Genomic DNA, 57,671 nt, shown 5'->3' with positions numbered 1-57,671 from the left:
GCCGATCTGAGCGGCTTTGACCCAACCGCCCGGGTACCGCCAGTTGACGACTCCGACCCACACGACCAACGCGATGAGCGGACCGATGAGTGGGATCCAGGCAGTGAGCGCCCAGCCGATCGCACCGAGCACCGCTGTGATGACTGCGTGTCCGTAGTCGTCGACGTCGACTACGACCCGAGCGCTGACGTAAATTGCCAGCCCGCCGATGAGCAAGGCAATGACAAACGCGACGATAGAACCGACGAAGGGTACGGCCATACTGTACTATCAGTAGACAATGAAATAACAGTATGGGTAACTCAAGAACACCACCCTGCAAGTGTTCCATACGACTTGCCCACGAATGTCAAGAACACCACTCTGCAAGTGTTCTGCGAGGGTGGCTCTCGACAGTGGGAACCACCATACCGTGGTATCTCACGCGGTATGGGACCAGATCTCAACGACACCACCCTGCAAGTGTTCTGCCCTGTCCGTTCCCGAGCTACAATTTCTGGAGGCGCTATAGAAAAAATAAGCCGCTTCGGCGGGGTCGTGGACTATAGTAGCGCTTGCAACTGATTGCACATCCGATCGCACGCTGAGTGATCACTGAAACAATTGAATATGCAGTGAGGTGTGGTGCAGACTCCCCGCTCCGAGTGAAACACCTCTATTCGTTCACTGGGTCTCTTACTCGTTTCAGTGCTGTATTCAGCTCTTACGCATATCACTCGTCGTGCGGTCGAGTGAGCGAAGACTTGCAAACGCAACTATAGATTTATCGTGGTTTGTAGAGCGACAGCGGACACTCAAGCGTGCGATGAAGCTCGGTATTCAATTGAGTGACTTCCCCTGCGAGCCCGCGAAAGGAATAAGTGTTAGCATTCTACACGTTAATTGTTATCATATAATAACGGAGGTGGCCCCTATCACAAACTACGGATTCGTAATCGATAACCGGAAGTGCATCGGCTGTCACGCCTGCACAGTCGCCTGCAAGGGCGAACACGACGACCCCATCGGCGTGAACAAGACGTGGGTAAAGTACATCGAGAAAGGGGAGTTCCCCAACACGAACCGGAACTTCTCTGTGATGCGGTGTAACCACTGCGACGACTCCCCCTGTACGGACGTCTGCCCGGTCACGGCCCTCTGGGAGCGCGAAGACGGCATCGTGGATTTCGACCCAGAGCGTTGCATCGGCTGCAAAGCCTGTATGCAGGGCTGTCCTTACGACGCGCTCTACATCGACCCGAACACCGAGACTGCCGCAAAGTGCAACTACTGCTCGCACCGGGTGGACTCGGGCCGAGAGCCGGCGTGCGTGACTGTCTGTCCCGAAGACGCCATCCTCGCCGGCGATCTGGAGAACGCCGACACCGAGATCAGCCGCACCATCTCTCGGGAGGAGATCCAGGCTCGCAAACCCGAGAAGGGAACGGAGCCGAAGCTGTTCTACGTCGACGGCGACGAAGGCAGCACCACGCCAGGCACGACCGCGCGCGAGGAACACTATATGTGGAGCGACGCCCCACACCAAGTGGAGACGGAGGGCGCAGAAGTTCCGGACTTCGACCTCCAGAAGGCCGCCGAGTCGTTGGCCGAGTCCGATGTCGCCCTCGGCAGCGGCGACGAGTCGGAGGCCCGCGCCGATGGCGGGAATCCCGACTGCGGCTGTGATTCCTGTGCCTGCGGCCAGGGCGAGGAGTCGGAATCGGCCGCAAGCGCGGACCCGCTGTCCGACGGCGGCTACGGGACGGCGGCCGCGGCGACGTCAAACGACGACGACGACTCGAAGGGCCGCACCGAGCGGGCCTACGAGCTCCTGAACGAAGAGGCCAAGCGCGTCTACGACGTCGGCGAGAGCCACTATCAGTCGTGGGGCTGGGAGGTGTATTCGTACACGTGGACGAAGGGAATCTCCGCTGGAACGCTCCTACTGTCGGCGCTGTTTATGCTGTTTGGTGTGGTCGACCCCGACCCGATTACCTTCGCCGCGAGCGCCTTGGTCAGCAGCCTATTCCTGGCTGCGACGGGCGTCCTGCTCATCCTGGACCTCGAACAGCCAACCCGGTTCCACTGGGTGCTGCTGCGGCCGAACTGGAACTCCTGGCTCGTGAAAGGAGCCTACATCATCACGGTGGCCGGCGCGTACCTCGGGCTTGCCGTCGTGGGGGGCTTCCTTGGCGTCGACGCCGTCGTCCATCCCGTCTCGCTGGGAGTCGGCGCTGTCCTCGGCGCAGCGACCGCCGTCTACACGGCGTTCCTGTTCAGCCAGTCGAAGGGGCGAGACCTCTGGCAGAGCCCCGCGATGCCGCTACATATGTTCGCCCAGTCGATCGTCGCCGGCGGCGGGACGCTGGCCATCCTTGGTGTCGTGGGCGTGCCCGGCTTCGGTGAGATGGTCGGGCCGTCCGCGCTGGCACTCGGCGCCGGGTTGGTCCTGCACGCTGTCCTCGTCGCCTCCGAGATATTCACGCCGCACCAGACCGAGGACGCCGAGGAAGCTGCCGCCCGGATCACCCGTGGCCGGTTCCGGACGGCGTTCTGGGCCGGCGGTGTCGTCGTCGGCATCGTCCTGCCGCTGGCGGCGCTTGCCGTCGGGTCACCTGCCCTCGCGGCGGCCGCCGGCGCACTCGCGCTGGCCGGCCTGTTCGCCTTCGAGTACTGCTGGATAACTGCCCCGCAGACCATTTCACTCGCCTGATTATGGGACACGAATTCGATCCGAGCCGTATCGAGAAGTTCGCCGAGCGGCTCGGCGTGATTTCGAACCGAACCGAAGAGACGAAGAAACAGCGACAGCGCCGGGGCGTCGACGGCGTGGACCGCATCGCGCCCGAAGGCCAACTTGGCTCGTATCCCGACCCCGAACAGTGGCACGACTGGGTCGAGTACGAGTCCGAAGGCCTCCCGAAGGAGTACTCCGTCGTCCCCACCGCCTGCTTCAACTGCGAGGCGGGATGTGGGTTGCTCACGTACATCGACAAGGAGACGGGCGAGATACGCAAGATCGAGGGCAACCCCGAGCATCCCGGGAGCCGGGGCCGGAACTGTGCGAAGGGGCCGGCCACCATCAACCAGGTCAAGGACCCACAACGAATCCTGTATCCACTCAAGCGTGACGGGCCCCGAGGCAGCGGACAGTGGACCCGTGTCTCCTGGGACGAGGCGCTCGAGGACATCGCCAGCGAGATGCGCCAGACCATCGAGGACGGCCGCGAGAACGAGATCACCTACCACGTCGGGCGTCCCGGCCACGAAGGGTTCATGGACCGCGTGATCAACGCGTGGGGGCTGGACGGCCACAACTCCCACACGAATATCTGTTCAGCGGGCGCCCGAGCGGGCTACGCCTTCTGGCAAAAGTACGACCGCCCCAGCGCGGACTTTGCGAACGCCGAGTTCATCCTCTTGCTGTCGGCCCACCTGGAGTCAGGCCACTACTTCAATCCTCACGCCCAACGCATCATCGAGGGCGTGATGGAGGGTGGCCAGCTAGCCGTCCTCGACCCACGACTCTCGAACACGGCCGCAATGTCGGACTTCTGGCTCCCCACACAGCCAGGGAGCGAGGCGGCCGTCCTGCTGGCGATGGCCAACGTCATTCTCGAGGAGGGGCTCTACGACGAACAGTTCCTCCGGAGATGGGTCAACTGGCAGCAGTTCCTCGACGAGGCACATCCCCACCGAGAGCGGACGTTCGAGACGTATCTCGACGTACTCCAAGAGACGTACGCAGACTTCACGCCCGCCTACGCCGAGGCCGAAAGCGGCGTCGATGCCGATATGATCGCGAAGGTGGGCCGGAAGATCGGGACCGCTGGCTCTCGGTTCGCCAGTCACATCTGGCGGTCCGCGGCGTCGGGTAACGAGGGCGGCTGGCAGGTCTCACGAACGCTGCACTTCCTCTCGGTGCTCACCGGCAGCGTCGGTACGAAAGGTGGCACCGCCCCCAACGCCTGGCACAAGTTCGAGCCCGAGATGCCCAACGAACCGCCCCGCCAGCAGACCTGGGACGAGATGCAACTCCCGCCGGAGTGGCCGTTCGCTCACTACGAGATGAGCCAGTTACTCCCGTACTTCCTCAAGGAGGGGCGCGGAGAGCTGTCGGTGTACTTCACCCGCGTGTTCAACCCCGTCTACACCTATCCGGACGGCTTCTCCTGGATAGAGGCACTGTCCGACGAGGATAAGGTCGGGATGCACGTCGCGCTCACGCCGACGTGGAACGAGACGGCGTATTTCGCCGACTACGTGTTGCCGATGGGCCACAGCCCCGAGCGCCACGACATCCAGAGCCAGGAGACTCACGCCGCGACGTGGGTCACGTACCGCCAGCCGGTCCAGCGGGAGTACGCAGAGCGCGAGGGCGAGGACGTAGACCGCACCTACGAGGCCAACCCCGGCGAGGTCTGGGAGGAAGACGAGTTCTGGATGGACCTCTCCTGGCGAGTCGACGAAGACGGCGATCTCGGCATTCGCGAATACTTCGAGTCGCCGTACCGCGATGATGAGGGCGAGGAATCGGCCGGCGGCGGCGCGGCTGACGAGCGTGAGGGGACGGTCAACGACGGCGCGACTGACGAGCGCGAGGGATCGGTCAACCACGACGCTTCTGACGAGCGCGAGACGGGCGTGGATACCGCCGACGCCCCACAGATGACCGTCGATGAGTACTACCGCTATATTTTCGAGCACGAGGACAATCTCGTCGAGGTGGCCGAAGAGAAGGGGATGGAGCCGCTTGAGTATATGAAACACCACGGCGCGTTCGAGGCCAGCCAGAACGAGTACGAGCTCCACGAGGAGCCGGTCGATCCGGCCCTGTTGGAGCACGAAGCCGTGTTTGTCGACGAGTACGACACCATCCACCGGGTGCTGTCCGCTGACGCCGATGTCGGCGCCGCGGATACAAAGGCACTCGACTACGACGGCGACGCCTTCGAATCCCGCGTCTACGAGCACGACCGGGTCGCGCTGGGCGATCTCGAAGACGTCGAAACGACGGTCGAGGGCGTCCTCGTCGACGGCGAACCCAAGCGCGGGTTCCCCTCACCGACAGGCAAACAGCAGTTCTACTCGAAGACCCTCGCCGACTGGGGCTGGGACGACGACGAGTACACCATCCCCCACTATCTCAAAAGCCACGTCCATCCCGAGAACATCGACTACGAGGCCGGCGAGATGGTGCTGGTGCCGACGTTCCGGCTACCGACCCAGATACACTCCCGGTCGTCGAACTCGAAGTGGCTGGAGGAGATCTCCCACAACAACCCCGTGTGGCTCCACAGCAAGGACGCAGAGCGCTTGGGTGTCGAAACGGGCGATCTCGTTCGAGTGGAGACCGACATCGGCTACTACGTGAACGAGGTGTGGGTGACCGAGTCCATCAAGCCCGGTATCGCCGCGATGAGCCACCATATGGGGCAGTGGAAGATCGACCGCGACGGCGACGGTGACGCCGACGGCGACTACGACGAGGGCGGCGATCCGTATGGGAAAGTCACCGTCGACCTACAGGACGGCGACAGCACGTGGGGGATGCGCCAGCAATCGGGCATCGGGCCGTTCGACAGTGATGACCCAGACTCCGCGCGGGTCTGGTGGACCGACGGGGGCGTCCCACAGAACCTCACGCACGCTCCACATCCCGACCCCATCTCGGGGATGCACTGCTGGCATCAGAAGGTCCGCGTCCGGCCCGCGACCGAGGACGACTACTACGGCGACGTCTACGTCGACACCGAGCGGTCTATGGAAATCTACCGCGAGTGGGTCGAAAAGACCAGCCCGGCACCGGGCCCCGATGGGATGCGCCGCCCGAAGTGGCTCAAGCGACCCATCGCGCCCCCGACCGAGCCTGGCGAGGACGACGCCTGGTCGATGGACGGCCCAGTCGGCCGTGAGAACCGCTGGGACGCCGAGAATTTCGGCCCGAAGCGCGATGAGTGAGCCGGATCCGGGCCGTATTTCGGCGCTAACTCGAAATTCGGCGGGATCGGAGGGGCGCGAACGATGACGTCCGATGACTCTCCGACCGACCGTGCAGCAGCCGTCCGCGACGCCATTGCGTCGGAGGGCGTCGGCGAATCCGAGCTCCACGCCGACCTCGTCGATATCGATGGCGTCGGTGACATCGTCGTACGAGACGGCGTAGCCTCAGTTGAGATCTCACACCCAGTACCGAGCGAACGACTCCGAGAGCACCTCGCTAGCGGCATCGCCGACGCAGCGGCCGGGGTCGAAGACGTCGACTCCGTCGAGGTCGGGTTCCGGGGGGAACCCGTTGACCCCGGCGAGCACATCGAAATGGTGCCGGACGTGAAGAACGTCGTCGCCGTCGCCTCCGGCAAGGGCGGCGTCGGCAAGAGCACTGTCGCGGCGAACGTCGCAATCGCGCTGGCTGACGCCGGCGCCTCCGTCGGCCTGATCGACGCCGACGTCTACGGCCCGAACGCGCCAGCATTGTTCGGCCTCAGTGAGCGGACGCCCGACACGACGACAGCTGACGAGATGGTCCCGCGAGAGGCCCACGGCGTCCGCGTGATGAGTATGGGATTCCTCGCCGACGAGGACGATCCGGTCATCTGGCGGGGACCGCTGGTCGACGAGTTCATCAAGCAACTGTTCGGCGACGTCCACTGGGGCGAACTGGACTACCTCATCGTCGATATGCCACCGGGAACCGGCGACGTGCAACTGTCGCTCGTCCAGCACTTGCCCGTGGCGGGTGCGATCATCGTAACGACGCCCCAGGAGGTTGCAGTCGACGACGCCGGTCGCGGCCTCGTCGGATTCGCCCGCTACGACGTCCCCGTGCTCGGAGTTATCGAGAATATGGCCGGCTTCGAATGCCCCGATTGCGACGAGGTCCACGACATCTTCGGGACCGGTGGCGGTGACTTCCTCGCCGAAGAGTACGGGGTGCCAGTCCTCGGCCGCATACCTCTTGACCCCGCTGTCGGGACCCTCGCACCCGACGGGGACGAGAGCGAGACAGTCACCGCACCTGGCATCGACCTGCCGCTGATCGGGCGGCTCCAGTTACCTCGCACGCGTGGGGAGCGCGAACAGACTGGGTCCCTGCCCCCGATGGCGCTGCGCGAGAACGGGGGCGAAGCCCGCGAGCGGCTCAGGGCTGCCGCCACGCGCGCCGCAGCGCGACTGAACCAGGCTGCCGTCCAGTTCGACCACTGACTGCTCCCGATCGCCTCGCCTCGTCATCGGGTTCGGACAGCAGTTGGTTTGGGAACGTCGACAGGGTGCTCGCATCACGAGGCCCGTCCACAGACACACCACCCTGCAAGTGTTCTAACGGCCCATCGACGAAACACAGACACACCACTCTGCAAGTGTTCCAAACGGTCTGTCGACGAGGCGCAGACACACCACCCTCCAAGTGTTCTAAACGGTCTGTCGACGAGGCGCAGACACACCACCCTCCAAGTGTTCTAAACGGTCTGTCGACGAGGTGCAGACACACCACCCTGCAAGTGTTCTAACGGCCCATCGACGAAACACAGACACACCACCCTCCAAGTGTTCCAGACGATTCGTCGACGAGGCACAGACACACCACTCTGCAAGTGTTCTAAACGGTCTGTCGACGAGGCGCAGACACATCACCCTGCAAGTGTTCGGTGTGATTGATGAGGGCCAGGGGAGGTAACGGGATCCTGGAAGAGGCAGTACGAGACTGGACGAAAATGGACAGAGAGCTTCGCGCTCCTTGTGTTGGGGGCCTCTGCGTTGAATTAGGTGAAGTGCCAGATCTGCTGTTGGGTCTCGTCGTCGGGATTAGGGGCCTCGAAAGATGTTGCCTCGTCTTCTTTGTAGTGTTCCAAGATATTCCACACGTTGTTCGGAAGCGCTTCCTGATAGTCGGATTTTACGACAGCGTTGATGATGTCGACAGGGTCGTCGGTTACCTCGTAGATGAATCGCCGACCGCCACGGCGTCCCTGATTGTGATCTTCAGACCTGACGAATCCCTGCATCGAAAGCTGATCGAGGTATTCGTAGAGTTTCCGCTCGGAGCGCGGGTCGCTACCCACAGCCTCGGCAATCGACGAGTACAGCGTGTAAATCCGCTTCGTGCGAGCCTCGTGTTCGGGTTCGATGATCGCGAGCGTCGTCGCAATGTATGCGAGTGCCTGCTGTCGAGTGAGGTCGTTGTCGAACGAGTCGAGAATCTCGTCCGTCTCGATCGTTTCGGTAGCCCGGCGAGTGTGGTCCTCAGTGACCGACGATTTTCCGTCCATCCGCGCGTATTCGCCGGCTTTTTCGAGGATCTTGAGCCCCTGGCGAACGTCACCCCGCTCTTGGGCGGTGAATGCCGCAGCGAGTGGGATCACGTCGTCGCTCAAGACGCCATCGCGGAAAGAGAGGTCGGCATAATACCCGAGAATGTCACGGAGTTCGTTGGCATCGTACGGTCCGAACTTGATCTCCCGCTCACCGAGCGTGCTTTTGACCTTGGGCTCCAGCGAGTCGACGAACTTCAGGTCGTTCGAGATACCGATGAGGCCGATACACGCCTCGTCGATCGCGGCGTTCTCACTCGCCTCTGCACGTGGGAGGTCGTAGAGGAAGTCGTTGCGGGCGTCCGGCGGTATGTTGTCGATCTCGTCGAGGATGATGAGGACGTTCCCGCCTACGTCTTCGATTTCTTCGTACAGGAACTCGAAGACAGTGTCCGTGCTATATCCACTCTTCGGGAGTTGATTGTCGGGAGTCCGGAACTCGTTTACGAGTCGGCTGACGAGCCGGTAGGACGATTTGTAGTTCCGGCAGTTGACAGGGCCGAGGATGTCAAGGTCGACGTTCTGCTCGTCTGCTTTCTCGAGTAACATATCCCGGACCCACTTGGTCACCGCTGTCTTGCCGACTCCCGTTGGCCCATACACGAAGACGTTGTTCGGTTCGTGGCCGACCACGACGTCCTGGAGGGCGTTCACATAGAGGTCGATTTCTTCATCTCGGTGGAAGATCGTCTCGGGGTCGAAGCTGTCTTTCTTGAGCGGTTGCTTGGCCGCGAAAATCTCGTCCCGCCCATCGAACGGATTCTCGTCTGTCTGTACCATCTTACTCCCAGTTTTAGCGTCTGTCGTTATAAAACCCAGCACCAGGCTGCAAGTGTTTCAAGTGTTTTGCGTCTCTCGGTTTTTCGGACCTACACACACCACCCTGCAAGTGTTCTTAGAGTTCGCGTGTGAGGGGGCAGTTCCTCGTCATTCTCAACGTGGAGTGGCCTTTCCGCTAGCTAGAGTTACTGCCTACTGCTGCTACAACTGACTAGAATATCACGTTATAATATAATATAAATCTTTTTGAAAAAGTAAATAATGGAATGATAGCTAGAGAAAGAAAACGTAGAAGCGTCTATACCAGTGCGATATGAATATAGACAACTGATAACCATTTTATTTATATGCTACTGGTCTCTGTCTATATGATCTGGTATCTCATTGCCGACGCTCAGAACACTTGCAGGGTGGTGTGTGTGTGTAGGTACTAGGGATCCCGTGTGAACGATCTCGAAATATTTGATCAATCGGCTTTTCGAGGCCTGTAACTGATTGTGATAGCCTCAGCGGAGTTCAGAGAGTTGGGATTGGTACTGCCTCTAGGAGCTGTGGAACACCTCTCTGCAAGTGTTCTTTTGGAATCGAGCGAACCAACACGGTTTGAGTCCCGAGTACCCCGATCCTCCACAACTGCAGAACACTTGCAAGGTGGTGTCTGAGGGATCATTGTGGGTTGGCTCCGACACCTCTGCCGTTTCGATGCTAAAAATACCTCTCTAGCGTTAGCAAAGGAACCGTAGAAAAGCGACGGGTGTGAGTTGTGGTGTGTCGCGAGTTGGATCCGTACTCTGCTACCCTGAACGAGTGAGACGTAGCACACGAGCGATGTAGATCTGCTTCCAGAGGGCCCACCCGCCGACAGCGATAGTTGCCAATCCAAACAGCGTCAGACCGACCGCCCCCCAATGCATCTCCGTGAGCGCACACGACAACGTTTCGGCCGCACACGCCCCAAACAATTCCTGTCTGACGGCACCGAAATAAGTAATCCACACGCCGGCGAATCCGGCGCTGGCACCGGCTACTGCCTTCAAAACGAGTTCTGCGACAGTCGGTGGGTTGGCACGTATCGCGTGCTGGACTGTTCTCCGAGGTCCGGTTCGATGGGAAGCGATCGTCGCGATAACCAAAAATATCGCCGCAGGAACGAACAGCAGTCCGGCCGACCACATTCCGAAAACCGTGAACCCGAGTAACAAGAGTGAGGCCATCCAAGCGATCGGAGTATGATTCGTCCATACTCCGAACATTCCAAGGAGACTGAAAAGGACGGCAAGCAGCACGATCCCGCTGAAGAATACATCCCTGAACGGATTTGGACTCCAGAGCCATCCCGCAGCGACACTAGCGGTGAAGACCGATAGCGCGCCGAAGAATCGGCTGACAGGCTCAAGCTTAGTGTGGTGGAGGGCGAGAACCATACCGGAACTTCACTGCGGTCGAACTTAATTCCTCACAATAAAATAACATTCTTGGAGGGATGTCATTCAGCGCAGACGACCTCACTCGTCCACGTCGTCCCGGGCGTGAATCTTGGCCTGTTCGCGAGCACTGGGGTTGACCGACTCTTTGAACGGCACCTTCACCAGCGTCGCATAGACTGGTTCGCCGGGCTCCGCTGCGTACTCGTCCGGGAGGTGTACCTCGAACTCCAGGTCGAGGTCCTCGTCGTATATCGAGTCGTCGAGCGGTACGTCGGTCGCGGCCTGTAGTTTCTCTGCTGGCACGAATCCGAGGCCGAGGTTGGCCTCGAGATCCGGATTCCACCCCGCCGACGTCAGGTAGCCACATTCGTCGCTCGTCTCTGGATCCGAGATGAGCCAGTAGTCCGAGGCCCATTCCAGAATCGGGTCGCCTGCCATTTTCAGACCAACCAGTTTGTGCGTGAACGGGAACTCGCCGTTTTCGATGGCTTCCTTTTGACGTTCCAGTTCGGCTTTGCCGACGTAGTCCGCGTCCTTATCGTCGGGAACCTGATAGCCGAGGTTGACCTGGAAAGGCGACGTCTCGTGGTCCATATCCTGCCCTAACGACAGGATTCCGGCAGCGATCCGTCGACGACCGTTTACTGGCGCCGCGGCACCACCGTGGTCTTTGACCGTTTCGAGTACCGGGTTCCACACTGCTTCGGCGTTCGTTGTTGCTTCACGGACGTATATCTCGAACCCTGCCTCTCCGGAGAAGCCCGTTTGGCTCACCAACACCGGGACGTCGTTGATAGTCGCTTCCAACAGTCCGTAGTACGGTACGTCTTCGACCGCGTCATCGATGAGAGACCCGATCACGTCGGGCGATTTCGGGCCCTGAATCTGCATCGGCGAGACGTCGATCTCGTCGACGTCGACCTCGAAGTCGTTCCCAATTGTGACCCCTTGCAACCACTGCAGTAGGTCCGAATCGGCGATGGAAAACCAGAACTCGTCGTCGTCGGGACGCAACAGGACGAAATCGTTGAGGATGCCACCGTCATCGTTGCAACAGATGGCGTACTTGCCACGCATCGGCTCGATGTCAGTCGCATCCCGCGTGATGACGTAGTTGACGAATGCCTCTGCGTCGGGCCCTTTAACACGAATCTGGCGTTCGACTGCGACGTCCCACAGCGCTACGTCGTTGACCAGCAGTTCGTACTCGGCTTCCGACCCTCCGTCTTCGGGGTCGATGAACGCCCGAGGGTGATACATATGGTTGTACACCGTCGCCTCGTGACAGCCTTCCTTGACGGAAAGATGCCAGAATGGCGACTTCCGGACTCGGTTCGAAATCACGAGATTGATGTCTGCGTCGCCTGATTGACGCAGATTTCTGGGAATGGTGCGGTCCGATTGGTCGACGCTGGGGTAGTTCGGATGGTGTTGATTTCCAGGCATTATTATCTATGTCTGTGGTCCTACGCCGTTGTTGAACAGCTGTCCCCAGAGACGCTCGAATCGACCGGCTTCGACCGGCGAGGTGGCCCTGGCGGGGAGGTAGAGTTCTAGTTCGGTCGCTCTGTCTCGGTCGTCAGCGCGGGTTCTCGCTACCATGCGACACAGTTGACGACCCGTACCCGCATTGAGTTGTATCTTAACCTTATAACATATTTAAGTGGAGGTCCGGAAGAGTCTGTGAGGCTGCGGAGTGACGAACACTGAGTCGACAGATTTCTGGCGTATTTGGATCGAAACTCGTTCACATTCCCCTGACACATTCGCGATGAAGGTCCACCACCAGTTGCATTCCAGGACTGGAAGCTGAGGGTCGTATCCGCGAGATTCACCGTATCGACACCACCGTAAATCGGCAAGTAGCTCACGCGGCGTCGACTCACAGTCACCCTTCACGATTGGTATAATACGGGCGCTGTATATGACAGTCTGGAGCATAATCCAAATCTGGTCGTTTACTGAGCGGTTGTTCAACTGAAGCGGTAGCGCGGAGTCCCCTTCCTCAAGGAGCGACCCGAGGGAGCGAGTAGGGAGGGGAGGAGCGCGTTCGTATAAATCACAACCACCTAATTATAAGTAGTCATCTTGCTACATTGAAATTGTGGCAGACGACTACGTGCGTCGGACGGCAATCACTCGTCTCGAAGTTACGGACGAGCAACGCGCCCTCCTCGAAGAAACCATCTCCGAGTGGAAGCGTGGCTGCCAACTCGCCACCGATATGGCGTGGAACGTCTGCAACGCCAAAAGCGACGTCCAGCCCCTCGCCTACGACGACGTACGCGAACACACCGGCCTCGGGAGTCAGCACACGATTCTCGCCACCCACCAAGCCGCCCAAGCCATCACCGGTTGTCTCGAACGCCGCTCGGAAGGCAAGACGGTCAGCAAGCCCACCTTCACCGCACCGACCGTGAAATACGATACGCGGACTATGACGTTGTTCGACGACGACACGGTGTCGCTCTCCACCACGGAGAGTCGCGTCCGGTGTGACCTTGCGCTGCCCGATGCCGACGACGGCTACCAACACAAGTACCTTGACTCCGACGAGTGGAGTGTCACGGAAAGCACGCTCACCGCCCGTGACGGCGAGTACTTCTTGCATATCGGCTTTCGTCGACCCAAGACCGACGCCGAGCGGAACACCGCCGAGGACGGAACGGTCCTCGGGGTTGATCTCGGGATCGAAAACCTCGCCGTCACCAGTACGGCGTACTTCTTCAGCGGGCGGAAGCTAACCCACGACCTCCGTGAGTTTGAGAAGGTACGTGCCGGACTCCAACAGACCGGGACGCGAAGCGCCCACCGGACACTCGAACGGTCGAGTGGCCGTGAACTTCGCTACGTCCGGGATGTGCTACACCAAGCGTCCAATGCGATCGTAGATGAAGCACTCCGCTATGAATGTGACATAATTGCGTTCGAGGACTTGACGGACATCCGCGACCGAACGGGTGCGTCGTGGGGGCACAAGTGGGCGTTCAGAACGCTCTACGAGCAAGTAGCGTACAAAGCCGAGGCAGAGGGTATCTCGGTGACGCAAGTGGGGTCGGCGTACACGTCTCAGCGGTGCGCCGAGTGTGGGTTCACGGCGGATGAGAACCGCCCGACTCGAAACGACTTCCGGTGCGTGAAGTGTGGGTTGGAAGCGAACGCGGATTACAACGCGGCGAAGAACATCGGACTGCGGTATGTCCGTCGAGGCCAACAGTCGTCTCGGCGGACGGGCAACAGTCAACTTGCCCTCAAGTCTGGAACAGTGACACCGAAGCGCGGATTTACCGCCTACCCGGAAGGGTTCGAGGCCGAGTTCACGGACAAGCCCCGTCCTCAACGAGCGCGTCAGCGCGAGTAGGGCGGGGTAGTTGACATGACGAGTGTCGAAGATGCCATCAACATTCCCCAACGACAAACAGTCCAACAACTGTTAGTGCTCCAAATGTTGAAGCGTTCAGCTTGATTCTACTCAAGTATAGAATCGAGTAACTCCGGCAGGTCCGCTCTACTTGTGATCTCAGTTTGGACCGACGCGTTGCCAGTCCCAAGTTCTTTGAATCCCGTCCCAGTCGGCACTAACACGACCGATTCATCGGACGTAATTTCACCGCGCTCGGAAAGACGTGTGACGCCCGCCAACGGCGTTGCTGCCGCCGGCTCGACAGAGAAGCCGCCAGCAACAGCGAACCGTCGTTGGGCTGTCTGAATCTCCTCATCGGAGACCGACACCACCGCCCCGTTCGTTTCGCGGACAGCCGCGAGCGCACGAGTGCCGCTTGGTGGATCCGGATTTCCGATCGAGTGGGCAATTGTCTCGCCAGTTTCGTCGGGTGAGAGGGCCGTTGGTTCGGTCGCACCAGTTTCGAAGGCTTGTGTCAGCGGATCGGCAGCGGCGGTCTGGACGAGATACAGCCGCGGTAGCTCGCTAAGTAAGCCGATCGACTCGAGGTTTCGAAGTCCACGCCAGATCCCTGACGCAAACCCTCCCGAACTCACCGGCAGCACGATCGCATCAGGCGTCTCCGGAGCGAGTGACTCGTATATCTCGAACACTGCTGTTTTGTACCCGCTAATGCGAGCTGGCGCATCGCTGACGAGAATCGATATCGGGAGTGATTCCGGCAGTGATAACGCATCTGAATACAGGGCTCCGTAGTCGCCGCTGACCTGCACAATCGTCGGCTCATATTGTGCAATAAGCTCTAACCGGACCGACGAGATCTCGTCGGGGACTAATACGACACACTCTCGGCCCAGACTGGCTGCGTGAGCGGCAGTGCTTATCGCCATATTTCCGTACGAAATGGTACCGATGACATCGGCCCCTTTCTCGATGGCGTGTGGAACCGCCACCGCACTCCCTCGGTCCTTGTACGCGCCAGTCTGGTTTTCGCCCTCATCTTTGACGTACACTCGACACCCCGCAGCGTCATCAAGTGCCTCGCTTCTGAGTAGCGGGGTCCCGCCCGCAGCGCGCGCGATTCCGTTGGGCTTCTCGACCGGGAGTAACGCCTCATAGCGCCACATACCCCCCATCTCTGGACTGTCTGACCAGGTAAAGTCCGTACTAGGAGTGTCGAACCAGAGCGGTTCACCGCATACACATCGCACGCGTGTCTCGTCGTCGTAGTGCTCTCCACACCGAAAGCAGATCATAGAAGAACTCATATTACATCTTCCAATTACTCGGAAATATATCTTCGCTAAAGCGTGTCGTGAAAACGATTCGGTGGAATGGCAGCGTTGACTTTTCCAGAGAAAGCACGCGTACCAACAGTACAGGGAGAATTTGACTCTCCGGTGTTGAGAACGGTGCTGTTCGACGACGAACTATCGGTCTGTGCCGACATCAACGGCGTCGAGATCGGGTTCGTCGAACTCGAGGGCCTCCGCAACAGCATCAGGAAGCTCCGGTCGGGGGGCCGATTCGTGGCGCTCGATTTTTTCGGTCTTGCGCGTGTTTTCGTAGAGCGCGCGAGCAACCGGGAGGCCACGGAGATACTTGTAGTCGTGGAGTACCTCGACACCTCGTTCCGTGAGCCCGTAGAACTGGGCGGGGAGATCACGTTTCTTTTCGCTCGGTTCGTACGTGTAGCGTGCGAGGAGTCCGGCGTCGATCAGCGTCTCTAGCTGATCTTTGATAGCCGCCTGACTCTTCCCAGTCATATACTCGAGTTCAGCGAGCGACATCAGATGAGCGGGATGGCCCAGCAGCTCCTGAATGATGAGATGGCGCGTATCTTGGGACAGCAGCTCGAACAGCCGCTGCTGTTCCGCAAACGGCCCCGCATCGGCCGCGCCGGTGTCGGTTTCGCTCATACGTAGGGGTATGCCGGACGGTGCTATAACAGTTAGGATTGTCCAAGTTGGTAAAGCCAGAAAAAGCCAAAGTGGTTCAGAAGAGATAAGCTGCAGTGGTTTGAACCGAGAGTTAATGACCGATCCAAGCCCTCCGCCGGATGCTGCGGATATTATGACTGTCGTTCACGAGGCCATCGGGGGCATCGCACTTGAGCCAGCAGAGAAACGAGAGATCTGGCGGTTCACCCAGCGTGAATTGCCGTATCTCTGGAGTCAGCGAACGTCGTATTTCATCCTGGGGAGCTATCGCGACCCCTATATCCGCCGGCTTCGCGCCGTCCAGAACGAACTCACGAAGCAGCTCGGTGCCTATCCATTCATTATGGGTGATCTCCTCGAGCTCCCGACAGACCGGCTCAATACGTTCGATGTGATGTTTTTGTTGCTCGCGACCTATACAGACTATATTGTCGGTGTCTTCGAGAAGGAAAGCGGTGGTGAAGCTCCTGAATTGGGCGAAATTGATGACCCACCGTATTTCCGCAAGTCGTACGTGTTCCCGCGTGATTATCTGTGGGTAACTGATACGAATCTTAAATCGAAACAGCACGTCATTCAGGCCGCCCTCGAGATTGCGTTCGCAGACGATTTGTCGGAAGATGAGGTCCAATCGAAGATCGAATCGCTCGTTGATCGCGCACAAGATAGCGGTCTCGACATCGACGAACAGAAGATTCGGAGTGTGATCGAGGACCGGGTGGATGATGGAGCAGAACCAGCAACGTACAGTTGGGTTCATCTCAACAAATTCCGCAAATTCGAACTCCACGATCGGTGCTTCACGTGGACGACAGAAGACGAACTTCGAACTGCGGTCGATGAACTCCCGTCGCCGACGCCACGTCCAGAGTGGGAAACAAGTGAGTAGTCAGGGGTAGTTCACATTCCTGTGTTTGGATCTCGGCGCGCTATGCGGCCCGAGAATCTGACTGCTCCATTTGCTTAAAGTGTCGCTGTACCAACTCATAGGGCTTATCGTCACTGTTCGGAGATTCTCGCCGTACTGTCCGGCGAGAAATCTATGACGACTTACGATAACCCCTATCAGTAGCTGAATGCCCGACACGCTCACTGCTCGGCAGCGACAGACGCTTGATACAGTCGAGAGATCGCCCGCGAATGCCGACAAAGAGGACGTTGAGGTACTCGCTACGCTGGCCAGGCAGACTTCTGGAGACACGCAGACCGCCGCCGCGCAGACCTTATCGATCGTTGCCACCGAGCAGCCCGAGCTCGTCACCGATACCATCGGGTCTGTCCTTTTATCGTTGCAGAACAGTGACGTGAACGTCCGAACGTTTACACTGGATACCATTGGCACTCTTGCACAGCATTCGCCTGCTCGGATTGCTGAGACGACTGCGATCACCAACGTTGTGCAGGCCCTCAACGATCGTAACGAGTGGATCCGCGCGAACGCGGCCGAGGTACTCGGTGCTATCGGCACTGAATCCCCTGAAGTCCTCGCCAACACCGGAGTTGTCCGAACGCTCGTGCACGGAATTGGTTCCGAAGAGTTTCCCGATGCCCGTGCCCAGATGGCACGAACGCTTGGACGGATCGCGCAGACAGCCCCACGACTAATTGACGAGCAGGACGCAGCTGAACTTGAACGCCACATTGGCGACGACGAGATCGAAGAGTCGCTTCAATTCGCCGTTGAGGCGATGGCGGAAGCCCGAGCATCGACAAGCGCAGTGGAACCCGGATCACAAGGGGCGACCACATCGACGTTCTGCCCAGAGTGCGGGCGAGAGATCACTACCGAGCCCCTACCGAACTTCTGTCGTAACTGCGGTCAGGAGCTGTCGTGAACTGGTGGGCTTTGCATAGAACCTGGTGTTACCTCTCGATGACAGATCGTCCCATCGCCATCCCGACTGCGCCTACGAAAGACTTTAGCGCTTTTCTCGAGGACGTAGAACAGTCCCACGCCAGATTAGAGGCCGCTGACGAAGATACAAAACGGATTGTTGTCGAATATCCGGGAACCCGTAGTGAGTTAGCGGACGAGTTGTGTCTTCAGTATGATATCGGTGAAGCTGTGCATTCTGAAGAGGAGACGATATACGTCGTCCTCAATCCAGATGATAAAGTCATACAGGAACACCTTGGGGCGGGCCACCCACTGGATCAGGATTTCTGAAGCGTGCTCGCCACGTCGGCGCTCATTGGCAGGACTGCTCGGCAATTTGCGGTCGCGGCGACGTCTCGATAGCGTCGACTGCAACCGACTCGAAGGTGACTGACCCTCCCGCGCGAACTGATCGTCGGTTGATCTGATCTCGTTGGTGTACCTGCGAACATCGCGTTGACGGGCAGTTTGTCATAGCCGACGTCGCGTGCCTTCTCGACGGCTCCGATTGCCTCGTCCTCATTGGGCGATAGTCCCCCGAGGCAATCCGGGTGGCGGGCTACCGGACGTGGCAAGAGGAACTCGACCGGCACGTCCACTGTAGGTACGCGGGTCCTCTTCCTCAAGGAACGAGCAAAGCGAGTGAGTAGGGAGGGGAGGAGCGCGCTTCTGAAGCAACTACAAACAGATGCCGCTTTCGTAGGTCGATGACCAGAGAAAGGCGCAAGACAGCACGAGATCGCGTGATCACTGCTGTCCTGCGCCGGCATCATTCTGTGTACGGACGCCCGTCACATATCGATTCCTGGCTTTGTTGAAACTCTCAGAACCAATACCTGTGCAATCGTATTGACACGTATGCGCCGAAACTTGAGACGGTCGATTAAAATCGGTGCGGGCTTGCTCCTCTGCGCGGCGGGCGGTGCGTTCTGGCGCTGGAAACGGGGCCGACTCGCGGAGCTATCGGCCGGGAGTGAACTCGTCGAAACAGATCGGGGTGTCGTCGAGGTCGCCCGGCGGGGTTCGGGGTACCCCGTTCTGGTACTTCACGGAGCACCGGGCGGCTACGACCAGGGACTCCTCTTGGACGGGGTATTTGGAGACAATGCTGAAGTCATCGCACCCTCCCGGCCAGGCTTTCTCCGGACGCCGCTTGACGACCACCGGTCCTTTGAGGACCAGGCCGCCCTCCTCGTGGCGCTCCTTGACGCCATCGACGTGGAACGCCCGATCGTCGTCGGGATCTCCTGTGGGGGCCCGGTCGCCCTCCAACTCGCCGCTGATTATCCCGAGCGGGTCGCGGGGCTGGTCTTGGGATCGGCAATCACAACGGAGATCGACGACCGAATGTACGACACGGGAAACCCGATCCTTGACCCGTTGCTCACCTCGACGCCGGTACTTGACATTCGCTCCGGTCTGCTCGCCTTCCTCCACCGGTTTATGCCCGATCGATTCATCGAGAATATGCACGCCGAGTTCTCGACGCTGGAGGGCAAAGACCTCGAAACCTACGTCGAATACATCCTGACATACCCTGCACAACACAGGAGAGACCTCGATTTCGTCCCGACCATCTTCCCCGCCAGTGCCCGCATCGACGGGACGCTTAACGACGAACGCTGGTGTCGCGAGCTCCCCGTTGTCGACTACAAGACAATTGAATGTCCGGTCTTGGTTTTTCACGGGGAGTTCGACGCGGCCGTCCCGATTTCTCACGCCGAGTTTGTGGTCGAAGCGCTGCCAGACGTCGAGTTCGTCCGCGTCGATGCCGATCACCTCGCGGGTGTCGGTCCGGATGCCGACCGCGTCCAAAGAGCGCTACAATCGTTCGTTGAGTCGACAATCGAGCAGGTGGATTCGACGACTACCCGACAGTAGGCCCAACTGCGTTTCCGGCGTGTGGTGGCCGTTTTCAGCCAATCGAATTATCGATCTCGACTGCTGCGCACGACCTCTGTACCCACGCTGGCCACGACGCAGCCGTGGATCTCCTCGATCGAATCGAAGAAAACGCCCGCTTCCACATCGACTCACTCACCACCGACGCCCTCGCGACAGGGAAGGCCCTCTTTCGCCAACACGAACCGCTCTCCTTCGTCGATGCCTGCATTGTCGCGTATCTGCAAACCGAGGGGCTCGGCCACCTGTATGCGTTTGACGACGATTTTGACGCTGTCGAGGATGTCTCTCGACTCGATACAGTAACGACTCTCTACCATCCGAACTGACGCTGGCAGACGGCACGGCTGGTGACGATGTTCGGTCTCAGGACGGTCGCACCTCGTAATCAGCCGCCAGCTCCTGGAACTCGTCCCAGTCCGGGAGCCGGTCGACGTCAACGTGACTGAGCAGGAGGAGACAGTACGACTGGTGGCGGCTGCCGTCGTCGATCAGCGGCGTGTGACAGCAGAGCTCCGCCGGCGAGACAGTCGAGGTCCTCGGAGTAGACGTAGTAGCGGTGGCCGGTAAGCAGGAACTGGAGGTCGAAGACCGCGAACCGAGCGAGGCCGGTTTCGTGGAACGCCTCCGCGTCGATCTCCGTCTCGGTCTGGGCGAGGAATTCGTCGTAGTCCTCCCAGAGAATCGTACCCTTCGGGGCAACGGCTTCGAAGCGTTGGCGATGCAGATGGTATGTGAGTTCCCGGGCGAACTCGTGGAGGCGGTCGAAATCGGCGTTGAACTCGTAGTGGCCGTCGTCCGTCCCGACGAGTTCACAGGCGGTACAAGGCGGATGCCCCGACCCTTGAGGTCGGGGAGGAAGCCGACAACCGATGACACAAACCACGCGACGACGGCAGGCCGACTCCCCCAACGTATAAGTAACACCTGCCGTATATGTGAAAGCACAGTGGAATACCGTCGTACCGCCGTCATCAAACTCGACACTCCCAAAGGAGCCGACGCCTCTCTTCGAGAGACTGTCGAGCAGTTCAAACACTGCGCCAACACCGCAAGCGAGTGGTGCTGGCACGGGCGTCGCCAGATTCCAGAGGAATCTGGCTGCCAACCAGAAACATCTCGCGTTTCTGGTGACGACGACGGATACCACGTCACCTCGAAAGCGAAAGCCGAACGCGCTCTCTACGACCGACTCCGCGACGAAACCGACCTCACCGCCAACCTCGTCCAGAAAGGGATTCGCAGGGCTGTTGAAGCCGTCAAAAGCGGGGTCTCGCGTCTTAAACGTGGCGAGAACACGTCGCAACCGTACTTTTCTGCCGATAGCGCAGTCTACGACAAGCGGAGTGCGACGTTCCACCGTGACCACGTTTCCCTCTCGACTGTAGACGGGCGCGTTGAGTGCGATTACATCCTCCCCGACGACTCGGAGACACCGCCGACGAAGTACGTCTCTGACGAGGACTTCGAGTTTCGGATGGCGCACTTGCAGTACCGTGACGGTGACTGGTATCTCCACGCCTCAATGCGGAAAGTCGAACCCGACGAGGAAGCGTCTGAATCCGAGTCCAAGCACAGAACAGTCCTTGGTGTGGATTTAGGCGTCAACAACCTCGCCGTCGCTTCGACGGGACGATTCTGGTCGGCAGACGAGTTCAACCACTGGCGACGAGAGTACGAAAAGCGTCGCGGGTCGCTTCAACAGTGTGGCTCTCGCTACGCCCACGAGAACATCGAGAGTGTTGGGCAGAAAGAGTACGGGCGGTTCGAGATATTCCTACACTCGGTGGCAAACGAACTCATCGAGGAGGCCGTCGAACACGACTGTTCTCATATCGTGTTCGAGGACTTGACCCATATTCGGGAGAACATCCCCGAGGCGACGTGGCAACACGTCTGGGCCTTTCGACGCCTCTCCAAGTACGTCGAATACAAAGCCAAAGAACACGGTGTTGAAGTCGTACAGGTTGACCCGCGCAACACGTCGAAGCGTTGCTCGACGTGTGGGTTTACCCACGACGATAACCGTAACGGGGAGTCGTTCGAGTGTCAGAAGTGTGGGTATGAGAACCACGCGGACTACAACGCGTCCAAGAATATCGGCTTGCAGTATCTCCGTCGTCGGCAAAACGCAAACGACGGAGGCGCACCCGTAGATGTGCGCTTGAATCGCGGGATGTTGAACGTGAGTGGGGAGTACGTACCCCCTGCCTCTACCGAGGCATAGAATGGGAGTCCACGCGAAAGCCTCGGGGCTTGACTCCGAGGCGATTTACGGTCACGAAATCGCTTGAGGACGCGGTTAACCGTGTTGCGGTAGTTGTCGCTCGGGTTGGCGATCTCAGAGACGGTTCGCGGCCGGTCGAGGTAGTACAGCACCTTGAGTGTCTTGCCGGTCAGCAGCTCGGAGAAATCGATGTGGACTGCTGGCGGACGAGGTCCTGATAGAGTTCGACGGAGTTCCTCTCGACAATAGGAGCTCCAGATCTAAGATGTACACTTCGATAGAGGGGTGTATGCGGACAATATTCTCTCGAACACATCGATAGAGGGGTGTACTCGAAACGGAAGCATCTGCTGATACTGTTACAACACGAGATTGAGAAGCCCTACCATCACCAAGTCGCCCCTCAAAATACTGCATTTCAGACGGTCTAAGCACGGCATACATATCGATAGAGGGGTGTCAGGAACATAGCTCGGACAAGACACATTCGCTGAGTGAAATAAACCGACTATCAATTGGGATTTGCTACCAGACAGGCTGTACACATCGATAGAGGGGTGTCCGGTGTGGGATGTCTTCCGTACAATTGCTCTGTTCGGCTACGTCTGGTTTCTAATCTGTGCGTTGACGACAGAGTTGACCTCGTCTTCAGAGACCATCTCAAGTCGAGAGTCCTCGCGAAGCGTTTCCAGAATCGTGTCTGGTTGCTCAGCGAACTGAAACTCCAGAAACATCCCGGAACTAGGGCCGTGGCTTCGCCGCTCGAAGTCCACGAGAGAATACGTGGTCAGTTCTTTCATTTTGTTCACATAGGTTTCTTGGTGATACTGATCGGCATCGATTGCCTCCGTGAGAAACTGATAAACTCGATACCCAGTCGTACTCCGAGCTGAACTATTATCAGATTGTGCGGCGACAGCTGCTGTCGCATAGAGGCATAACTTCTTTTGAGTGCTGATGCCGCGAACGACTTCGAGAACGCGGTTCTTTTCCACTTTTGCCTGTGCGGATCGTACGTGCTCTTCACGAACGCGTGCGTCACCCTCTCGTTCGGCGAGTTCGCCAGCAACGCGGATCAAATCGATTGCTTTCCGTGCATCACCGTGTGTCTGAGCGGCAAAGGCTGCTGCGAGCGGAATTACGTCAGCATCTACGACGTCTTCGTAGAATGCGTCCTCTCGCCGACGAAGAATCGACTGCAGCTGATTCGCATCGTAGTCGTCGAAATGGACGTCCTCTGGCGTAAACGAACTGACGGCGCGGCTGCCAACGGCATCCATCATTTTCGTGTCGTTCGAGATAGCAACGACGGAGACGTGGGCACTCAATTCGTTGTTCGCGCCCGCGCGGGAGAGTTGATACAGGAGTCGCGAAAACGCCGGTTCTTGTTTGTCTCGGCGTCCCACGAGCATATCTAGTTCGTCGAGTACGAACACCACCGAATCGAAATTCTCGTTGACGATTCGGTAGAGTTCATCCCACTTTTCTTTGGTTGCGACGCCGTGTTTCGGGACCTGGATATCGACCTGGGCCTCGTCTGCAGCCTGCTGGACGAGTTCATACACTGCAACTCCGAGGGTATCGAGATCCTGGCAGTTGACTTCGATGGTCCCGAACCGGATGTCGCGCGAGTCACAGATGCGGCTGATGTTGTTACAGACGGCCTTCGTAATGAGTGATTTGCCCGTTCCCGAGGGACCGTACAGGAAGAGATTCGGCGGTCGGTTATCACCGAGGGCGACACGAAGCATTTTGGTTACTTCCTGCAGTTGGTCGTCCCGACCGACGATACGGTCCTCTTCAACGACGTAGTTCGGATCCAGAAGCGATCGGTCACGAATGAGCCCCTCCTGGTCGTCGAATTCCAGCAGCATATCCTCAATCGACTGCGTCGACTCCTCAGAAGACGACGTGGAAGCCGAGGTATCCTCGGGGAGCGTGGAATCCAGTTGATCCGTCGAGAGTTCCGGTTCAGTAAGTTCAGAACCGATATCGGTGTTCGTGGTAGTCTCATCCTCCGGTATTCTCGAATCATCCCGAGAATGCTCGGAGTCGTCAGTTCCCATATGGGAGGCCATACAGCCAAGTTACAAAAAGATTCTCACCCTTATCGAAGTGTGATCATACGCGTCAGATTGTCCATCTGCTCAAATTCTAAAATTCCACCGTGAGCTGCCGATCGAATCCCCAGACGCCCGACGAAGTGTTATGTAATTCGGTCGATCCAGAGACACACCCCTCTATCGATGTGTTCGTCGTTTCGGTAGGGAGGGGGGTTACTCGAGAGAAGCTCTGTGGTCAATCATCAGAATGGCGATCTCTTTCCCTGATTTCGCGCCTGAACCTGATTAGATCCCTGAATCGTATCTCATAGAAAGAGCTAATTTCTATTTGTTCTCTTCTAGTTTTCTAGAACACACTCACACACACCTCTATCGATGTGTTCGATGTGTTGGCTTAGTCTTCTCCTATCGAGTTTTTACCTATCGCTTGCTCGGTAATCGGGAAATTCCACTAAACGGTAAACTGAGCGGGTGAACCGGGGTTTACTTCCATTCGACCACATCGTCATCGGTGTTCTTCCAATCAGACGCCTCACGCTATCCTATGGAACACATCGATAGAGGGGTGTCTGTGCTCTCGATGGGCTGGCCTTCTTGGATAGCAGTGAACTGACTCAAAACACATCGATAGAGGTGTGTGATCTGCTTTCGTGTCCTTCAGAACTCGTGGTTATAACCAATCTCCACCAAGTAACCAACGACCAGAACGATGACCTCGGTGCTGGCTAATTCAGTCATATTTTCGGGGTGTAATTTCGTCTCTCCTATAGTAGGCATTAGAAGTAATTGCTCACTTTGGGGACAGAGAGTTTGTCGAGAGCGGTGTCAATCGCTGTTGTTAGCTCGCTGAGCGAGTCAAAGAAACGGTTGCTAAGAGCCGTTTGCAGCTGTCTCCAGCATTCTTCGACCGGATTCAACTCCGGTGAATACGAGGGTAACGTCACGAAGGCGAGGTCGTCACGGGCCGCCAGGTCCGTGACGGCCGACGCCTGAAAATACGGCGCTCCGTCCAGCACGACGATCAAGTCATCTTCGAATTCTTCGCATAATGCCAAAATGAAATGTTTCGCGTGTTCAGCCGTGACGTACTCGGTAAATCGAGAGAAGAAGCGATCACCGTCGAGTGATCAGCGGAACTGTTGAACCCGCTGATGGACGCTGCCCACGACACAGAGAAATCGGGTGACCCCGTTGAGATCGTCGTGGCTCTCGTCGTCTCTCCCGACTAGTTCAGAACTTATGCAGACCACTCTGTCTCGTCCGCCTTCTGGGCATCATTAATAGCCGTATCAAGTTGCTCTCCCGACAGTTTCCTCACCACTTCTATCCGACGACCTGTCGTCATTACGTTCCCTTACGCGCTCTGAAAGCACAAACATAGCGCTGACCACTTATGCCGTGCGAGCGCTCGGCTGGTATCGACAGTTCCGTGAAATCGTCCTGATGTTCGCCATCTCCAACATAGAACCGCTCTGTGAGCCACTCTAACCGTGACTCAGCATCTATTCAACACGGCAGAATTGGAAGAGATTGAACAGGAGCAGTTTCCTGAGTCGGGAAACTGTCACCGGAAACTCACCGAACCGCTTGGCTGTAGCGAGATGCGTCTTAATACAGTGACCCTTGCGCCCGGTGAGACCACGGCGCCACACACCCACGAACAGCAAGAGGAAGTGTATCTTGCTCTCGACGGTGGGGTTGTGGAAATCGATGGCAACCGTCACGAGGTTTCGCCAGGCGGTGTCGTTCGTATCGGGCCCGATGCCATCCGCAGTGTTCGGAACGACACCGACACGGAGGAGCAGACGTGGATTATGTGTGGTGCCCCCCCACTCGGCACCGTCGATGATTTCGGCCAATACAGGATGCCTGACGATGCTAACTAAGCAGGCAGACTCTCACGAGCGATTCGGATGTGGGATCGTGAGATAAAACCCCCGTGTCCGCAATGTCTTCTTTGTCCGAACCACCCCCCACCTTGTCCGGAATTGTCAACATATAGGTCACATATTCTGTTCTATCTTTTTAGCGGAGAACGGAAACCTCATCCGGGCCCCCGGAGTCGTCCGCAATTATTCGTGGAACCAGGGTGAGGGGGTAGTCCGGCCACTGGATTGATTTCCGGATATCTCGCCGCTCTAGCATCACTACCAGCGATTGCCTAGCAAGCTATATAATAAGTTTTTCTATTAATAGTATTAAGTAGTGCATAGAGCCGTTTAAATCGACGATGATTTCTATAACAATATCTATTTAAATACTCTGTTAGCTACCCCGCTTCGGCTCTAATCCATTTTTGCAGAGAATTGCGGACGTCCCCGGGGGAGGGGGTGGGATAGCCGACCGCTTGTGGTAGACGTCGGGTCTGTCGTCGCGAGCTCCAATTTTGAGCGCGGTGACAATCCCTGCCGTGGGAAATTCAAGCTATGCGGTATACTCTATGACACACTCAGGAACGGTTATCAAACTCCCAGTTGACTTTCTGATATGGCTCGTGCGACAATCGATGACTATCGAATCGAGGACATCCATATTCTGATTGAATTCGATTCGGGTGGCCCAGTCGGGGCGACGACGATAGTCTCGGTAGGGAAAGACGACGATTGGTTTGTTAACCGGTGGTTCTACTTCGACGAGGACAACGAGAACTACGTCCGGAACTTCGCACGCAAAGTCGCCACCGACGAGAACTATCGTGAGCGCTGTCTGAATCGGACAGCGGACTGGGCACGCGTCGCAGACCACTACGAACAGACTGCTCGACAGATTCTCGAGTATTTCCAAGATGCAGGAGTGATGGGATATTCAGTTGGCGACAAAGAGGAAGAAGACGAGTATCGACGGGCGAAAAACGAAATGGAAACGATTTGTGAGTCACTGTTCGCCGCTCTCAAATCGGAGATCCGCGGCGGAAACAGCACGACGGAGATTGAACGGATTGCCGACGACCACAAAGATCGCGCTTGGGGGTGGTTGCGTGAGAACGGGTATCTTGGCGAGACAGAGGTAAGCGACCTCGCCTAAGGTGAAACAATCATCTCGTCGAGATGCGCGTCCCGGTGCTCCGTCCGGGGATGCTGTGCGCATTCGAGGATGAGTTCGGCTACCTCGTCAACTGATGCGTGCTCGGGATTCTTGGTTCGTTCACGAACGTCGTAGAGAGCGTCGTTATGGAAGTTTCAAGCTAAAACCTCGCCCTTCAGGCGGGGAGGATGTCAATCACCTATCGATCACCGACAGGGCTATCCAGCTAATGAGATATCTAAGTACAGCATAATGATGGCGCCTGCCATAAGCCCGAGCGTGGCCACGCGTTCGTAACCACTTCTGTGTGTTTCGGGGATGATTTCGTCGGAAATTACAAACAACATTGCACCTGCGGCGAATCCCATAGCGTATGGCAGCAGCGGCTCGATTGTCGCCACGGCGACAGCCCCCAGCACTGCTAATGGGATCTCGACGGCTCCGGACCGGATGCCGGCGATTACAGCATACAACCGACGGTTGAGGCCGGCGTTTACCGCCGCCACAGACACAGCCAACCCCTCGGGGATGTTTTGGAGACCGATCGCAAGCATCAACGACAGTGCGCTCCCGAGCTGTGCTGGATCTCTCCCGGCTGCGCCGAACCCGACTCCAACAGCTAACCCTTCGGGCATATTGTGTAGCGTGATGGCTAAAATGAACAGGATTACTCCTTCCAACCGCTCGTCGGTGACCGGAAGCATCTCACTCGGTCCCGCTGCGTCCGCTCGACGGTTGCCAGTCAGAAGGTAGTGCGCGTGGGGAACCAGTGCGTCCGCCCGGTCGAGAAACAATGCGCCAATCCCCACGCCGATGAGTGTCGGGACCGGATTTCCCCCGGAATACTCCTCGATACCGGGGATTATGAGGCTGGTAAAGGCCGCTGCGAGCATTACGCCTGCTGCGAATCCAAGCATACCGTTGAGGGCCCGCTCGGATGGATTTCGCCAGACGAGCACGAGAGATGCACCGAAGAGATTCATTAGAGCGATGATAACGCCCCCAGCGAGTGCCTGTATCACTGGGGACATCCCGATAACTCGGACAAACATCTCCGTGATCTCAAATGCCATCGGCTATCTCTGCGTGATGTAGATTTTTATAAGTATACACTAGATGCGACCGGAATCTGCGTTATCGCTGGTCTCACACGGTGCGCGTCAAGCGGTTTGAACAGATCCGCTATTTGGATCGCTGTTGATCGCTTAGTTCGCAACCAGATTCTTATGGCTGATTCAGCTGTAGGTCCGTGAAATTAACAACGCGACAAGTCTTCTATGAGACTCTAATTTCACCTATTTATTCTCACATCAAATACTGTAGTTCTTTGTTACCTGCAAGTGGAGTCATACTGTCGGACAGAAGTTCGTGAATCATGTTGGCACCCACGGGGTGCTGATAATTTTCACATCGTTCTGTCCGACAGTATCAACATCGACCCGAACAGCCTACTATGAGCAATTCGTAGTTCCCGGTAATGCGGAACTCACGGCGACCGATTGCGCCAGTTGAACAAGAGGTCCTTGACAATCTTGAGGCGTATGTCGATGCCGCAGATACCGAATCTCTCGCATATGAGACAGCGATCACGCACCTCCTAGAGCAGGGCTTCGAGCGTGCCGACGCGAGTGACATTATCGAGCAGCTGCTCCTGAAGGGCTACCTATACGAGGTTGGTGAGGAACTCCGGATTCCGCCACGCTGGTAATGGTCTGGGTCTGGCTGGCGTGTGGGAGCAGCCGTACTCGCGTTGAGCGGACCGATGATGCGGCGTCGAAACTCGTGGGACCGTCTATTCAGTGCTCAAATTCTTCAAGGCCAACAATTCGCGAAGCCGTGCATAGTCTTTGAAAACCTCAAGGGATGCACGACAGTATCGACTACGGGACGCGGATGAATCGGCGCGAGAGTGTTCGCTATGGCATCTGTGAACCGCCTCGGGGTCAAGCCCCGAGGCTTCCCGTGGTTTAGTCGGACACTCCCATCCGACCATCGGCCTGATAGCCTCGAACGGTCGGGTGGGTCACGGTCGGGGCGTCCACGGCCCCCGATGCCCGCCGTCGCACCTTCCGAACAACGGGAAGACTGTTGAGAGCAGGCACATTCCAGTCCTGATGCTTCTTGATGCCTTTCACGGCGATGTTGACGCTTGCACCTCGGTCGCTGTGGTCTTGATGGGAACACGACCGGCATTTGAACCGCTTCTTGTTCCGGTTCGCTCGCTCGGCGTGCCCGCACATCGGACACCGTTGACTCGTCTTGTACGGGTCAATCCATCCAGTCGGAATGCTCTCGAACGACGCCTTGTACGACGTGTAGTATTGGAGGGCGCGGAACGGGAGGTGGTGCAAGCGTCGATTCATCCGCGTACCGTAGTCGATGCTGTCGCGCATCTCTTTGAGGTCTTCAAAGACGATGCACGGCTTCTCGAACTGACGGCTCCACTCCACGATGTGACGACTCACCTTGTGAAGTCTGTCACGGACGAACCGTTCCTCACGTCCTTCCAACGTGTCGTGGATGCTCTCTTTCCCCGCGTTCTGCACACGCTTCCGCATCGTGAAATAGCGGTGGCGCTCGAATTTGATTTCGGGAAAGTCGATAACCAACGTGTCCTCGACGCCACCCTCAGAGAGTGCGGAGAGAGCCACGTTGTCCTCGTTCACGTCCACACCGACGACCGTCCGCGAGTCCTGCTTGTCTCGAACAGTCTGCTCGGTATTGCGGATGTTGACGTGGAGTTCCGGCTCACCGTCACACCACAGCGTCTCGGACGTTGTGGTCTTCCACTCGTCGCTCTTGAGCGCGGTCTTGAGGAGGTCAAGGTGGGCGTCACTTCCTTTGAGGACGCCCTTGACGTGGTTGTAGGGTTTCGCGCTGATGCGGAACGCTACGTCACCGTCGTCGGTGGGCGACAGGTTGTACCCCTCCTCGTAGTTCGCACGAAGCGGGTACGTTCCGTTTTTGGTGTGACTCGGTTGGTTGAAGTCGTTGTACTCGTAGTAGTTCTCCATCGCACCGAGTGCTTTGGCAACGACGCGCTGTGTCGTGTTCTTCACGAGGTCAGCGTCGTCGGCCACGCGGTCGGGAATGGCGTCCCAGTCCACGCCTTGCTTGGCAAGGCGGATGGTTTCGTTGTATACCGAGCGTGCTTCGAGGGTGGCGTCGTACAGCAGGCTCTCGTTGTCACTCTGGATGTCGAGTTGGAAATCCACCGTCTTGACGAGAGCCTGTTCGGTGGTCATTCTTGGTCGTTGGGTTGGACGTGATGGTAGTGGAGGAGGAGCGTGCGGAGTACGCTGTCGAAACTCGTGTGCCCCTCCTCGTCCTTGAGTTCGTCAAGGTTGTCGTACACGGCATCGGATACCTTGAGTTGCTTCGTCACGTCAACCCCCTTATTCTTCCACGCTTAAAAGTATACTGCTGGTCGTCTATGAGTCTCCTCAAAGAATACTTCTAATTAGTCGTTGTATTGGTATGTATGGGTGAGAAGCGGTCGAACCACACGGTATACAACGTCAACTACCACTTCGTGTGGTGTCCGAAGTACCGCCACGCGATTCTCGAACCAATCGAAGACTCGTTGGACGCGAGTTTCCGGGACGTGTGCGACGAGTACGGCTACGAGATACTGTCGTTACACATCTCACCAGACCACGTGCATCTGTTCCTCTCTGCTCACCCGAAGCACGCACCGAGCGAGATTGTTCGGACGGTCAAGAGCGTCACGGCCCGGAAGATGTGGGAACAGCACGAGTCGTTCTTGGAGGAGTATCTGTGGGGCGGTGGGTTCTGGGAAGGGTCGTACTACATCGGAACTGCGGGAACCGTCTCAACTGAGACGATTGAAAGGTACATCGAACGAACAGAACACGTCTAAGTGTCGGCTTCACCCTCGGGGTCAAGCCCCGAGGCACTTGCCTTGCTTTCTCTGTAGACGGCCTCAAACGCAGGGTTGACGAACAGTACTTCCGTCCACCCCTGGTCGAACATCCAGAGAACGTCGTCGGTCGCCGAGGCGAGTTCGTGGAACCGTTCCGTGACTTCCCACCGCTCGCGCTCGGCCGCGACGCGATCGGAGATATCCCGCGAGCTCACGACGTAGCCGTCGATAGCCTGATCGGTGACGTTCGACATCCGACTCGCCAGCCAGACGTACGCACCGTCGTCCGTACGGTGACGGTAGCGGACGGCGGTTTCGGTGAAGGAGTCGGCCGTGATGGTCTGTTCGAACGCGGTCCGGACGTGCGTGATGTCCTCCGAATGCACGTACTCGAACGCGTTCGTCCCGACGAGTTCAGTCGGATCGAATCCGAGAATGTGCTTCGCCGCCGCGTTCACGTACGTGTAGTCCCCCTCGGCGTCAGGAGGACGACCTTGTCCCGAGTGTAATCGAGGAGAACGCCCGGCGGCGAAGTGAGCGTCATACCGGACCCTAATCAAATACACCTTATATTACTATTGGCCGTTTGATAAGTGATGATGGGGGCGTCAAACGACATCGGATCTGAGCAGTGCACACACCGGCGCGGACCGGGCAGACCCGTTCTATCGGTGGACTGTCACGCTGTGGTTCGCGCCCACGCGCTAGTTTCTGGTCGAGTATCGAATCCAAGCCCCCGAGATCGGTGTTTTGAGCCGTTCTCCGTCGTCTTTCGCCAAGTTCGGAATCTGAGCCACCGTTGTCTTTATAATCGTGACAGAGTCACCCTCGGACGAGAACTATGAGCACAGAGTTTCCATCGAACGCAGAGACCGTCGTGATCGGGGCTGGGGCGGTCGGCTGCAGTGTCGCCTATCATTTGAGCGAGTTGGGTGCCGAAGACGTCGTCGTCGTCGATCAGGGACCGCTGCCCGTCACCGGCGGCTCGTCGGTGCACGCGCCGGGGATTATGTTCCAGACGTCGCCCTCGAAGATCCAGACGAAAGCGGCGTACTACACGAGCCGGCTCCTCTCTGACGCCGGCGTCTACAACGAAGTCGGCGGCATCGAACTCGCCCGCAGCGAAGAGCGGATGGACTTCCTGCAGCGCCGCGTCGAGTGGGCGACCTCCTACGGTCTCCCCGAGCCGGAACTGCTCACGCCCGAGGAGGTCACAGAACACTTCCCGCTCGTAAACGAAGACGAGATTCTCGGCGGCTACTACTCTCCGACTGACGGCCGCGTCGACGGGATATCTGCGCTACAGTGGTATATGGAGCACTCCGACGCGGACTTCTACGGCAACACCGAAGTGACGGATCTCGACGTCGCGGGCGGCGAGATCAGTGCGGTCGAGACCGATCGCGGCACGATCGAATGCGAGCGCTGCGTGATGGCGACGAACAACTGGGGCTATCAGACGGCCCAGATGGCCGGCCTCGACATCCCGATCGCGCCGGTCGAACACCAGTACGTCGTCACCGAGGAGATGGAAGAACTCGGCGGCGTCGACTCGGGCGTCGGCAAGAACACCGAGGGGCTCGACGTGCCCGGGAACCGCGACATTCAGGAGTATATGAGCGAGGCCCCGCACCGACCCGTGGGTCGCGACCAGGACAACTCGCTGTACTTCCGGACGCACGGGAAGTCGATCGGGATGGGGTCGTACAACCACGAGGCGCTCTCGGTCGACCCCGACGCGATGGGGAAGAACACGGAGGACCAGCAGTCCTCGGTCCGCGGCTTCACGATGGATCACTGGGAGAAGCCGACGCATCCCGACCGCGAGAAGTCTCCGAAGCAGGCCTTCGACGAACTGCTGCCGGCGACGGCAGATAAGGAGTACGAGATGACCGAGAACGGCATATTCGTGTTCACGCCCGACGGAATGCCCGCGGTCGGGCCGACGGCGAGCGTCGACGGCCTCTGGAGCGCGCTCGCGATCTGGTGGACGCACTCCGGCGGCTACGGGCGGATCGTCGCCGAGTGGATGGAGAACGGCGTTCCCCGCCTCCCCTCCGGGCCAGTCGACACCGGCGGCGTCCACGTCCGGCGCTTCGAGCCGCACGCCGGCGAGAAAGACTACTTCGTCGACAAGGGCGCAAAGCGCTACGAGCAGGTCTACAGCATCGTCGAGCCGCGCTGGCAGCCCGAGGAGCACCGCCCGCTGCGGACGAGTCCGTTCTACCACCAGCAGAAGGAACTGGGCGCGGAGTTCTACCAGTCCGGCGGCTGGGAGTCCGCGCAGTGGTACGAGCACAACGCCGACCTCCTCGAGGAGTACGAAGAGCAACTCCCCGACCAGGACGGCTGGCAGGGCATCAACCGCTCGAAGATCGAAGGGGCCGAGCACCTCCACACCCGCGACGCGGTGTCGATGTTCGATATGACTTCCTTCAGCAGCATCGTCGTCGAGGGGGCGGACGCGGGCGACTTCCTCCAGCGGATGTGTAGCAACGACGTCGACGTCGACGTCGGCGACGTGCGGTACTCGCTGCTGTTGAACGAGGGCGGCGGCATCCTCGCGGACGTGACGGTCGTCGGCCTCGGCGACGATCGGTATATGGTCACCACCGGCGGCGGCAACTCTCCGGGCATCCACGGCGGCTGGCTGAAGGAACGCGCCCCAGAGACAGTCTCGGTGAACATCGAGGAGGGTGCGAAAAGCACGATCGGGCTGTGGGGGCCGCAGTCTCGACTGCTGCTCCAGCGCGTCACCGACGCCGACGTCTCCAACAGCGGCTTCCCGTACTTCAGCGCGAAGCAGATCTACGTCGGCGAGGTGCCCGTGATCGCGCTGCGCATCTCCTACGTGGGCGAACTCGGCTGGGAGCTGTGGGCGCCCACCGAGTACGGCCAGCGCCTCTGGCAGACCCTCTGGGAGGCCGGCCAGGACCTCGACGTGCGGCCGATGGGCGGCGGCGCGCTCGAATCGATGCGCTTGGAGAAGGGCTATCGACTCTGGGGAACCGACATAGACACCGACGCGAACCCCTACGAGGCCGGCCTCTCGTTCGCCGTCGACCTCGACACCGACTTCGTCGGGAAGGAAGCGCTCGAAGCCGCGAGGGCCGAGGGCATCGACAACGAGATCACGCCGATCACGCTCGACGACTCGACGGACATCCTGCTGAGCGGTCGGCCGGTCCTCGTCGACGGCGAAGCCGTCGGCTACGTGCAGGCGGCCGACTTCGGCTACACCATCGGCGAGTCGATCGCGTACACGTACCTCCCGACGGAGTACACCGACGCCGGCACCGCCGTCCAAGTGGAGTGCGAAGGCGAGGTGTACGACGCGACCGTCCGGGACGAACCGCTGTTCGACGCCGGCCGCGACAAGATCATCAGATAAGAAGCGAAAAACGAGCGGACACACCTCCCGAAGCGGCCAGGATGGCCGCGCGGGAGCGAACCACCGATCCAAAACAGACGATGACTGAGACAGAGACGAACTCCGAGTCCGAACCCGACGAACTGCCCGTGCAATATGTGGACATTGAACGTGCACGCGAGCGCCTCGACGACGACACCGTCGTCAAACAGACGCCAGTCGAGGTGAGCACGTCGCTCGGCAACCTCGTCGACGCGGAGGTGCACCTGAAGATGGAGCACCTCCAGTGGACGGGATCGTTCAAGACCCGCGGCGCGTACAACAAGATCAGCCAGGACGTCGCAAACGGCGTCACAGAGTTCATCGCCGCCAGCGCCGGCAACCACGCCCAGGGCGTCGCGCTCGCGGCGACGAAGTGCGGCGCGGATTCGACGATCTATATGCCGGTCGACGCGCCGCAGGCGAAGGTCGACGCGACGCGGAGCTACGGCGCGACCGTCGAGTTAGTGGGCAAAGACTTCCAAGAGACGATGGCGCACGCCCAAGCCGCCGTCGAGGACAGCGACGCGGAGTTCGTCCACGCCTACGACGACACCGACATCATCGCCGGACAGGGCACGCTCGGAACTGAGATGTACCACGACTGCCCGGACGTCGACACGGTCATCGTTCCGATCGGCGGCGGCGGACTGATCAGCGGCGTCTCGACTGCGATGAAGCATCTCTCGCCGGAGACGCGGGTCGTCGGCGTGCAGGCGACCGGCGCAGAGACAGTCCACGAGAGCCTCGACAAGGGCATCCCGGTCACGCTAGAGGAGGTCGACACCATCGCCGACGGCATCGCGACCGGCGGCATCTCCGAGACGACGCTGCGGATCATCCAGGAGAACGTCGACGAGGTCGTGACCGTCACCGACACCGAGATCGCCCAGGCGATCTTGTTCCTGATGGAGCGGGCGAAGCAGGTCGTCGAGGGCGCGGGCGCGGCCTCCGTCGCCGCGCTGCTGAGCGACGACCTCGACGTCACCGACGAGACGGTGATGCCGCTGCTCTGCGGTGGCAATCTCGATATGACGCAACTCCAGACCGTTCTCGTCCACGCGCTGACCCAGCGGAAGCAGCGCATCCGTCTCCGGGTCAGGATCGACGACCGCCCCGGAAAGATGGAGGATCTCTCCGGGATCATCGCCGACCAGGGCGCGAACATCCACGACGTGCGTCACGACCGTTCCGTCGAGGATCTTGAAGTCGGCGAGGCGTACCTCGTGTTCACCGTGGAAACGAGCGGTGCGGAGCACGCCGCATCGATCGTCGACGCGATCGAAGCCGAGGAGTACAGCGTCGATGACGTGACCCGCGCGACCGCATAAGGGACCGAGGCGGGTCTCTTACGGTTATCGTACCTGTTCATCGACTCTTGCCGAACGGGATGGCGAGAAATGATGTGGACGTCGGGTATTCGCTATCAGTCGTCACCGAGCGCCGCGCCGCTCGTTGCGCCTGCGGAGGCACCCACCGTCCCCTCGTTCGCGGCGACCCAGCGCAGGAGCAGGAACGCGAAGACGTACTTCGCGAGGATGTCGAGCGCCGAGTAGCCCCAGGAGGTCAGGCCGACCGACTGGACGAGCGCGAACCCTTCGACGCCGACGGCCCAGATGATCGGGTAGCCGAGCCACAGCACGACTGTCAGCACCCGGAGCGTGCCGAAAATATCGTCTGTCCCCGCCGCTGCGGCGTCGGCGGGCCACTCGACTAACAGCGCGTAGAGGACCACTACGAAGAACGCGCAACTGACGAGGTAGAACAGCCACCGGAACAGGTACGAGGAGGTGACGAGCGCCGCGGCCAACCCCGTCACGCACATCGCAATGTCGGCGGCGATGACCGTGAACAGGCTCCCCCTGTCGACGTCGGCGAGCAGTCCGAGCGCGAGGAGGATCATCGGCGTCGAGAGCGCCCACGTGAGGTAGCGGCCTCACTGACTCATTACCTCCTCGCCGGCCAGCGCGTGCCCGGCTGGCATCTCGATGAAGCCGGCGGTGAGCCCAGAGAGGAGCCCGAGGTAACTCGACAGCGACACGAGCGGGATCATCAGGGTCGCCCCCCAGATGAGCCGCGCCCGACCGTCCGAGACGTTCCGTCCTATATACACGAACAACAGGATGGAGAGTCCGGCCAGCGCGACGTTCAACCACAGCGACGAACTCAACAGGACGTCACGTTGGATCTATGAGAACGCGTCCGCCTGTGTCGCTTGAAGCACTCCGATCCGTAGGCTGTCGATGGCTGTCGGTGACATACGAAGTCCATCAGGAGGGGAGAGCGTAAATAAATAATTGGCATACAAACAGTTTATGGCCAAATTATTGTTGGGTTGTCCGTATATGCTGTATCTAACCGTCGAGTCGGCCAAAGAAATTATATCTCAGGAGCCGGAGCCCGAGCGAACGGGAAGAGAGCGCGGCGTCAGTCGGCGTGCCCGCGGCTCTCCAGTTCCTCGCTCATCGCCGGGGCGACCTCGTGGAGGTCGGCGACGACGGCCCAGTCGGCCTTCTGGACGATGGCCGCCTCCGGGTCGGTGTTGATCGCGAGGATGTTCTCGGCGCCCTTACAGCCGACCATATGCTGGACGGCGCCACTGATGCCGGCCGCGATGTAGATCTCGGGCGCGATCTTGTTCCCCGTCTGGCCGATCTGGTCGTCGTGGGGACGCCAGCCCTCGTTGACGGCCGCGCGGGAAGATCCGAGCGCGGCGTTGGGAATCTTCTCGACCAGGTCTTCCAGTTCGGAGAAGTCACCGTCGGTTCCGCGACCGCCGCCGACGACCACGCGGGCCTCCGCGAGCGGGACTCCCTCGATGTCCGATTCTTCGACGCGCGTGAGTTGGACGCGGAGGTCGCCGTCGTCGAGTTCCGGCGTGAACGCGCTCACGTCCGCCGCGTCGCCGCCGCTCTCGCTGGCGGAGATCTCGTTGGGTGCGACCGTGAGCAGGTTCGTATCGGCGGAGAGTCGGGCGTGCTCGATGAGCGTGCCCCCCCAGCGCTGCCGGGTGAGCTCGTAGTCGTCGCCGACCTCGACGTCCGTGACTTCGGCAGCCATCGTCACGTCGAGTTTCGAGGCGGCGTGCGAGAGCGTCTCCGCGCCGCGATCCGTCCCAGGCGCGATGATCGCTTCGGTGCCCGTCTCCTCGGCGCACTGGACGACTGCACGGCCGTATGCCTCCGGCGCATAGTCGTCGAGATCCGCGTGGTCGACGGTGTTGAGCACCGCGACGCCGTACGCGCCGACCGTCTCGGCGATGCCGTCGGCTTCGGGACCGAACGCGATGGCTTCGAGCGATTCGCCGGCCTGTTCTGCGACGTCGCGGGCGAGCGTCAGCGTCTCCAGAGAGGTGTCGTCGACTTCGCCGTTGTCGTGTTCGACGAGTGCGAGTACCATCGTCAGAGCACCTCCAGGTCTTCGAGCACGTCGACGGCGTCGTCGGCCGCGTCGGGGCTCTCGCCGAGGACCTCGGCGGGACTGTCGTCGGACTCGGGCACTTCGAGTTCGAGGAGTTCGAGGCCCTCGTCGTACGCTGCGGGTTCATCGTGTTCGACGGACGCCTTCCGGGCCTGCATCTTCGCGCGCATCGACGGGTAGCGCGGTTCGTTCAGGCCTTCCTTGACCGTGACGACGGCGGGGAGGTCGACCTCGTAGACCTCGGAGCCGCCGGGGATCTCGCGTCGCGCAGTCACCGTGCCGTCCGTGACGTCGAGGTCTTTGATACCGGTGACGCAGGGCAGACCCAGTTGCTCGGCGACGCGGACGCCGACCTGGTGGTTCGCCGTGTCGGCGGACTCGTTACCGAACAGCAGGAGGTCGAAGTCGGCGTCGCTAGCCGCATCGGCGATCGCCTTCGCCGTCCCGGCGGGACCGCGATCCTCGTCGCTTTCCAGCAGGATGCCGTCGTCGGCGCCCATCGCGATAGCCGAGCGGAGTTGCTCGGTCGCGTCTTCCTCACCGAGCGTGAGCACGGTCACGTTGCCGCCGTGCTCTTCGACCAACTGGACGCCCTCCTCGACCGCACACTCCTCGTGCGGGCTGAAGGTGAAGCCCAGCGAACTGGTGTCGATGTCCAGTTTGTCCTCCGTCAGTACGATCTTCGCGCCCGTTTCCGGAACGCGCTTGATTGCGGTGAGTACTTCCATAATCAGTATTCGTTGCGGAATAGCCGATCGTTGTTCGGGTCGAAGACGCCGCCGTTGCCGGCGACCTCGACTTCGACCGGGTACTGCTGGCCGAAGTACTCGACCTGCAGTTCCTCGCCCTCAGTGGCGTACTCCTGCGGCAGGTAGGCCATCAGAAGGTGCTTGCCGACCGAGGGGCCAGTACCGGCCGAGGTGACGTACGAGCGGCGGCCCTCGTCGTCGATGAGGACGTTTCCGTCTTGGTCGAGGACCGGCTCACCGCCCGTCATAAACCGCCGCTCGCCGCCGTCGGGAGCGTGATCCGTGACCGAGAGGGTACACAGCGTCGCGCTGTTCTCCTCTTCGATGCCCTCGGCGTAGGCCTCTTTGCCGATGAAGTCGGCGTCCTTGACGCCGTGGAGCGTCAGACCCGCTTCCGCCGGCGTGTAGTCGATTTCGAGTTCGGCGCCCATCAGGCGGTAGCTCTTCTCCATCCGACCGGTCTCACCGTAGACACCCGTCCCGACGGGGCGGATGTCGTACTCCTGGCCGGCCTCGTAGATGGTGTCCCAGAGCCGCTGGCCCTGGTCCATCGGGGCGTAGATCTCCCACCCGAACTCGCCGACGTAGGAGATGCGGAACGCCTTGGCGTCGACCGCGCCGATGGTGACGTCTTTCATCTCGGCGAAGTCGAAGCTGTCTGCGGTCATCTCTTCTTCGGCGATCGAGTTCATCAGTTCCTCGGCGTCCGGACCCCACACGCCCAGCGTACAGAGTTCCGAGGAGCGGCCGATGAGTTCGCTGTCGCCTTCGAGGTGGTCACTGAACCACGTCTTGTCCTGGCCGGCGTGAGCGCCGCCGGTGATGACGCGGTAGTGGTTCTCGCCGAGGCGAGCGACCGTCAGGTCAGAGACGAAGCCGCCGTTCGGCGCGAGGACTGCGGTGTACACAGAGCTGTCGACGTCGAGATCCATCGGCGCGACGCAGATCCGCTCCATATTCTCCTCGGCGTCGCTGCCGATGATGTCGAAGATGCCGAAGCCGGTGTCACCGATCATACCCACGTTGTCGCGCAGATGGAGGTGCTCGCCGAGGATGATCTCGGACCACCAGCGACTGTCCCACTCGTTCGGTCTTCGGAGGCCTTCGATCTCGTCTTCGTACTTCTCGACGAGGTCGGCGTTCGATTCGAACCACCGCGGCCGTTCCCAGCCGCCGGCCTCGAAGAACTCGGCGTCGAGTTCCTGCTGGCGGTGGTAGAACGCACTCGTCCGGAGCGGCCGGACCGACTGCCACTGCTCGCGCGGGTGGACGATGCCGTAGATCTTCTGGTAGCCCTCGTAGCCGCGACTCTTGACGAACTCCTCGGTCTCGCCGTACTCGTCGAAGCGGGCGACGTGGTCGTGGGCGACGATGTCGATGTCGGGGTGGCCTTTGGTCATCCACTTCGAAACCTCGCGGGCGATTGCCGGCGCTTCCTTGATCCAGATCGCGGCACAGGACCAGAGGCCGTCGACCTCGGGGATCGGGCCGAGAAGCGGGTGGCCGTCGGGCGTGACCGACAGCAGACCGTCGATAGAGTGACGGATCCCGGCGTCGGGGTCGTCGAGGACGTCAGGGATGATTTCCAGCGCGTGCTGCATCGAGTCCTCGAAGGCGTCCTCGGTGAGCGGCGGCTGCGTCGGCGACAGCGGCGATTCCTCGATCGAGGGGACGTCGTCGACGTCCCAGAGGATGGGTCGGTGCTCGTAAGAACCGACCTCCATATCGTTGCCGTGCTGGCGCTCGTACATCTGGGTGTCCATATCCCGGATGACGGGGTAGTTGATCTCACCCTCGCCGTCCTCGAAGCGATCGATCGGCCCGACGGAGACCATCTGGTGGACGGCCGGTGACAGCGGGATGTCGACGCCGGCCATATCGGCAATCTTCGGGCTCCAGAGGCCCGCGGCGATGATGACCTCGTCGGCCTGCACGGTGCCTTTGTCAGTCTCGACGGCCTGGATCTCGCCGTTTTCGACGTGGAGGTCGGTGACTTCGGTGTTCGCGGCGGTGCTGAGTGCGTCTTTGTCCTTCGCTTGCTGGCGATAGAGTTCGCCGGCGCGGAGCGGGTCACACGTGCCTGCGCCCTTGCTGTAGAAGCCGCCTTTGATGATGTCCGTGTTGACGTAGGGGACGAGTTCTTCGACCTCCTCGGGAGTGAGAAGTTCGGCTTCCTCGCCGAAAGATTTCGCGGAGACGACGCGGCGCTTGAGTTCCGCCATTCGCTCTTCGGTCCGGGCGACCTCGATCCCGCCGGAGTTCGTGAAGGTGTCGAACTCTCGGTAGATATCTCGGCTGTCGGAGGTCAACTGCGTCATATCCTTGCTGTGTTCGACCGGGAAGATGAAGTTCGAGGCGTGGCCGGTCGATCCGCCAGGATCCGAGAGCGGTCCTTTGTCGATCAAGAGGATGTCGTCGCGGCCGCGTTCCGCGAGTTCTCCTGCAAGAGAGCTGCCGACGATGCCAGCTCCGATAATTACTGTACCTGCGTTCGATGGGAAGTCGTTCGTGCTCATCGTATTCGATTTCTGGGTCGGTTACTTCGGCCACTGTGGTAACGTGTCTCGCGCGTACGCCCTCCAGTGGTACACTGCCCCATACACCTACACGTTTCCATATCCAACGATAATTAACTACATCTTGATTATTGAACCTCCTTTTATATTGCTCGCAGAAGGAGCGCAGATAGAACGAGCGTTGGGACGGTTTCAGCGCGGCGACCGGTCGCCGTTCGTCGCGCTCACACGAGCAGGAAAAGCAGGTAAGGAAGGACGAACAGCAACACGAACAAGCCGAACAGGCCGAGGCCATAGCTGACGACGGTCGCGACACCGGCGGTCCACGCCGGGTGATCGAAGCGAGCAGGCACGTTCATCGTATGCACCGATGGGAGAACGGGAGTATAATACTTGGTGCCCACATCGTCGGATGCAGTGTCGCGCGATCGTCCGAACGATCCTGATTGCGCGGAGTCGTCACCGGTTTCTCTCATACCACTTCTCAACCACAACAGATCAACTGTCTAATACGATTTACCACGATCTGCGCCGTTGATGGACCGAGATGGGCCGAAAAACTGCCGCGCACCAAGTTTTATGAGCGGATTCGAGAATCAACAACCGTGATGGTTGCCGAAGGAACTGTAACCAGGCCCACGCTCTGGGGTATCAGTCACCTCGGCGAGATAGTGTTCTACCTGCTCGCCGCGGTGACGATCATAGTGTTCGCGTACGGTGTCTACCAGAACTTCGTGCGCTACACGTCCGGGCAAGAGGACTGGTTCGACAGACTCGACGCGCTGCCGAGTCGCATAGTTACCGCCGCGCGGATCGTCCTCTCGAACCGGAAGCTCTTCGACCGGGACACGAGGGGCGGCCTGATGCACGCGTTCATTATGTGGGGCTTTCTCACGCTGCTCATCGGGACCACGATCCTCGCCATCGATATGGACATCTACCGGAACGTCACGGGGATGCTCGGCACCGAGCAGTCCTTCTTCGTCGGCGACTTCTATCTCGCGTACTCGCTGGTGATGGACGCGATGGGGCTGCTGTTCGTCGTCGGCGTCGGCGTCGCGCTGTACCGGCGCTACGCCGTTCGGAAGGCGCGTCTCTGGGGGAAACACACCAGTCTGGAAGACGACTTCTTCATCTGGGCGCTGTTCCTGCTCGGCGTCGGTGGCTACGTCGCAGAGGGCGTGCGGATCCTCGGGACGGGCTTTCCCGCCTTCGAGACCGTGAGCTTCGTCGGATGGTTCGTCGCGGACGTGCTGGTGATCGCGGGCGTTAGCGAGTCGATGGCGCAGGCCATCTACCCGGCGATCTGGTGGTCGCACGCCCTGCTCGCGCTCGCGTTCGTCGCCGCCATTCCGTACGGCAAGCCGTTCCATATGCTCTCGTCGTACGCAAACATCGTCGCGCGCGACGAGAAGGCCGGCAAGCGTCTGCCCGGTGTCCCGGCCGATCTCGACGCCGACACCGGAGCCGAGGAGATCAACGACTTCTCCTGGAAGGAACTGCTCGACCAAGACGCCTGTACGAAGTGTGGCCGCTGTTCGTCCGTCTGTCCGGCCAAGGCGTCCGGGCGCCCGCTCGATCCGCGGGACGTCATCCTGGACCTCAAGAGCTATCGGGAGGAGCTCGACGCCGGGGAGACAGAGCCCGTCGACATCATCGCCGACGGCGGCGAGAGCGTCGTCGCCTCCGAGACGATGGAGTCGTGTATGTCCTGTATGGCTTGTATGGACGCCTGCCCGGTCGACATCGAGCACCTCAAGTCGTTCACGCGGATGAACCGACAGCTCACCGACCAGGGCGACGTCGACTCGAACGTCCAGGACACCTTCGACAACATCATGGGGATGGGCAACACCTTCGGCGATCCGCCGGACGAGCGCGCCGCGTGGGCCGACGACCTGGAGTTCGACCTCACGGACGCCCGCGAAGAGGACGTCGAGTACCTCTGGTACGTCGGCGACTACCCGAGCTACGACGAACGGAACAAGAAAGTCGCTCGCTCGCTCGCGAAGATCCTCGAACACGCCGACGTCGAGTACGGGATCCTCTTCGAGGACGAGAAGTACGACGGCAACGACATCCGCCGACTCGGCGAGGAGTTCCTCTACGTCGATCTTGCGGGCCACCACGTCGAGACGTTCGACGAAGTCGACCCCGAGAAGATCATCTGTACGGACCCGCACTCCTACAACACGTTCAAGAACGAGTACCCGGAGGTGGAGTACGAGAACTTCGCCGACGATCCCATAATGAGCTTCGAGTTCGACGGTGAGTGGAACGCGGACGGCGACGTCGACGTGTTGCACTGGACGCAAGCCGTCGAAGAGTTGGTCGAAGCGGGCGAACTCGGTCTCCGTGGCAACGAACTCGATTACACGGTCACCTACCACGATCCGTGCCACCTCGGCCGCTACAACGACGAGTACGAGGCGCCGCGCGAACTGATCCGAGCGACGGGCGCGACCCTCGCGGAGATGCCCCGCAACCGCAGCAACTCCTTCTGTTGTGGGGGCGGTGGCGGCGGCCTCTGGATGGACATCGACGAAGAGTCCAAACCGAGCGAAGAGCGGATGCGCGAAGCCCTCGAAGACACCGACGCCGGCAGCGACGTCGAGAAGTTCGTCGTCGCGTGTCCGATGTGTATGACGATGTACGAGGACGGGCGCAAGACCGGCGGCTACGAGGACGACATCGAGATCGTCGACGTCGCAGAGCTACTGGTCGAAGCCATCGAGAACGGGCCGGGCGTCGAGACGACCGCCGCCTCGGGGGCGGCCGGACAGGCCGACTGATAGGGATTATCGTAAGTCCTGCTAGATTTCTCGCCGGACGGTACGGCGAGAATATCCGAACAGTTACGATAATCCCTATGAGAATCGGTCTGCACCGCACTCCTCGCGACACCTCACGAACAGTTTGTATCACCGAACGAGAGAGAGCGCCTTCACGTCGGTCCGCATAGGTATATTGTTCCGCAGATCGTGGGCGTTTCGAGCCCGTGAGGCCGTCGATAGCGCGGAAAGTTATTTGTAAACGGGTCGTGTCGGTCAGAGTGGTTCGGCGCAATGTACGAGCACATACTGATACCGTACGACGGGAGCGACGAGGCGAAGAAAGGCGCAATTCACGGGATCGAACTGGCGGCCGCACTCGATGCGGAGGTCACTACTCTCTACGTCATCGACCTGCCCGGCGCACCGCGAGCGCTGGCGCTGCGGGACGACGAAGAGCAGATGCGGGAAGATTACCGGAAGTACGGCGAGGAGGTTCTCGGCGAGATCGAGGACATCGCCGCCGAGCACGGCGTCGAGTGCACGACGGCGATGCGAACCGGGTCGCCGAGCGAGGAGATCGTCGACTACGCCGAAGACGAGGGGATGGGCGCGATCGTGATGGGCTCGGCGTACCGCGGCACGATCGGGTCGCTCCTCGGTGGCACGACCGACAGAGTGGTGCGGACCGCGACGGTGCCGGTGATCACCCAGCGGATGGCGATGGAAGAGCTGTAGACGTGCAGGCCGACCGCGACAGCGGAAAACGAACCGAGCAGGCGAACGCGGGGACTACTCCCCGACCAACCGTTTTTCTCGAAAGTAGATGACGATGCTGGCACTGAAAAACAGCACGCCGGCAGCAGCGTAGTTGCCCACAGTCATCGCGAGGACGGCGACCGCGAAGAGGACGACCACGAAGAGTGCGGCGGCCGTCGCAAGATAGTTTGGCATACGTCGTGTGCGCGGTGTGAGCACGTATAATACTGTCGTCCAGCCAAGACAGTGGCCCAATACTGTCGGAGATAACTATCCGCAACACCCGGAGTACCGCATATTATCACGGATCCACGTCCGATAAGATCAGTAGTCGTGTCTGAACTCCCAGTGGTACCGACATTCGTGGCACGTCGCCCACTCGGGGACCTCGATCGTGTTCGGGTGCCGATGGCCGTGTTCCATCTCCGAGCCACAGACCGAGCAGAGAAAGTGCTGAAGTTCGAGGTCCGGGAACTGGTCGTAATCGTACTCCGAGACGCATCGAGGACAGTCGATATCGTCGTGCGGGTGGCGCTGGTAGATGTCGCTACCACAGCGATCACACCGCAAAAGCGCGGGCGGCCGCGACCCCCAGCCCACGTCGCCGTCGAGCGTCGTCGTACTCGTCTCCGGACTCGACAAGCGGAAGCCGGACTTCTCCGGATCGGCGCGAAGCGGCGCAACGATCCGGACCCCCAGGCGTCGGAGCCATCGAACCACAACAAGTAAGGATTCTATCACTATGTGGATTAGGGGTCGTATGTACGTTAATTTCACGCACACTGGTCTGTCACACTTTGTCAACCAGCAATCAAGAGAGAGGAATGGTTATATGTACCTTCGTCCGTGCGTACCGCACGCAACGGTTTATCGAAACAACGTACCCCGACACAGGAACCACACGAGGGCATAAATCCGTGAGTGACCACGCTGCAAAAATACGTCTACAGAGTGTATTCGCCGGTTTTAGTCACTCACTGGCGAATATTGCCCAAGCTTTATTATATCTCAACGATTGATAGTGAGTGAGGTTGTGTAACATTCCACTCAGGAGTGACTCAACCAACGACGTGCGACGGTGGGTACACTCCCGGCGTCGGCAGTACAGGGCGGAAACCGAGCTGAGCGGGAGAGCGGACCTGGGGGAGACAGACGAGCCGCAATACCCGAATCGGTGGCACCACAATGATACCAAACGAACCACGTAAATTCGGCGCAGCGGAGGTAGCGTATGTCAGATAGCGACGACGGAGGAATGAGCGATGGACTCCAGGTGGAACTGTTCCACCCCGAGTCCGACCGGAAGCCGGGCGACACGAACATCCAGCGGTTCGGATTCGACATCCATCCGATCGTGTTCCCGGTCGCACTGCTTTTGATCGCGGTGTTCATCGCAGTAACGGTGCTTCTCGGCGATCAGGCCGCACAGGCGTACTCGGCAGTGCGTAGCTTCTTCGAGGGGAACTTCGGCTGGTTCTACCTCCTGGCGGTGAACATCTTCATCGTCACAATACTGTACTTCGCGCTGGGCAAGTTCGGAACGATCCGGATCGGCGGCGTCGAAGCAGAAAAGGAGTTCAGCGACTTCGCGTGGATGGCGATGCTGTTCAGCGCCGGGATGGGTATCGGCCTGATGTTCTTCAGCGTCTCCGAACCGCTGTACTACGTCTCGAACGTACCAGGGTTCTACAACGCTGAGGCAGGAACCGGCGCAGCGGGCGTAGCCGCGATGACACAGACGTTCTTCCACTGGGGCTTCCACCCGTGGGCGATCTACGGTCTGGTCGGACTCGGGCTCGCCTTCTTCTCGTTCAACCGCGGACTACCGCTGACGTTCCGGTCGATCTTCTGGCCGCTGCTCGGGGAACGGATCTACGGGTGGCCCGGTCACGTCATCGACCTCGTGACGGTGTTCGCGACCCTGTTCGGGCTCGCGACCTCCCTCGGACTCGGCGTCGCGCAGGTTAATACCGGTCTGTCCTACGTCCTCGGCGATATGCTGGGGCTCGTGAACATCCCGACCGGAACTATTCCACAGGTGCTCCTGATCGCCGGGATCACTGCCATTGCGACGCTCTCTGTCGCCGCCGGTCTCGAAGGCGGCGTCAAGCGTCTGAGCACGATCAACCTCTACCTGATGTTGACGCTGCTCGGGTTCCTCCTCATCGTGGGCCCGACGCTCTACATCTTCGGTGCTTGGGTCGAAGGGCTCGGCGCGTACTTCGGCAGCCTCCTCTCGCTGTCGTTCTTCACCGGAACGATGGGCGAGGGTGGCGGTACCGTCGGTGCGTGGACGGTGTTCTACTGGGCCTGGTGGATCGCGTGGTCACCCTTCGTCGGGATGTTCATCGCGCGTATCTCGAAGGGCCGGACCGTCCGCGAGTTCGTGATGGGCGTGCTGTTCCTCCCATCGCTGTTCTCGACGCTCTGGCTCGCCGCGTTCGGCGGCAGCGCGCTGCAGAACACGATCGTCGGTAACGGGCAGGTGCTCGCGACCTACAACGAGTTCGGTCAGACCGTCGCGATGTTCGCGATGTTAGAGCAGTTCCCGCTCGGAGCCATTTCGGGGCTTCTGGCGACCCTGCTCGTGATCACGTTCTTCGTGACCTCCTCTGACTCGGGTTCGCTGGTCATCGACCACCTGACGTCGGGCGGTAAACACGACGTCCCGAAGGTCCAGCGCATCTTCTGGGCAGTCACCGAGGGTGCAGTCGCGGCCGTGCTGCTCATCGGCGGCGGCCTCAACGCGCTGCAGACGGCTGCGATCGCGACCGGTTTCCCGTTCGCGGTCATCCTGGTCTTGATGTGTTACACGGTCTATCAGGGCCTCAGTAACGAACACGAGATCCTCTCCTCGGAGAAGTTCGCAGAGCGCATCCAGGATCTCAGCGACGAATCCGAGATCGACGTCGTCACTTCGGGCAACGAAACGGTGACAGAGATCAGAAGCGGCGCCGACACGGAGGGCAGCGACTAAGTGTTCGGCTACCGGCATCCCGCCCTGGCCGAACCGGGAGTTCGATCGAGATTTGACATTCGATAAGACACGGGCAATCGTCGCCGCAAACGCTGCCGGCGATCGTACCGCGACGGTGATCGGCGACCGTCGTCGACTCGATTCTTCGGGACACTCACGCGACAACGAGAGCCATCAGTCCGAGTCGACATTTCGGACTAACGCCGTGAATCGTCTCGTAGCGTTTCCGACTGAATACACAGCCGGTCACACGACCGCACGAATGCGTGCGAGTGGGTGTGTGAAGACGGGTGCACGCGACGCTATTCGTGAGCGCCCAGTTGGCAGTATCGCTCGGGTGGGTGTCAGTAGTACTTCCACTCGTCGTCGTCCTCCTCAGAGGGAGGGCGGCGTTGGACGCCCTCCGTCTCCGAATCGGTCTCGTCGGGCCAGCTGATTCCGTCGTCCTGGAGGCCCCGATAAATGAAGCCGCCGAGAGCCACGAGCATTACGAGGAGGATTACCGTCCCCGCGAGGTTCACGGCCCCCTGAAGCGACTCGAACGGTAGCTGGAGGAGCACGTCACCGGACGCAGTGATGAGCTGTGAGACGCTCATAGAGGAACTATGTGCCGCAATCGTATCAGTGTTCTTCGGCGCGACGTTCCGCCTTGTCGGCGTGGATCCATCGCCTGACCGGCCCGCCGATGCCGACAGCGGCGACGCCGAACCACACGAGCGCACCGAAGACGACCGGCAGGACGAGAACGGCGATCGACGCACCGAGCGCGACGCCGAGCAGTCCGATCCACGGATCCTGTACGCCAGCGGCGTTCGCGAGCCACGAGCCGACGATGACGAAGCCGAGCCCGCCGAGCGAGAGTAGCGCGCCGCCGAGCACGACGGCGCCGGCGACGGTGATGAGAGAGACTCCGACTCCGAAGCCCGCGAGTTGACTGTACGCGTAAACGACGAGGAAGGAGACCAGTCCGTAGGCGATGAAGCCGTAGAGCACCGATAAAATCGGGCTCTCCGTCGACGCCTCGACGGCGGCCGTCAGGCGGTCGCCGTACCGATAGATCACGAGACCTCCGAAGACGACGCTGGCCAGAAACGCGCCCACAGCCCGAGTCGGCGCTGGTGCGTCGAACACGACCGATGGATCGAACGCCTGCAGCGGTGCCACCGACTGGAAAAGGGGGCCGGCAACGGCTGCGGCAGCGACCTGTAGAATCACGCGATTGAATAACATAGCGCGTGGTGAAAGTGTATCGGTCTCCGCCGTCGCTGGGACACGGGAGAGGAGAGGAGAGGAGAGGAGAGGAGAGGAGAGGAGAGGAGAGGTTAGGTATCGGAGTCGGGCTCGACACGACCTTCTGCCGCACGCGCAACCGCGACGTTCTCGGCGACATCGTGAACGCGGACAACCGCTGCGCCGCGGTCGGCGGCGATCGCCGTCCCCCCGAGCGTCGGCGCGAGACGATCATCGTCGGCGTAATCGACCGCCTCGAACATCGACTTGCGGGAGTGCCCGATCAGAACGGGACAGTCGAGGGCCTCGAACTCGGCGGTCCGGTCGATCAGCTCGAACGATTCGGCCGGCGACTTCCCGAAGCCGCACCCCGGGTCGATGACGATTTTGTCGCCGTCGATACCAGCGCGCTTGGCCCGAATGAGCTGCTCGGAGAGTTCGTCGAGAACGTCTTCGACGACGTCGTCGTAGGTGGTCGTGCGGTCCGGGTCGACCGGCACAGTGAGACTGTGCATCAAGACGAGCGAGGCGTCGTGTGCGGCGACGACGAAGGGCATCTCCGGGTCGGCGAGCTGCGAGACGTCGTTGACGATGTCCGCGCCGGCGTCGAGCGCCGCATCGGCCACGGCCGCTTTCCGGGTGTCGATCGAAATCGGGACGCCGAGGTCGGCGATCTCCTCGATGACCGGCACGACGCGGTCGATCTCCTCGTCGACAGGCACGGGCTCGGCACCTGGGCGGGTGCTCTCGCCCCCGACGTCGATGATATCGACGCCGTCTTCGATCATCGCTTCGGCCCGGTCGACGGCCGCATCGAGGGCCTCGTACTCGCCGCCGTCGTGGAAGCTGTCGGGCGTGACGTTGAGGATACCCATCACCGCCGTTCCGTCGGTAGCGAGCGGCTCCAGACCCGCCTCGCGAGGCGGGTCGACGGGATCGAGGCGGTCTTCGAGTTGCGTCGCGAGGCGGCGGAGTCCGAGGCCGTCCGCCGAGAGCGTCCGTGCGAGGTCCCGGAACTGCGCGGTCGTCCCGGCGAGCACCGTCGCCACCAACTTGTCCGGGCTGCCAGCCGTCGAGCGGTAGCACTGCCCGCCGATGTCCGAGAGGTGGTCGGCAACGCGTTCGGCCTGCTCTTTGCGAAGGTAGGTCCGGAAGACCCGTCGATCGATGCCTTCGAGAGTGTCTGCAGCGGCGTCTACCGGCTGTGGTTCGTCGGCCGTCGCACCCGAGACATCGGCGTCGAAGGTGGCACCGACGAAGGCGTTCTCGACGTGCGATTGCCGCGTCCGAGAGACGGGAACGAGCCGTCGGGTCCAGCGGTCGCGGGCCTCCGCGACCGCGTACAGCGACCCGGTGACGAGGACGAAGTCGTCCTCGTCGGCTGACTCGATCGCTCGCTCCGTGGCCTCGGGAACCGACGGGACGACGTCCACCTCCGCGGCGTACTCCGCGAGTGTGTCAGCGAGGGCGTCCGGATCTTCGGCGCGGTCGAGGTCCGGCCGGGTCGCGTACGCGGTCGCGACGGGGGGAAGCGACGCAATCATCTCGTCGTAGTCCTTGTCGGACATCGCAGCGAAGACGAGATGGAGGTCGTCGTAGTCGTAGCGCTCGACGAGGTCGGCGATGGTCTCGGCAGCACCGGGGTTGTGCGAACCGTCGAGGACGGTCATCGGGTCGGTAGACATAATCTCGAATCGCCCCGGCCACAGCACCGACCGGAGACCCTCCGCGATCGTAGTGGCGTCGACGTCGGCGATCTGTCGCGCGAGCGTGGCCGCGACGCCCGCGTTGGTAGCCTGGTGAGCGCCTAACAGAGGACTCTGCGTCTCGACCGACCAGTCCGAGCCCGTGATCGAGATCTCGCTTTCGACGTCGGAATGCATCCCGACTTCGGCCGCGACGACGTCTGGGTCCGTCTCCGCGGGGCCGACAGAGATGGCGTCCGTCACCTCGCGGATCGCATTCAGGGCCGCGCCGTCGGCACCGGTGACGAGGGGCGTATCCCGGGGCGCGACCTGTGCTTTGTCGCGTGCGATCTCTTCGATGGTGTCGCCCAGTAGTTCCGTGTGCTCTAAGCTCACGCTCGTGACGGCACTGGCCACCGGGTCGACGGCGCTCGTCGCGTCGTACCGGCCGCCGATGCCGACTTCTAACACCGCCACGTCGACATCCATCTCGCTGAAGTGTCGGAGCGCCACCGCAGTGAGAACCTCGAAGTGGGTGGGCTCGTCGTCGTCCTCGCGGAGACGGTCGACGCAGGGACCGAGTTCCGCCGCGTACTCGGCGATCTTCGATTTGGGGACCTTGCGGCCATCGACGCGTACCTGCTCGCGAAAGTCGTTCAGTCCCGGCGAGGTGAATAGGCCGACGCTCACGCCCGCGCGACGGAGGACGCTTTCGAGCATCCGCGCCGTGCTGCCCTTCCCGTTCGAACCGGCGATCTGCACGCAGTCGACGTCGAGGTGCGGATCGCCGAAGTGCGAGAGCATCCGCGCCGTCGTCTCGATCCCGAGTTTGGGCCGGCGCCGCTGAAACGAGGTGAGATGGTCGGCCGCCTCGTGATACTTCATACCACGTATTCGGCGGCGGTCACCTGATTAACCTATCGCAGAGCGACCGGAACAAGAACAGTCAGAAATTGAATAAATATAGGGTCGGAGATCACGCATACGATCATATCGGATCAGAATACGCTGATGAGGGACTGCATTCACGTCACGATCGTACGTGATAAACCGTAGTGTACCCTGTAAAATAGCATTACACGTGTAGGCACGTCAATCCACGACAATAATCGTAGGTTGTCGAATTTTTTCGAAGGAGTCCGAAAAATTCGGATAGGTTCGGGTGGATGTGGCGCGCAAACGAAACACGAAATGATATATGGGATATATGTTCTCCGATACCCTTACGTGGCCTCCGAGGGTCATCCGGAGGTATGACGTCGTCAGACGACAGCGAAGGCTTCCCGACAGACTACGAGATCGCACAGTCAGCGGAGATGGAACCGATCGAGGACGTCCTCGACCCCTGGGGCATCGACGCCGACGACTTCGAGGCGCACGGAGACTATAAAGCGAAACTGACGCACGATACCGTCGATCGACTCCGTGATAACGCATCCGAAAAGGAAGGAAACCTCGTACTGGTAACCGGGATGACGCCCACGCCGATGGGCGAGGGCAAGACCGTCACGACGGTCGGGCTCGGACAGACGCTCAATCACGTCGGCGAGGACGCAATGATCGCGATTCGAGAGCCGTCGCTGGGGCCTGTCTTCGGCGTCAAGGGCGGCGCGGCCGGCGGCGGCTATTCGCAGGTGCTCCCGATGGAGGACATCAACCTCCACTTCACCGGCGACCTGCACGCGCTCACGTCCGCGCACAACCTCATCTCGGCGATGCTCGACGCGAAGATTTCCCAGAGCGACGAGTTCGACGTCGACATCAACGACGTGTCGTGGCCGCGCGCGCTGGATATGAACGACCGCGCGCTTCGCGACATCGTCGTCGGCCTCGGCGGGAAGACCGGCGGCACGCCGCGCGAGGAACGCTTCCTCCTCACGGCTGCCTCGGAACTGATGGCCGTGCTCTGTCTCGCAGAGGATCTCGGCGACCTCAAAGAGCGCGTCGCGCGCATCATCGTCGCCTACGGCGAGGACGGCGAGCCGATCACCGTCGACGACATCGACGCAACCGGCCCGGCCACGATGCTCCTGAAGGACGCGATCAAGCCGAACCTCGTCCAGACCATCGAGGGCACGCCCGCGTTCGTCCACGGCGGCCCGTTCGCGAACATTGCTCACGGGACGAACTCCCTGATCGCCGACAAGGCCGCCTTCGGGATGGGCGATTATCTCGTCACGGAGGCCGGATTCGGATCGGACCTCGGCGCGGAGAAGTTCATGAACATCGTCTGCCGACTCGGCGATATGACGCCGAACGCGGTCGTTCTCGTCTCGACGGTCCGCGCGCTGAAGTACCACGGTATGGGGATGTGGCCCGCAGACCTAGACGCCGTCAAGGAGGCCGGCGTCGACGAACTCGAAGCCGGCTTCGCGAACCTCGACAAGCACGTCGAGAACCTCCAGAAGTTCGGCGTCCCGGTCGTCGTCGCGCTCAACCGCTTCCCCGACGACACCGACGAAGAGATCGAGGCAGTCATCGAACACTGTCGCGAGGACCTCGGCGTCGAAATCGCCGAATCGAACGTCTTCGCCGAGGGTAGCGAAGGCGGCGTCGACCTCGCAGAGCACGTCGTCGACGCGGTCGAGGCGGGCGACGAGGACGACTTCGACCACCTGTACCCCGACGACGCGCCGATCAAAGAGAAGATCGAGACAGTCGCGACCGAGGTCTACGGAGCGGATGGCGTCAACTACACCGGCAGCGCCGAAGACGACATCGAGCGGATGGAGGAACTCGGCTTCGACGACGCGCCTGTCTGTCTCTCGAAGACGTTCCACTCGCTGAGTGACGATCCGAGCAAGAAGGGCGCCCCCGAGGGCTGGGAACTCGAAGTCCGCGAACTCTACCCCTCGGCCGGCGCAGGGTTCATCGTCGCGCTCACGGGCGACGTGCTGGATATGCCCGGGCTTCCGGCTGAACCCGCGGCTGCCGGAATGGACATCGACGAAGACGGCAACATCAGCGGCCTGTTCTAAGACGGAGGGTCGCGGCCGTTTCGTGAGTCGGCCGCGATGCCGACCCGACCGAATCTGTGTCTTTACTTTTCGGCGGCGATGACCCAGAGTGCCCGATAGAGGTCCCACAGAGTACAATCACAGCGCTCGGCGACGGCCCGGTAGGTATCGAGATAGCGTTCGTACGCGTCGGTCGTGACTGGATCGGGATACGGTTCGTCGAGTTCCCCGAGTTCACGGAGCGTCGCCCACTGCCGCGAGTCGACGACGACGTAGCGCTCGGGGTCGATGAACTGGCAGAACGCCGATGCGATCGGGACGTCGACGCCGGCCAGATCAGTCAGCGACGACACCATCTCGGTCGCGGTATCAGCCTCGACAGCAGCCGAGATGGCTGCGTGAACGTCCTCGTAGTCGTTCTCGTCGTACGCGTCTTCGATCGCGCCGCGGTCCGCGTTGGGAATCTCTCCCATAAATCGGCGACCGTACCACTGCACGACCCACTCGGCGTCGCGCCAGCCGTAATCGCCGCTCGCGAACGTCTCCGGGAGCAGATCCACGTGCTCCTCCTCGACGGTCGAGAGGGCTTGCACCTCGGGATATGCGCGGCGTTTCTCGTCGACAACCGCTGCAGTGAGATCCATACACGCGGTAGCCCCGCCAGTCGCCTCAACGTTTTCCTCTGACGCTGAACTGAACAGAGTCGGCCAGAACACAACACGTTCGTGAGTTGTCTCGATCGGTATCAGCTCGTGTTTGGAAGTGATAGCTTATCGATATATCTACAAAGAGACAACGATCGGTGGGGAGGATCTGTCGTTACAGCAGGTCGAATCGTCGGAGATGTCTCCGGATAGCCCGTTAGGCCGGAAGCCCACCGCTGGAGTCGATCGTCCGGATAAACCGGTGTACTGTATGTGAGAAAGATTCATACTTGTGGCAAGGAAGGAATACGAACGAGATGATCCATCAGCGGGAGGAGTCCAATAATGTCAAGTGAAGATCAAGATCCGGTGAAGACGATCTGTCCGTACTGTGGCGTCGGGTGCGGCATCCAGGTACAGCCAGGCGAGGAGCCGAGCGATATGCGATTTATGCCGTGGGGCGACGCCCCCGTCAACGACGGTCGCGTCTGCATCAAAGGCGGTGCGGCGACGCAGGTCGTCGACCACGAGGACCGACTCACGGAGCCGTTGATCAAGGAAGACGGCGAGTTCCGCGAGGCGTCGTGGGACGAGGCCTACGAGCGTATCGTCTCGGAGATGGAGTCCATCCGCGAGGAGCACGGCCCCGACGCGATGGGCTTTTTCGGCTCCTCGAAGACGATGAACGAGGAGAACTACCTCCTCCAGAAACTCGCGCGCCGCTACGGCACCAACAACGTCGACAACTGCACCCGAATGTGTCACGCCTCGACCGTCTGGGCGCTGCGGACGAGCCTCGGCGCGGGCGCGATGACAAACAGTATGGAGGACCTCATGAACGAGGCCGACGTGCTGTGGATCCAGGGCGCGAACCCCGCCGAACAGCACCCCATCGCGAACAGCAACTACTTCCGCCAGGCGGTACTCGACGGCGCGACCGTCATCCAGGTCGACCCCCACGCCAACAAGACGACCCGCTCCTTCGAGATCGAGGACACCGACCGCCACCAGCACCTCCAGCTCGAACCGGGCACCGACATCCCGCTTCTCAACATCGTCCTCAAAACGGTCCTCGAAAACGACTGGGTGGACGAGGAGTTCATCGCAGAGCGCACCGAGGGCATCGAGGATCTGCGCGAGACGCTGGAAGACTTCGACAAGGAAGCCGCCGCCGAGGAGTGCGGCGTCCCGCTCGAAGACATCGAGCTCGCCGCCGAGAAGTACGCGAACGCCGACAACGCAGCCATCTTCACCGGGATGGGGATGAGTCAGCACACCTGCGGCGTCGACAACGTCCAAAACGAGATCAATCTCGCGCTCGCCACCGGCAATCTCGGTCGTCCCGGCACCGGCGTCAACCCGCTACGCGGGCAGAACAACGTCCAGGGGACGAGCGACGTCGGCGCGATGCCGAACGTCCTTCCGGGCTACCAACTCGTCGACGACGACGAGGCGCGCGAGAGCGTCGAAGACGTCTGGGGATTCGAGGTTCCCGACGAACCGGGACTGACGAACGTCGAGATCACCCACAACATCGGCGAGAAAATCCACGGGATGTACGTGATGGGCGAAAACCCCGTGATGTCCGAACCCGACGCCAACCGCGTCGCCGAGCGCTTAGAGGAAGTCGACTTCCTGATGGTGCAGGACATCTTTATGACCGAAACCGCCGAGTTCGCCGACGTCGTCCTCCCGGCGACGACGTGGGCCGAGCGGGGCGGCACCGTCACCAACACCGACCGCCGCGTCCAGCGGATGCGGCCGGTCCAGAAGGTCCACGAGAACACCAAGCACGACCTCGACATCCTCTGTGAGGTCGGGACCCGCCTGTTCGGTGAGGGCTTCGACTTCGACACCCCCGAGGAAGTGTTCGAGGAACTTCGGGAGGTCTGTCCGATCTACCACGGGATGACCTACGACCGCCTCGGAGAGGACGGCGTCCACTGGCCCTGCTACGAACCCGGCGACGAGGGCGACCCGTTCCTCTACGAGGACAGCTTCGACACCGAGAGCGGTCTCGGCCAGATCGAAGGCGTCACCCACCAGCCACCGAAGGAGACGCCCGACGACGAGTACCCGCTGATCCTGACGACCGCGCGGCTCGAAGAGCACTACAACACGGGGACGATGAGCCGGCGCTCGCCGCGGCTCAACAACCAGTACCCGGAGAACTTCGTCGACGTGCACCCGAACGACGCCGAGCGCTACGGGATCGAAGACGGCGAGAAGGTCACGATCAAATCCCGCCGCGGTGAGATCACCGTCGAGGCCCACGTCACAGAAGACATCAAAGAGGGGGTCATCTGGACGACGCCGCACTTCGCGGCCGCCTCCGCCAACCGTCTCACGAACGACGTGCTCGACGAGCGCGCGAAGATTCCGGAGTACAAGGCCGCCGCCGCCGAGATCGAAGTCGGCGTCGAGCCATCCGAGGGCAGCGACGCACCGGCCGACGACTGATCACAGCGCGCAGTCGCGACTCCCAGTTCAGTTTTTTGCGGACGGATCTGACCTCAATCGTCACAGCTCGCCAGTGACTCGCGAGCCACGGGCGTGTCGTCGTCGACGACGTCGAGGAGATCGAGTCGGTCCAGGAGCGCCCGGGTGGGAACCCCCGCTGCGCTCCAGTCGCGGGCGGCGTAGTAGCGGCGTCGCAGTCGGTCGAACCACGTCGTGTCGATGGCGCGTCCGTCCGCGGGACCGCCGGCGAGCGGACGCTCGAAGGCCGACGGGAGCGTCTCGTCCGCAGCGTCGAATCCCTCCCGGACGTTGAACAGGCGCGTGAGCGTCCAGGTGCGTTCGCCGACGCGGAGTAGTTCCGCAGGGTCAGTCGGAGCTGGTGTGTCCACCGTCGAGAGCCACTCGGCCCCGAGGTCGTCTTCGAGGACGGCGCCGGCGAAGTCGTCGGCGACGAGACTCCAGAGGACCGAGGTGATCGTCTGTTCGCGGATCACCAAGCGGACGCGGTCGGCGTCGTCCCACGAATCGCCATGAAACACTTCGGTCTCGGCCGGCAGCGAGCGGCGGTGACAGGCCCCGCGGTCGCTCGTCGCGTATGCCAGCGCCATCGACGGGGAGCCGCGCGGGTCGTAGGCGGGGACCTCCATCGACTTGATCGTCGGGACCAGGTCCGCACCGCCGAGCGATTCGGCGGCCGCCTCGACGCCGTCGGCGAGTGCGTCGGCGACGCCCGATTCTCGTGCAGCGATCCCCTCGATGAGATCTCGTGCCGCGTCGTCGTCGCCGAAGGTGGGCGCGCCGTCGAGCACCGGATCGAGGTCGACGGCCCCCGCATCCGCGGCGCGGATCGCCCACGCGACCGCGTTGCCGGCGCTGATGACGTCGAGGCCGAGTCGGTCGCAGACCTGTCCCAGCGTCGCGACGGCGTCGAAGTCGTCGATTCCGAGGCCCGCACCGAGCGACATCTGAGTCGCGCCGCGCGGAACCGACTCGCCGGTCTCGGTCTCGACGCGGAAGCCGCCGGGCACGTCACCCTCGCGCTCGCGGTCGACGGCCGCGTCGCGGACGGCGTCGATGCCGATGGCGGCCGCGCCGTCGAACGAGCCCTCCTGCCACCCGCGCGTGGAGAGGACGCCTACCTCGTCGGCGAAGTCGACAGTTTCCAGCGTCGCGCTCGCGGCGTGCCAGCGCCCGACGTCGGTCTCGCGGTAGCGGCGTTCGTACTCCTCGCGGAGCGCCGCGGTCTCGGGGTCGAGATCGAGCGGAGCGCCACTCGCG

General features: G+C 60.6%; 42 protein-coding genes and 7 pseudogenes (2 of these 49 only partly in view). 22 read left to right on the top strand and 27 right to left on the bottom strand.

Translation table 11 applies throughout. The features are described from left to right. Nucleotides 1–261, bottom strand: partial view of a hypothetical protein gene (locus NO347_RS09365; protein ID WP_256289341.1) — the 5' portion only. The gene continues 93 nt to the left of window position 1, outside the view; the window shows 261 of its 354 coding nt (coding positions 1–261); it begins with the start codon at nucleotides 259–261; its stop codon lies beyond the left edge, outside the window. Between the two features lie 643 nt (nucleotides 262–904). Between NO347_RS09365 and NO347_RS09360 the strand changes: the two genes are divergently transcribed. The 3 genes from NO347_RS09360 (at nucleotide 905) to NO347_RS09350 (ending at nucleotide 7,185) form a co-directional block, all read left to right on the top strand. Further along, nucleotides 905–2,692: a 4Fe-4S dicluster domain-containing protein gene (locus tag NO347_RS09360; protein WP_256289340.1), complete on the top strand. Its 1,788-nt coding sequence runs from the start codon at nucleotides 905–907 to the stop codon at nucleotides 2,690–2,692. A gap of 2 nt (nucleotides 2,693–2,694) precedes the next feature. Then, complete coding sequence (locus NO347_RS09355) at nucleotides 2,695–5,940, top strand: molybdopterin-dependent oxidoreductase (protein WP_256289339.1); 3,246 nt, start codon at nucleotides 2,695–2,697, stop codon at nucleotides 5,938–5,940. A gap of 63 nt (nucleotides 5,941–6,003) precedes the next feature. After that, a complete protein-coding gene (locus NO347_RS09350; RefSeq protein ID WP_256289338.1) occupies nucleotides 6,004–7,185 on the top strand; it encodes a P-loop NTPase in 1,182 nt (393 codons plus the stop codon). Between the two features lie 557 nt (nucleotides 7,186–7,742). On the opposite strand, the gene NO347_RS09345 is transcribed toward NO347_RS09350, so the two are convergent. From NO347_RS09345 to NO347_RS09335, 3 genes are all read right to left on the bottom strand, one after another. Continuing rightward, nucleotides 7,743–9,071, bottom strand: coding sequence for a Cdc6/Cdc18 family protein (locus NO347_RS09345; RefSeq protein WP_256289337.1), 1,329 nt, complete (start codon nucleotides 9,069–9,071; stop codon nucleotides 7,743–7,745). A gap of 794 nt (nucleotides 9,072–9,865) precedes the next feature. Beyond that, entirely contained in the window at nucleotides 9,866–10,495 is a 630-nt protein-coding gene (locus NO347_RS09340) for a hypothetical protein (RefSeq protein ID WP_256289336.1), read from the bottom strand. Between the two features lie 81 nt (nucleotides 10,496–10,576). Beyond that, complete coding sequence (locus NO347_RS09335) at nucleotides 10,577–11,944, bottom strand: glycine cleavage T C-terminal barrel domain-containing protein (protein ID WP_256289335.1); 1,368 nt, start codon at nucleotides 11,942–11,944, stop codon at nucleotides 10,577–10,579. A gap of 658 nt (nucleotides 11,945–12,602) precedes the next feature. Between NO347_RS09335 and NO347_RS09330 the strand changes: the two genes are divergently transcribed. Further along, a complete protein-coding gene (locus tag NO347_RS09330) occupies nucleotides 12,603–13,859 on the top strand; it encodes an RNA-guided endonuclease InsQ/TnpB family protein (protein WP_256289334.1) in 1,257 nt (418 codons plus the stop codon). A gap of 107 nt (nucleotides 13,860–13,966) precedes the next feature. Here the strand turns inward: NO347_RS09330 and NO347_RS09325 are convergent, their stop codons facing one another. After that, nucleotides 13,967–15,169 carry a threonine synthase gene (locus NO347_RS09325; RefSeq protein ID WP_256289333.1) on the bottom strand — a complete coding sequence of 401 codons (1,203 nt, stop codon included), beginning with the start codon at nucleotides 15,167–15,169 and terminating at the stop codon, nucleotides 13,967–13,969. A gap of 162 nt (nucleotides 15,170–15,331) precedes the next feature. Next, nucleotides 15,332–15,820 (bottom strand): helix-turn-helix domain-containing protein, encoded by a 489-nt coding sequence (locus NO347_RS09320; RefSeq protein ID WP_256289332.1) that lies wholly within the window; start codon nucleotides 15,818–15,820, stop codon nucleotides 15,332–15,334. A 115-nt stretch (nucleotides 15,821–15,935) separates the two neighbouring features. Here NO347_RS09320 and NO347_RS09315 point away from each other — a divergent pair, with 115 nt between their 5' ends. From NO347_RS09315 to NO347_RS09295, 5 genes and pseudogenes are all read left to right on the top strand, one after another. Further along, nucleotides 15,936–16,730 (top strand): DUF8170 family protein, encoded by a 795-nt coding sequence (locus NO347_RS09315; protein ID WP_256289331.1) that lies wholly within the window; start codon nucleotides 15,936–15,938, stop codon nucleotides 16,728–16,730. A gap of 187 nt (nucleotides 16,731–16,917) precedes the next feature. Next, a complete protein-coding gene (locus NO347_RS09310; protein ID WP_256289330.1) occupies nucleotides 16,918–17,676 on the top strand; it encodes a HEAT repeat domain-containing protein in 759 nt (252 codons plus the stop codon). Between the two features lie 38 nt (nucleotides 17,677–17,714). Next, entirely contained in the window at nucleotides 17,715–18,008 is a 294-nt protein-coding gene (locus tag NO347_RS09305) for a hypothetical protein (protein ID WP_256289329.1), read from the top strand. Nucleotides 18,009–18,575: 567 nt separating this feature from the next. Beyond that, complete coding sequence (locus tag NO347_RS09300) at nucleotides 18,576–19,598, top strand: alpha/beta fold hydrolase (protein WP_256289328.1); 1,023 nt, start codon at nucleotides 18,576–18,578, stop codon at nucleotides 19,596–19,598. A gap of 74 nt (nucleotides 19,599–19,672) precedes the next feature. After that, a pseudogene (locus NO347_RS09295) lies at nucleotides 19,673–19,948 on the top strand (PIN domain-containing protein); the annotation flags it as partial. Between the two features lie 37 nt (nucleotides 19,949–19,985). Here the strand turns inward: NO347_RS09295 and NO347_RS09290 are convergent. Continuing rightward, a pseudogene (locus tag NO347_RS09290) lies at nucleotides 19,986–20,430 on the bottom strand (transcriptional regulator TrmB); the annotation flags it as partial. Nucleotides 20,431–20,568: 138 nt separating this feature from the next. Between NO347_RS09290 and NO347_RS09285 the strand changes: the two are divergent. Further along, nucleotides 20,569–21,846, top strand: coding sequence for an RNA-guided endonuclease InsQ/TnpB family protein (locus tag NO347_RS09285; protein WP_256289327.1), 1,278 nt, complete (start codon nucleotides 20,569–20,571; stop codon nucleotides 21,844–21,846). A 47-nt stretch (nucleotides 21,847–21,893) separates the two neighbouring features. On the opposite strand, the pseudogene NO347_RS09280 reads toward NO347_RS09285, so the two are convergent. The 3 genes and pseudogenes from NO347_RS09280 to NO347_RS09270 all read right to left on the bottom strand — a co-directional run. After that, a pseudogene (locus tag NO347_RS09280) lies at nucleotides 21,894–22,087 on the bottom strand (transcriptional regulator TrmB); the annotation flags it as partial. A gap of 358 nt (nucleotides 22,088–22,445) precedes the next feature. Then, nucleotides 22,446–23,912 carry an orc1/cdc6 family replication initiation protein gene (locus NO347_RS09275; RefSeq protein ID WP_425492367.1) on the bottom strand — a complete coding sequence of 489 codons (1,467 nt, stop codon included), beginning with the start codon at nucleotides 23,910–23,912 and terminating at the stop codon, nucleotides 22,446–22,448. 773 nt (nucleotides 23,913–24,685) lie between these two features. Beyond that, nucleotides 24,686–25,030, bottom strand: a pseudogene (locus NO347_RS09270) (transposase); the annotation flags it as partial. Between the two features lie 274 nt (nucleotides 25,031–25,304). On the opposite strand from NO347_RS09270, the pseudogene NO347_RS09265 reads away from it, so the two are divergent. The 3 genes and pseudogenes from NO347_RS09265 to NO347_RS09255 form a co-directional block, all read left to right on the top strand. Beyond that, a pseudogene (locus tag NO347_RS09265) lies at nucleotides 25,305–25,397 on the top strand (IS5/IS1182 family transposase); the annotation flags it as partial. Between the two features lie 113 nt (nucleotides 25,398–25,510). Beyond that, nucleotides 25,511–25,795 (top strand): cupin domain-containing protein, encoded by a 285-nt coding sequence (locus NO347_RS17365; protein WP_425492370.1) that lies wholly within the window; start codon nucleotides 25,511–25,513, stop codon nucleotides 25,793–25,795. A 601-nt stretch (nucleotides 25,796–26,396) separates the two neighbouring features. Next, nucleotides 26,397–26,933: a hypothetical protein gene (locus NO347_RS09255; protein WP_256289325.1), complete on the top strand. Its 537-nt coding sequence runs from the start codon at nucleotides 26,397–26,399 to the stop codon at nucleotides 26,931–26,933. Here NO347_RS09255 and NO347_RS17465 read toward each other — a convergent pair. Next, nucleotides 26,930–27,067, bottom strand: a pseudogene (locus NO347_RS17465) (DUF8158 family protein); the annotation flags it as partial. The gene NO347_RS09255 and the pseudogene NO347_RS17465 sit on opposite strands and share 4 nt — an antisense overlap. 84 nt (nucleotides 27,068–27,151) lie before the next feature. Beyond that, entirely contained in the window at nucleotides 27,152–28,006 is an 855-nt protein-coding gene (locus NO347_RS09250) for a ZIP family metal transporter (protein WP_256289324.1), read from the bottom strand. 404 nt (nucleotides 28,007–28,410) lie between these two features. Between NO347_RS09250 and NO347_RS09245 the strand changes: the two genes are divergently transcribed. After that, nucleotides 28,411–28,641: a hypothetical protein gene (locus NO347_RS09245; protein ID WP_256289323.1), complete on the top strand. Its 231-nt coding sequence runs from the start codon at nucleotides 28,411–28,413 to the stop codon at nucleotides 28,639–28,641. A gap of 259 nt (nucleotides 28,642–28,900) precedes the next feature. Here NO347_RS09245 and NO347_RS09240 read toward each other — a convergent pair whose 3' ends face one another. Both NO347_RS09240 and NO347_RS09235 read right to left on the bottom strand, forming a co-directional pair. Then, complete coding sequence (locus tag NO347_RS09240; RefSeq protein WP_256289322.1) at nucleotides 28,901–30,178, bottom strand: transposase; 1,278 nt, start codon at nucleotides 30,176–30,178, stop codon at nucleotides 28,901–28,903. Beyond that, nucleotides 30,175–30,318, bottom strand: a complete 144-nt coding sequence (locus NO347_RS09235; protein WP_256289321.1) for a hypothetical protein — start codon at nucleotides 30,316–30,318, stop codon at nucleotides 30,175–30,177. Before NO347_RS09235 ends, NO347_RS09240 begins: the two co-directional genes overlap by 4 nt. Before the next feature lie 96 nt (nucleotides 30,319–30,414). Between NO347_RS09235 and tnpA the strand changes: the two genes are divergently transcribed. After that, nucleotides 30,415–30,813, top strand: coding sequence for an IS200/IS605 family transposase (gene tnpA, locus NO347_RS09230; protein WP_256289320.1), 399 nt, complete (start codon nucleotides 30,415–30,417; stop codon nucleotides 30,811–30,813). On the opposite strand, the gene NO347_RS09225 is transcribed toward tnpA, so the two are convergent. After that, nucleotides 30,810–31,382, bottom strand: a complete 573-nt coding sequence (locus tag NO347_RS09225) for a PAS domain-containing protein (protein WP_425492366.1) — start codon at nucleotides 31,380–31,382, stop codon at nucleotides 30,810–30,812. The two genes, tnpA and NO347_RS09225, sit on opposite strands and share 4 nt — an antisense overlap. Before the next feature lie 275 nt (nucleotides 31,383–31,657). Here NO347_RS09225 and NO347_RS09220 point away from each other — a divergent pair, with 275 nt between their 5' ends. Together NO347_RS09220 and ilvA are read left to right on the top strand one after the other, a co-directional pair. After that, nucleotides 31,658–34,207, top strand: coding sequence for a GcvT family protein (locus NO347_RS09220; protein ID WP_256289318.1), 2,550 nt, complete (start codon nucleotides 31,658–31,660; stop codon nucleotides 34,205–34,207). 80 nt (nucleotides 34,208–34,287) lie between these two features. After that, complete coding sequence (ilvA, locus tag NO347_RS09215; protein ID WP_256289317.1) at nucleotides 34,288–35,556, top strand: threonine ammonia-lyase; 1,269 nt, start codon at nucleotides 34,288–34,290, stop codon at nucleotides 35,554–35,556. 95 nt (nucleotides 35,557–35,651) lie between these two features. On the opposite strand, the pseudogene NO347_RS09210 reads toward ilvA, so the two are convergent. The 5 genes and pseudogenes from NO347_RS09210 to NO347_RS09190 form a co-directional block, all read right to left on the bottom strand. Continuing rightward, nucleotides 35,652–36,413, bottom strand: a pseudogene (locus NO347_RS09210) (bacteriorhodopsin). Nucleotides 36,414–36,652: 239 nt separating this feature from the next. After that, complete coding sequence (locus NO347_RS09205; RefSeq protein WP_256289316.1) at nucleotides 36,653–37,624, bottom strand: electron transfer flavoprotein subunit alpha/FixB family protein; 972 nt, start codon at nucleotides 37,622–37,624, stop codon at nucleotides 36,653–36,655. A 2-nt stretch (nucleotides 37,625–37,626) separates the two neighbouring features. After that, on the bottom strand, nucleotides 37,627–38,373 hold the full coding sequence (locus NO347_RS09200; RefSeq protein ID WP_121571089.1) for an electron transfer flavoprotein subunit beta/FixA family protein: 747 nt from the start codon (nucleotides 38,371–38,373) through the stop codon (nucleotides 37,627–37,629). Between the two features lie 2 nt (nucleotides 38,374–38,375). Next, a complete protein-coding gene (locus NO347_RS09195) occupies nucleotides 38,376–40,910 on the bottom strand; it encodes a GcvT family protein (RefSeq protein WP_256289315.1) in 2,535 nt (844 codons plus the stop codon). Nucleotides 40,911–41,134: 224 nt separating this feature from the next. Continuing rightward, nucleotides 41,135–41,269: a hypothetical protein gene (locus tag NO347_RS09190; protein WP_255410172.1), complete on the bottom strand. Its 135-nt coding sequence runs from the start codon at nucleotides 41,267–41,269 to the stop codon at nucleotides 41,135–41,137. A gap of 249 nt (nucleotides 41,270–41,518) precedes the next feature. On the opposite strand from NO347_RS09190, the gene NO347_RS09185 reads away from it, so the two are divergent. Further along, the gene (locus tag NO347_RS09185; protein ID WP_256289314.1) at nucleotides 41,519–43,702 is read left to right on the top strand and encodes a 4Fe-4S dicluster domain-containing protein; all 2,184 of its coding nucleotides are present in this window, start codon (nucleotides 41,519–41,521) and stop codon (nucleotides 43,700–43,702) included. 273 nt (nucleotides 43,703–43,975) lie between these two features. Next, nucleotides 43,976–44,419, top strand: a complete 444-nt coding sequence (locus NO347_RS09180) for a universal stress protein (protein WP_256289313.1) — start codon at nucleotides 43,976–43,978, stop codon at nucleotides 44,417–44,419. A 54-nt stretch (nucleotides 44,420–44,473) separates the two neighbouring features. Here the strand turns inward: NO347_RS09180 and NO347_RS09175 are convergent, their stop codons facing one another. Then, the gene (locus NO347_RS09175; protein WP_199723140.1) at nucleotides 44,474–44,635 is read right to left on the bottom strand and encodes a hypothetical protein; all 162 of its coding nucleotides are present in this window, start codon (nucleotides 44,633–44,635) and stop codon (nucleotides 44,474–44,476) included. A gap of 129 nt (nucleotides 44,636–44,764) precedes the next feature. After that, nucleotides 44,765–45,181 carry a hypothetical protein gene (locus NO347_RS09170; protein ID WP_256289312.1) on the bottom strand — a complete coding sequence of 139 codons (417 nt, stop codon included), beginning with the start codon at nucleotides 45,179–45,181 and terminating at the stop codon, nucleotides 44,765–44,767. Between the two features lie 490 nt (nucleotides 45,182–45,671). Between NO347_RS09170 and NO347_RS09165 the strand changes: the two genes are divergently transcribed. Beyond that, the gene (locus tag NO347_RS09165) at nucleotides 45,672–47,417 is read left to right on the top strand and encodes a BCCT family transporter (protein WP_256289311.1); all 1,746 of its coding nucleotides are present in this window, start codon (nucleotides 45,672–45,674) and stop codon (nucleotides 47,415–47,417) included. Nucleotides 47,418–47,761: 344 nt separating this feature from the next. Here the strand turns inward: NO347_RS09165 and NO347_RS09160 are convergent, their stop codons facing one another. The 3 genes from NO347_RS09160 to folP all read right to left on the bottom strand — a co-directional run bounded on the left by NO347_RS09160 (nucleotide 47,762) and on the right by folP (nucleotide 51,217). Continuing rightward, nucleotides 47,762–48,013: a hypothetical protein gene (locus tag NO347_RS09160; RefSeq protein WP_199723139.1), complete on the bottom strand. Its 252-nt coding sequence runs from the start codon at nucleotides 48,011–48,013 to the stop codon at nucleotides 47,762–47,764. 25 nt (nucleotides 48,014–48,038) lie between these two features. Then, a complete protein-coding gene (locus NO347_RS09155; RefSeq protein WP_256289310.1) occupies nucleotides 48,039–48,647 on the bottom strand; it encodes a hypothetical protein in 609 nt (202 codons plus the stop codon). A 92-nt stretch (nucleotides 48,648–48,739) separates the two neighbouring features. After that, a complete protein-coding gene (folP, locus tag NO347_RS09150) occupies nucleotides 48,740–51,217 on the bottom strand; it encodes a dihydropteroate synthase (protein ID WP_256289309.1) in 2,478 nt (825 codons plus the stop codon). Between the two features lie 368 nt (nucleotides 51,218–51,585). Here folP and NO347_RS09145 point away from each other — a divergent pair, with 368 nt between their 5' ends. Then, nucleotides 51,586–53,310 (top strand): formate--tetrahydrofolate ligase, encoded by a 1,725-nt coding sequence (locus NO347_RS09145; RefSeq protein WP_256289308.1) that lies wholly within the window; start codon nucleotides 51,586–51,588, stop codon nucleotides 53,308–53,310. A 62-nt stretch (nucleotides 53,311–53,372) separates the two neighbouring features. Here NO347_RS09145 and NO347_RS09140 read toward each other — a convergent pair whose 3' ends face one another. Then, nucleotides 53,373–53,933, bottom strand: coding sequence for a hypothetical protein (locus NO347_RS09140; protein ID WP_256289307.1), 561 nt, complete (start codon nucleotides 53,931–53,933; stop codon nucleotides 53,373–53,375). A 345-nt stretch (nucleotides 53,934–54,278) separates the two neighbouring features. On the opposite strand from NO347_RS09140, the gene fdhF reads away from it, so the two are divergent. Beyond that, nucleotides 54,279–56,393: a formate dehydrogenase subunit alpha gene (gene fdhF, locus NO347_RS09135; protein ID WP_256289306.1), complete on the top strand. Its 2,115-nt coding sequence runs from the start codon at nucleotides 54,279–54,281 to the stop codon at nucleotides 56,391–56,393. A 53-nt stretch (nucleotides 56,394–56,446) separates the two neighbouring features. Here fdhF and NO347_RS09130 read toward each other — a convergent pair whose 3' ends face one another. Continuing rightward, a protein-coding gene (locus tag NO347_RS09130) for an aldehyde ferredoxin oxidoreductase family protein (protein ID WP_256289305.1) crosses the window boundary here: on the bottom strand, nucleotides 56,447–57,671 show its 3' portion. The gene runs 593 nt beyond the window's last position; only the last 1,225 of its 1,818 coding nucleotides appear in the window; its start codon lies off the right edge, out of view — the gene reads right to left on this strand; its stop codon occupies nucleotides 56,447–56,449.

The sequence above is a fragment of the Halobellus inordinatus genome (genome assembly GCF_024464655.1).
GTDB lineage: Archaea > Halobacteriota > Halobacteria > Halobacteriales > Haloferacaceae > Haloquadratum > Haloquadratum inordinatus.
The sequence above is the reverse complement of the archived record's forward strand: the minus strand, read 5'-3'. Positions and strand labels throughout refer to the sequence as shown.

Bases quoted from the DNA above. Each gene is read 5' to 3' on its own strand.
- NO347_RS09245 (WP_256289323.1), top strand. From the start codon at position 28,411: ATGCGGAACTCACGGCGACCGATTGCGCCAGTTGAACAAGAGGTCCTT.
- NO347_RS09250 (WP_256289324.1), bottom strand. From the start codon at position 28,006: ATGGCATTTGAGATCACGGAGATGTTTGTCCGAGTTATCGGGATGTCC.
- NO347_RS09320 (WP_256289332.1), bottom strand. From the start codon at position 15,820: ATGAGCGAAACCGACACCGGCGCGGCCGATGCGGGGCCGTTTGCGGAA.
- fdhF (WP_256289306.1), top strand. From the start codon at position 54,279: ATGTCAAGTGAAGATCAAGATCCGGTGAAGACGATCTGTCCGTACTGT.
- NO347_RS09145 (WP_256289308.1), top strand. From the start codon at position 51,586: ATGACGTCGTCAGACGACAGCGAAGGCTTCCCGACAGACTACGAGATC.
- NO347_RS17365 (WP_425492370.1), top strand. From the start codon at position 25,511: ATGCGTCTTAATACAGTGACCCTTGCGCCCGGTGAGACCACGGCGCCA.
- NO347_RS09220 (WP_256289318.1), top strand. From the start codon at position 31,658: ATGAGCACAGAGTTTCCATCGAACGCAGAGACCGTCGTGATCGGGGCT.
- NO347_RS09165 (WP_256289311.1), top strand. From the start codon at position 45,672: ATGTCAGATAGCGACGACGGAGGAATGAGCGATGGACTCCAGGTGGAA.
- NO347_RS09195 (WP_256289315.1), bottom strand. From the start codon at position 40,910: ATGAGCACGAACGACTTCCCATCGAACGCAGGTACAGTAATTATCGGA.
- NO347_RS09350 (WP_256289338.1), top strand. From the start codon at position 6,004: ATGACGTCCGATGACTCTCCGACCGACCGTGCAGCAGCCGTCCGCGAC.
- NO347_RS09325 (WP_256289333.1), bottom strand. From the start codon at position 15,169: ATGAGTTCTTCTATGATCTGCTTTCGGTGTGGAGAGCACTACGACGAC.
- NO347_RS09275 (WP_425492367.1), bottom strand. From the start codon at position 23,912: ATGGGAACTGACGACTCCGAGCATTCTCGGGATGATTCGAGAATACCG.
- NO347_RS09180 (WP_256289313.1), top strand. From the start codon at position 43,976: ATGTACGAGCACATACTGATACCGTACGACGGGAGCGACGAGGCGAAG.
- tnpA (WP_256289320.1), top strand. From the start codon at position 30,415: ATGGGTGAGAAGCGGTCGAACCACACGGTATACAACGTCAACTACCAC.
- NO347_RS09200 (WP_121571089.1), bottom strand. From the start codon at position 38,373: ATGGAAGTACTCACCGCAATCAAGCGCGTTCCGGAAACGGGCGCGAAG.
- NO347_RS09175 (WP_199723140.1), bottom strand. From the start codon at position 44,635: ATGCCAAACTATCTTGCGACGGCCGCCGCACTCTTCGTGGTCGTCCTC.
- NO347_RS09335 (WP_256289335.1), bottom strand. From the start codon at position 11,944: ATGCCTGGAAATCAACACCATCCGAACTACCCCAGCGTCGACCAATCG.
- NO347_RS09155 (WP_256289310.1), bottom strand. From the start codon at position 48,647: ATGTTATTCAATCGCGTGATTCTACAGGTCGCTGCCGCAGCCGTTGCC.
- NO347_RS09255 (WP_256289325.1), top strand. From the start codon at position 26,397: ATGGCTCGTGCGACAATCGATGACTATCGAATCGAGGACATCCATATT.
- NO347_RS09300 (WP_256289328.1), top strand. From the start codon at position 18,576: ATGCGCCGAAACTTGAGACGGTCGATTAAAATCGGTGCGGGCTTGCTC.
- NO347_RS09185 (WP_256289314.1), top strand. From the start codon at position 41,519: ATGGTTGCCGAAGGAACTGTAACCAGGCCCACGCTCTGGGGTATCAGT.
- NO347_RS09160 (WP_199723139.1), bottom strand. From the start codon at position 48,013: ATGAGCGTCTCACAGCTCATCACTGCGTCCGGTGACGTGCTCCTCCAG.
- NO347_RS09355 (WP_256289339.1), top strand. From the start codon at position 2,695: ATGGGACACGAATTCGATCCGAGCCGTATCGAGAAGTTCGCCGAGCGG.
- NO347_RS09305 (WP_256289329.1), top strand. From the start codon at position 17,715: ATGACAGATCGTCCCATCGCCATCCCGACTGCGCCTACGAAAGACTTT.
- NO347_RS09310 (WP_256289330.1), top strand. From the start codon at position 16,918: ATGCCCGACACGCTCACTGCTCGGCAGCGACAGACGCTTGATACAGTC.
- NO347_RS09315 (WP_256289331.1), top strand. From the start codon at position 15,936: ATGACCGATCCAAGCCCTCCGCCGGATGCTGCGGATATTATGACTGTC.
- NO347_RS09345 (WP_256289337.1), bottom strand. From the start codon at position 9,071: ATGGTACAGACAGACGAGAATCCGTTCGATGGGCGGGACGAGATTTTC.
- NO347_RS09190 (WP_255410172.1), bottom strand. From the start codon at position 41,269: ATGAACGTGCCTGCTCGCTTCGATCACCCGGCGTGGACCGCCGGTGTC.
- NO347_RS09140 (WP_256289307.1), bottom strand. From the start codon at position 53,933: ATGGATCTCACTGCAGCGGTTGTCGACGAGAAACGCCGCGCATATCCC.
- NO347_RS09205 (WP_256289316.1), bottom strand. From the start codon at position 37,624: ATGGTACTCGCACTCGTCGAACACGACAACGGCGAAGTCGACGACACC.
- NO347_RS09240 (WP_256289322.1), bottom strand. From the start codon at position 30,178: ATGACCACCGAACAGGCTCTCGTCAAGACGGTGGATTTCCAACTCGAC.
- folP (WP_256289309.1), bottom strand. From the start codon at position 51,217: ATGAAGTATCACGAGGCGGCCGACCATCTCACCTCGTTTCAGCGGCGC.
- NO347_RS09340 (WP_256289336.1), bottom strand. From the start codon at position 10,495: ATGGTTCTCGCCCTCCACCACACTAAGCTTGAGCCTGTCAGCCGATTC.
- ilvA (WP_256289317.1), top strand. From the start codon at position 34,288: ATGACTGAGACAGAGACGAACTCCGAGTCCGAACCCGACGAACTGCCC.